The following is a 57,671-nucleotide window of genomic DNA, read 5'->3' as shown; positions in this document are numbered from 1 at the left end:
TACCTTTAATTTTTTGTAATTGATCGTGAAGAATCCATCTGAGCTGACCGATATCTTTACATACTACTTCAGCAAACATACTATAGTTACCTGTAGTGTAATTCAACCGTACAATCTGAGGAATTTTTTGAAGTTCGGTGGCCACTGCATCGTACAGGGAACTTTTTTCCAGGTAAATGCCGATAAAAGCAATTACATCATAGCCTAAAAGTTTCCGGTCAACATTCAAACGTGTGCCTTTTACAACTCCGGCTTCCTGTAGTTTTTTTATACGTACGTGGATAGTACCACCCGATACAAACAGTTTTTTTCCTAAATCAGCGTAGGAGATCTCAGCATTCTCCATCATTTCCTGAATGATCTGGAGGTCGAGTTTGTCAAAATTTAATTTCTGTGCCATAATAACAAGCTAAATTGAATATTTCGAAGCAATTTTAAATTACATTAGACGTTTTCTAATTCTTTTCAAATTCTTTTAAATATTTTGCAACATATTGGGCATTTGTTTTAATATTGCAATAGAAACAAACGCAATAGTATTGTTTTTGTCAAAATGTGGAGTGATGGAATTTTTGGCAGACATGCCCTCTCGTCTCGAGGGTGGGGAACTCAGAATAAACTTTATTGCTAACTGCCCCGTGGAGGTTCGAGTCCTCCCTCTACAGCCAAAGCAAGCAACACTTAACCCTTCTGGATTTTTCCGGAGGGGTTTCGTATTTCTAGCCAATTCTTTAAAAACTCCGTTTTAACTATCACAATTTTAGATAGTTTTTATCATTTGGGCAATTTTAAAACAAAATATTTAAAAAAAAACGGATATTTTTTCTTTAAACTTGACTTCCGACATTTACCGCGCTTACCCTAATTTTGCAGCACTATGGGTTTCAAAAAACTAGAGCGTTTTGCAGAAGTGGCTACATTTCCGAACGTATTACAATTACCTAAAGATATGCCCGGTCAGTGGGGCGGTTTCTTTAACAATAATCATCCGATTACACTTGAGCTGGCCTGCGGTAAAGGGGAATATTCAGTCGGTTTAGGCAGAATGTATCCTGAAAGAAACTTTATTGGAGTAGACCTGAAAGGAGTTCGTATCTGGAAAGGAGCAAAAATTGCACTGACTGAAAATTTACAGAACATAGCCTTTTTAAGAACTCCGATTGACCAGATTACCGATTACTTTACCGCTAACGAAGTAGCGGAAATATGGTTGCCTTTTCCTGATCCGCAGTTAAGAACATCGAAAGCAAAGAAGAGATTAACGCATCCTAAATTTCTTAGAAAATATCAGCAGATTTTAAAACCTAACGGTATTATACATCTTAAAACTGATTCGCCTTCACTTTACCGGTTTACAAAGTGGGTGATTGAAATTTATGACCTGCCGCTGATTCAGGATATTGAAGACATTCATGCTACCGGTAATGTGAGCGATGAATTAAAGATTAAAACGCATTATGAAGCATTAGACATAGCAGGGAGTAACCGGATTCATTATCTTCAGTTTGAATTACCGGCAACACTTCTTGCTGAAGAAAAAGATCAACTCTTAAAAGAAAAACTGAGTGAAGAAGTCATTGACAGAAGGACGTGATTATTATATCAATGAAAACGGATTATACGTTTTTACGGCACAATTTCATCTCGACAGAGGTTATTGCTGCGGAAACGGCTGTTTGCATTGCCCTTACGATTATGTAAATGTTGCGGCCTCTAAACAAGATTTTTATCGCCAACGTCAAAAAGAACATGAAAACAAAAAACGATAATTTTTTTGAAGATGTTTTTGAAGTAGTAAAACTCATTCCGAAAGGACGAGTTACTTCGTATGGTGCAATCGCTAAATATCTGGGAACTGCAAAATCATCCAGGATGGTGGGGTGGGCAATGAATCTGTCGCATACACATAAAACAAAAGTTCCGGCCCACCGGGTGGTAAACAGAAACGGAATGCTTACCGGAAAAATGCACTTTAACCCTCCTGAAGCTATGCAAAAAAAATTAGAAGCCGAAGGTATTGTTGTGGCGAACGATCGCATCCAAAACTTTGAGCTTCATTTCTGGGACCCCGTTAAGGAGTTATTGTAGGAATGTTTTGTTGTATTTACTTCTAAGAAGCAGCTCAGCGCAGATTTTATCTGTATAATGTAATCGGTTTTGGGTTGGAGGTGGTAAAACGATCAATAAGCGCATTATAACTCAGTACTTTTAGAGCACACTTTATTAAAAAATCACTTATATCTAACAAGAAAGAGCTACACTGAAACAGTAGTAGCTCTTTTAATTTATTTTAGTACCGGATGTTCTTTGGGTATTTTCAGTAATATCTGTGCGCCCATTCTGGTAGGGAAAAATAAAATCAGAAAGATAAAAACAGAAAACGTTAATATAAGAAACGAACTATTTGCCGTTACAAAAAAACCAAATGAGTCAATCGCAATAATCACAAACAACTGAAACCAAAAGTTTTTGTAACTCACTGAATATTTATTAAACCGTTCTTCAACCGATGAAATATCTTTTAAACCCATCAGCTGCTTTTTAAATATCCGGTAAAAGATAAATGCAGTTGCAGAAACAAGAACGACCACCACCTGCAATATTCTGTCTGCCTGTATAGATACAACTTGTTTTTTAAGCATACTGCTCAATACCACTGCAATCACTGCTGCACCTAAGTAAAACAAGTAGCTGTTTTTGTGTTGGCTGAAGTTCTGAGTCATTATTATTGATAATATGGGCTAATTAAAATATACACTAAAACGCCTGTAATAGAAACGTACAACCACAAAGGCCAGGTAATTTTAGCAATCTTTCTATGTTTTTGCCATTCTCCTGTTAATCCTCTGTAAGTAGTAAATAAAATAAAAGGTAGAATAAACCCTGCGAGTGGGATGTGGGTAATCAGAATAATGTAATAGAAAGTTCTCCATCCACCTACCGCTGCTTTTTCTTCGTCGGTTACAATACCATCTAAATTAATATCTCCGAATTTTGTTTCTCCGGCAAACAGGTGGTGAGCGATATAAGAAACCAGAAAGAGGGTTGACAGTATCATTGCGATCAGCATGATATTTCTGTGCAGCAGGTATTTTTTTGCTTTTACGGCAAACAGAGCCGCTATCAGCGCCACGGTTACTAAACTGTTCAGAATTGCATTAATCAATGCAAAAACGTGTACATCAAAGCCTAAATCAACCTGAAGATGGATTCTGTCTAACGCTACTACGGCCAACAGCACTACAGCAGAAAGGATTCCGATGATCCATTTTGCTTTACGATCATTTTTTTGCAACAAGGGAGACAACATAGTTATTCAATTTAAAAATCTGTAGGTGATTTCAAGTGACTTTTTTTATTCATCACAATCATAAATACAATTACTGCGGCAATGACCATCAGATAGATTGGCCAGAGGCTTTTTATTTTTTCAAAAAGAGCTGATGGTTTGGAAGGATCTTTTTCTACCAGTAAAAGTGTAATATCTTCTCCCAGTTTAGCAAGTTCTTTTTCTTCCAGTCCATTATAATAACCTCTGATCACTCCCCATCGGTCGATGAGAACAAAACGGTCAGAGTGAATAAATGCATCATCTACAATTCCACCATCCTGCAATCCGAGTTTAATTTCTTCCTGTACAAAGTCATAGATTGTTTTTTTATCACCGGTGAGCAACCACCAGATGTCGTGGTTAACATTATATCTGTCGGCATACTCTTTTAATACGGGAACCGAATCCCGTTCCGGATCAATGCTGAAGGATAAGAGGTGGAATTTAGTATTATCAATACGTTTAGTGATATCTTTTAACGTAACCCCATCTGCTATTCTTTTCATATTATGTGTGAGAGAGGGGCAAATGGTAGGGCAGCGGGTGAAGAAGAAGTTAACGACCACAATTTTACCTTTTACGTCATCTAACTGAACAGAGTCACCGAGTTGATTCACTAACTTAATATTATCCAATGGGTGCCATACGGTATCCTGCTTTAGTTTTCCGTTTACAACGCTGGTGGTGATAGAGTCGTAAAAGTAGTGTTTAGGCAATGCTAAATTGCTACTACTCAGATGTCTTACTGTAAAATAACAGATAAGAGGAACGAACAGTACTATAAAAAAAACAGCGATGGATCTTTTATTCACGATACAGTATTTGCGGCAAAGTTAGTTCAACCTAAGGGGAAAAGGAACATATAGGCATTAAAAAAACCATCCTTTACAGGATGGTTTTCTATAATAAAAAAGTGTATTAGTGGATGGCTCCTTCTCCATGAGCTGGTAGTTCGCCCGGCTTTAACGGAGTAGTTGACTTCTCATAATAGAAAGGATCATAAGTATTCTTTAAGTTACCGTAAGAGTTACCATCAGCAATTAATGCGATGATTGCCCAGATGATTAACAGGAATGACATTACGATAGTCATAATAAAGTTCTTGTTTTCATGCTTTAAGTGCATGAATTCGGCAACGATATAGTAAGCTTTAGCTAAAGTTAAAGCAGCAAAAATAAAGTTCAGGAAGTACTTATTGAAAACATGTGTTTGGTCATGTACAATTGCAAAAACCAACTCTACTACGGTGAGAACTAATAAGATCCAGAATGTTCTCCAGATATGTTTGGTAGAGCTACCGTGATCATCATGTGCTTGTGTATGAGTATGTGCCATTTTTAATAAAATTAATTCCTTTTAAAAATCAGTTTTAATTAGAACAGATAGAAACAGGTAAATACGAATACCCATACTAAGTCTACAAAGTGCCAGTACAAACCAGCTTTTTCGATCATAAGGTAAGAACCTCTTTTTTCGAATACGTTATTCAGCGTCATGATTAACATAACAATGTTAATGATCACACCAGAGAATACGTGAAAACCGTGGAAACCTGTAATAGTAAAGAACAGATTGGTAAAGTTGATATTAGCCGGAGTACCATCAATGTTGATGAAAGGGTTAGAACCCCACCAGGCACCCTGGTGATGTAAGTGCCACCACTCCCAAGCCTGACAGCCTAAGAACATAAGACCTCCGATAATGGTGAAAATCATCCATTTTACAACTTCTTTCTTATTTCTTTGATGCCCTGCGTGTACTGCCAGTACCATCGTTACAGAACTCATGATCAAAATAAATGTCATCAGTGTTACGAAGGCCAGAGGCACATTCATTTCACCAATAAAAGGGAAAGATCTGAACACGTGGTTAGGGTCAGGCCATGCATGGCTTGAAAAACGTATTGTTCCGTAAGAGATAAGAAAAGCTCCGAATGTAAAGGCATCACTCATTAGGAAATACCACATCATTGTTTTACCGTACTCAACATTAAAAGGGCTTTTACCTCCTCCCCACAAGTTCTGCTTCGCAGGTGCTGCTTGTTCCATGTTTTCTTATTATTCGATTTAAAAGAATATTTCTAACCTATTTTCAACAGTACGAGACTGCCTTAAAATTAAACATTTATCAAGAAGAAAATGTACAAATAAACCCATAATGCATCTACAAAATGCCAATAAGTGCTAACCACTTCCACAGGTACAACATTATATCTTCTTACTTTAGAGCTATAGGCTCTGAAAAAAATCACAAATAATGCGATGGCGCCACCTAAAACGTGTAATGCGTGCAGTCCGAATATGATATACAAGAACTGTGCTGCACCAGAACCTTCCAGGGTGATGCCGGCGTTCCAAAGCTGACTGAAACCGATTATCTGGCATACTATAAACAGTAAACCTAACAAAGCGGTAATCGTGATCAAAGAACGGTAGCGAAGCATGTTTCTTTCTTTAAATGCTTTTAAAGAAAGGTGCACGGTGGCGCTGCTTGCTAAAATGATAATGGTTGAGTACAGAAATATAACCGGAACTTCTGTTGTTGACCAACCCGGTGCGTGTTTTTTTACAATAAAAGCACTTGTTAAACCGGCAAACGTCATAATGATACTGGCAATACCTACCCATAGAGTAAACTTATGAGGGTGAGTACCTTTGTTTTTTTGATCAATATGTTCGTTTCTCATTTCTGTAACCACAACTGACAGTTTTATATATGCTAAGCATATTATTGAACAATCGGTAATTTATCCAGCAGTAATGCGAACATTACTATAGGTAAATAAAAATAGCTTCCAAACATCACTTTTCTGGCGGCACTGGCTTCCATTTTTACGTAAAGGTTCCAGCTTAAATAAACCATCCAGAGATTTGCGGCTAATAAAATCCAAAAGCTTATAAAGCCACTGATTTTTACAAAGTACGGTAAGAATCCGACCGGAATCATCACCATTGAGTAGATAATCGACTGAATGGCTGAGTATTTTCCAGGTCCTTCCACACTAGGTAAAAGTTTAAACCCGGCTTTTGAGTAATCATTGTGTGCCAACCAGGCGATTGCCCAAAAATGTGGAAATTGCCAGAAAAACTGAATGGCAAATAAAACCCAACCTCCGGCGCTCAGTTCATCCTGACCGGCTGTCCAACCGATTAAACACGGTAAGGCTCCGGGAACGGCTCCGACGAGTACAGAAATTGAGTTAACTTTTTTCAGCGGTGTATATACAAACGCATACAACAACCAGCTGATAAAAGCGATTACCGCACTAAGTACATTAAAGTAAAAAGCCAATATAAAAAGACCTACTAAAAGTGAAACCACTGCAAAAGTCCAGGCTTCCATTTCCGACATTCTTCCAGACGCCACCGGCCTGCTTGCTGTTCTTTTCATTTGTGCGTCGGTATCTTTCTCTACTGCCTGATTAACGGCGTTTGCAGAACCGGTTACCAGCATTCCTCCCAGAAAAAAGAGGAGTGTGAATTTCCAGTTCAACTCTACTACATTTGGAGCGAGTAAGTAACTGATGACGGCACTAAACGTTACCATGAAGCTTAAACTGAACTTGATCAGCTGTCTGTAATCACTCAGCTTATTCTTTACACTAAAAGAATTGTTCATCTTCACGGTCATGGTCTTCACTTTATTTAGTTGGAGGGAAGTAAGGGTTTGAGCCTTACTTCCCTCAGTATATTTCCGGAATGTTTTAGAAAAACATTCTAGTGTTTCGATTCATTCGGATCAATGGGCTCAGTTTGAGGGATGAAATCTCTTCCGTCTTTACTGTAATCATACGCCCAACGATGTACTTCAGGAATTTCACCAGGCCAGTTTCCGTGACCAGGGTTGATTGGAGTAGTCCACTCCAATGTATTTGCTTTCCAGGGGTTTTGATCTTTTACTTTTCTTCCTTTGAAAATAGAATAGAAGAAGTTAAATAAGAACAGGAATTGTAAAGCAAAGGTGATAATCGCAACAATTGAAATGAATTTGTTCAGTTCAGCGAATTGTTTGAACGATTCCCAGATTCCGTAATCCAGGTAACGGCGTGGCATACCTGCAAAACCTTCATAGTGCATAGGCCAGAAGATCAGATAAGCGCCGATGATTGTTCCCCAGAAGTGAATATAGGCCAATGTATTGTTCATATAACGGCCATACATTTTAGGGAACCAGTGGTAAACACCCGCAAACATACCGAAGAAGGCAGATACACCCATTACGATATGGAAGTGAGCGATTACGAAATAAGTATCGTGTAAGTGGATATCTAAAGTTGAGTTACCCAGGAAGATACCTGTTAAACCACCTGAGATGAATAAGCTAACGAAGCCGATAGCACATAACATTGCAGGAGTGAAACGGATATTCGCCTTGAATAAAGTAGTTAACCAGTTAAATACTTTAATTGCAGAAGGAACGGCAATCATCAGGGTTAACAATACGAATACAGAACCTAAGAACGGATTCAGACCAGTTACGAACATGTGGTGCGCCCATACTAAGAAGGCTAATACAGTGATCGCAAACATTGAGATAATCATCGCGAAGTAACCGAAAATTGGTTTACGGGCATTTACAGATAAAACTTCTGATGCAATACCCATCGCCGGTAACAGAATGATATATACCTCAGGGTGGCCTAAGAACCAGAATAAGTGTTGGTATAAGATGGCAGATCCACCTTCGTTAGGTAATGCTGTATTTGTTGAAGCGATAAAGATGTCAGATAAGTAGAAAGAGCTACCTGCGTGACGGTCAAAGATCAACAACACAACACCTGATAATAATACAGGGAATGATAATACTCCTAATACTGCGGTAAAGAATAGTGCCCATACTGTTAACGGCAGGCGATTCATGCTCATACCTTTAGTACGCATATTCAAAACAGTAGAGATATAGTTCAAACCAGCTAAAAGCTGAGAAATGATAAACATTGCCATTGAAATGATCCACAAGTCCATACCCACTTTAGAACCAGGTGAAGCATCACCTAATGCTGACAGGGGCGGGTAAGCCGTCCAACCTCCGGAGAAAGGTCCGGTTTGAACAAATAAAGAAGAGATCATTACGATACTACCGCCGAAGAAGAACCAGTAAGATAACATGTTCATCATTGGCGAAGCCATATCACGTGCACCGATCTGTAAAGGAATTAAGAAGTTCGCGAAGGTTCCGCTTAATCCACCGGTTAATACGAAGAATACTAACACGGTACCGTGCATGGTAATTAAAGCGTAGTAGTTTTCAGCAGAAATTTTTCCGCCTTTAGCCCAACGTCCCAATACATCTTCTAACCATGGGAATGATTCGTCAGGAAAACCTAATTGCAAGCGGAAGAGCACAGACATTAAACCACCGATCACTGCCCAAACCATACCTGTGATAAGGAATTGTTTGGCAATCATTTTATGATCTTGGCTAAACACATATTTTGTGATAAATGTTTCCTTATGATGATGCGCATGTGCTTCATGTGAACCCACCACCTCAGGATGACCGTGCAATGCTACGTCGTTGCTCATGATAAATTATTTATGGTCTATTATACATTCTAGTTACTAATCTACCTTGTATATACTACAAGATTTTTATTATTTGCTGGCTACAGCAGCTGGTGCAGTGCTGTCAGCTGCGGCCGGGGCAGGTGCTGCCTGTGAATCGTCAGCAGGGTGTGCCTGAACGTAAGCCGGAACCTGTTTTGCCTGCCATAAAATATACTCTTCAGCAGTTACCACTTTGATCAACCCTTTCATTGAGTAGTGACCGTTACCACACATCTGGTCGCAGGCAATTTCATACTCAAAACGAGGGTTATTGGTAATTTTTTTCATTTCCTCTGTTGTATATTTCGGCGTAAACCAAAGTGTTGTTGGAGTACCCGGAACAGCATCCATTTTCAAACGGAAGTGAGGTAAACCTACAGAGTGAACAACGTCTCTTGAATTGATGATCAGTTTCGCAGGACGATCTTTAATTAAATAGATCGCATCGTTGGTAACGATATCATCAAAAGAAGCCTGGTCAGCAGTTAACTCTACAGAACCTGCAGGATGTCCTTTACGATCTAACTTATTGATTACGGAATCTTTCCAGATTAAACCTAATTGGTTACCGTTTGCCTCATCAATATTTCTATAATACTTTTTACCGAAGGTATTGTCTTTACCCGGGTAACGATAGATCCATCCGAATTGTTTACCGGTAATTTCAACCTGTAATGATTCTTCCGGAGCGTCACCGGTGATTTTAGTCCAGTAAACCAATCCGAATCCAACCAACACACACAGAGAGATAGCAGGAACAGATGTCCATAAAACCTCTAATTTGTTGTTATGCGGATAATAGAAAGCTGATCTTTTCGGATTATATTGATACTTGTAGCTAAACCAGAACAATAAAATCTGTGTAATGAAAAATACAATACCAGTAATTGCAATGGTAATAATCAACATTCTATCAATGTCTTCTCCATGATCAGAGGCTGATGGAAAACGCAACAAGGTTTTGTCATACAATAACTCGTTACACCACCATACACCTATTAATCCAAGCACCAAGAAAACGATCATTAAGAAAGCATTGATTTTATTGCTTTGCTCAAACGACTTTTTCTCTCCTTTCAGCACAGAAACATACTCACTGGCCTTGGCGATCTGAAATGTGATCAGAAAGCCCAGCGCAAGGATCGCTATCAAAAATAATCCAGTAGTTGTCATGATCTATCAATATGTTTTTATCGGACGATTCAAAGTTTTACAAATTCAATTTTCCCCTCTGCACACACTTACAATTAAGCATGGTGAACAAGACTTTCTTTGGTAAGAGGGTGATTTTTCGCTATCAGCGGGTATTTGCTTAATGCATTACCAGTTGCTAACATGATAATTCCAATAAATCCTGCAGCCACACCGAAATCGAATAAGTTAAGTTCTACATGTTCTTTCAACACACTCGCGAAAACCATTTGGTAAAAATCCAACCAGTGTCCGAAAATGATTACCACAGCCATTACAGCAATCATTGTATAATTTCTCTTCGTTCCTCTTCTCATTAAGATTAATAATGGTGCAAGGAAGTTGATAATTACGGTTGCCCAGAAAATAAAGCTGTAAGCACCTTTGTGATATTCTGTAGTAATACGTGATTGGAAGTAAACAGTTTCCTCAGGAATGTTTGCGTACCAGATCAGCATGTATTGTGAGAACCATAAATATGTCCAGAATACAGAGAACGCAAACATGAATTTACCTAAGTCATGTAAATGTTCGTTATTGGTATATTCTAAATAACCTTTGTTTTTTAAGTAAACAACGTAAAGAGCGATTAAAGACATACCTGCTACAAAAGATGAAGCGAAAGTATACCAGCTATACATTGTAGAATACCAGTGTGCATCGATACTCATCAACCAGAACCACGGGATGGTTGACATTACTGTTAAACCAAACCACACTAAGAACAAAGATGCCCAAACGGTGTTTTTAAAGATATATTTTCTTCCTGCTTCAGCATTCGGTAAAGGATTATTATCCAGTTCACGAGATAGCTTACGCATTTTATATCCTAAAGCGATCCACAGAACGATTGCTAAAACAGTCCAGATAATAAAGAACTTAGAATTTAAGAATCCTGATTTACCCTCAAGGATAGGATCTCCTTCCGGATGTAACCAGTGGTAGATATGCGGATCTACAACTACTAAAGCGATTAATACCAATCCGGCAATAATACCTAAAGGAATAACAGCAACAGAAATGGCCTCTGCAACTCTACGGAATGACATCTGCCATCCGCCTAATGCTAAAGTTGTAGCACAAATAAAGAACATGGCAGCATTTGTTACCAACAGGAAGTAAACACTGTTATGCAACATCGTTGACCAGAATCTAGCTTTATCGTGAACATTTTCACTTGCGCCATACATAATAAAGCCGATGATCACGGATAAAACTCCCACACCTATCAGTGCAAATGACCAGGTCTTGTATCGTTTGGGTATTTCGAAAAACTCTTTAATAGCCATTATCTACAATTTATAAATTCTTTGATCTCGTATTCAGTCTGTTTAAACAAACGGTTATTTACCGGCTTGTTTTTCTTTGATATATTTAATAATCATCCAACGTTGAGTAGTGCTCAATTGAGAGGCATAGCTACCCATTTGTCCTTTACCATAAGTTACTGAGTAGAACATAGTACCCTCAGCCATATTAGTATAGGTTTCGTTAGAAATCAAGTTTGCAGGCTGAGCTGCATAAGGACCTTCAGTACCGTCAGAACGTTTGTACAAAGGACCTTCACCGTTTAGCTGAGAACCGTGGCAGATACCGCAGTTAATTAAATACAAGCGCTCAGCTTCAGTATATTGTTGAGGAGTTAAGTTCACCAAAGGGTTGGCAACCTTTGCTGAAGCCTCATAATTTTTTGTTTCACCGGCTGCATCCATCGCAATTGGGAATGGGTGCAACTCACCTCTTTTGATAGTACCTGGTACCGGGCGGGCATTGTAGAAAATGTCCTGCTCCTTCAGATTATCATACGAAACATATGTTTCATATGCACGGCTGTAAGCCATGTCAGGCATATAGGTTTTACCAGCATCTTTACGCACACTATTGCAACTCCACGCTACAACAGCCAATACTAAAGCAACTATGATGGATACTTTTTTCATTTGTAACTTTTTGTCTTTAACAGTAAAACAATTTTGAATTACTTACTGTTATTAGTTATGCAGAACGGTTTCGTTTTTGTATTCGATAGCTTTTTCTTCCTTATCGTAGCGGCCGAACCACCAACCGGTTTCAGCAACTTGTGTGTTTACGTCGGAAGCACCGATATTCTTTAAGAAATTGGTGATTTCAGCTTCGTCTCCACACTCAATAACCATCACGAAAAGGTCATCGGTAGCTCTTTCATGAAAATGGTGTTTTTTCACAAATGGAGCCAGCTGGCATAAGTAACAGAAAGTAAGTACCATTCCTACTGCGGCAAATAATACCGTTAACTCGAAAGTAATCGGAATCCATGCCGGTAAAGCGAAATGCGGTTTACCACCGATATTTAAAGGCCAATCACTGGTTAAAATCCAGGTAATAGAACTTAATGCTACGGTTGTTCCTGTAATGCCATAGATAAATCCGGCAGTGTGTAAACTGGTATCGCGTAAGCCCATCGCTCCGTCTAAACCATGTACAGGAAATGGTGTATACACATCGTGCAGTTTATATCCGGCTTTACGTACTTTTTTTACTGCATCAAACAAAACTCCCTCTTCGTCAAAACAACCAACTACAAATTTTTTAACAGCCATATACTGATTTTGAGTGTTCTTAATTCAATTGTTTGCTCTGTAACTTTCTATTAATGATGATCCTGATGAGTATCATGATAGAATTTCTCCAGGCTTTCTTTTTCAGCTTCCACCCAGTGTTGTTTATAATTATCACCAGATCTTTTCAGGATATGCTTGATCTCCGCAATTGCAATAACCGGGAAGAATTTAGCAAACAGGAAGAAGCAGGTAAAGAATAAACCGAATGTACCCAGGTAGAATCCGATTTCCCAAATTGTAGGAGTATAATAAGTACTCCATGAAGATGGTAAATAGTCGCGATAGATAGAAGTTACGATAATTACAAAACGCTCGAACCACATACCCACGTTAACGATGATTGACATGAAGAACGTTACCACGATATTTCTTCTCAACTTGCGGAACCAGAAAATCTGTGGAGAGATTACGTTACAAGCCATCATTAACCAGTAACTCCAACCGTATGGACTAAATATGTTTAATCTGTTTTCGTTAAATGCATAAATCTCATATGGATTTCGGCCGTACCATGAAATGAATAACTCGGTTAAGTAAGCGATACCTACAATAGAACCGGTTAATACGATTACTTTGTTCATTACCTCGATGTGTTCGATCGTAATGTAATCTTCCAGCTTCAATACTTTACGTACAATCAATAATAGTGTTTGTACCATCGCGAATCCAGAGAAGATCGCACCCGCAACGAAGTAAGGAGGGAAGATGGTGGTGTGCCATCCCGGAATTACTGAAGTTGCGAAGTCAAAAGATACAATCGTGTGTACTGATAATACCAGCGGAGTAGATAAACCTGCCAATACTAACGATAAACTTTCATGACGTTGCCAGTGTTTGGTAGAACCAGTCCATCCGAAACTTAACAACCCATATGTGAATTTTCTCCATTTCAGTTTCGCACGGTCACGAACTGTTGCAAAGTCAGGAAGTAACCCTGAATACCAGAACAACAATGAAACGGTAAAGTAAGTAGAAATCGCAAATACGTCCCATAATAACGGTGAGTTAAAGTTCACCCATAAAGGACCACGAGTGTTAGGGTAAGGCATTACGAAAGGCGCCATCCATACACGACCCATGTGCCAGATCGGGAACTGACCCGCACAGATTACGGCGAAGATGGTCATTGCTTCTGCAGCACGGTTTACACCGGTACGCCATCCCTGACGGAATAATAATAAGATCGCAGAAATAAGGGTACCCGCGTGACCAATACCAACCCACCATACGAAGTTGGTAATATCCCAACCCCAACCGATGGTTTTGTTAAGATTCCACTGCCCAATACCATAGGTAACATCACGATAAATAGAGTAAACTCCAAATAACAATAATGCAACCGAAATAATGAAGCCCATCCACCATAGACGACTTGGGTTCGTTTCTATCGGACGAACAATGTCTTCCGTAACCTGGTGATAATCTTTAGCACCTTCTACCAACGGGCCTCTTACATGCGATTCGTACTTTAATGCCATATATTTTAGCTTTAAGTCGCGCCACTTCTCAGCAGCTGGTTTCGACCAAAAAATTTATATAATAGAGCGTAAACCCTTTTTTATTATTTACTCAAACCGATTTCGCTTACCGGTTCTTAGTGATGTGCTTCAGCAGCAGGTTTTGTTTTAGGCTCATGTTTTTCAGCGCTTAAAACACCGCTATTGCTGATATCATCTGAGTTTCTAACCTTAGCTAAATAGTTAACGTTCGGTAAAACGTGTAACATTTCTAATGCATGGTAAACTCTCAGGTTGTTCTCAGCACGTACTTTGCTGATTTCACTTTCAGGATTATTAGCGTTACCGAATACAATCGCATCAGCAGCACATGCCTGTTGACAGGCAGTTTTAACGTCACCGTCAGCTAATGGACGATTTTCTTTTTTTGCCTTTAATTTTCCTTCCTGTAAACGCTGTACGCAGAATGAACATTTTTCGATTACACCACGAGAACGAACAGTAACATCCGGGTTCAATACCATTCTTGTTAAGTCATCGTTCATCATTAATACAACATCATCCATTGAACCTTCGTCAACTAATGGCTGCTGGTTGTTAGCAAAGCTATCAGCACCTGTATAATCAGCCCAGTTGAAACGACGTACTTTATAAGGACAGTTGTTCGCACAATATCTTGTACCGATACATCTGTTATAAGTCATCTGATTTAAACCTTCAGAACTGTGGTTAGTAGCAGCTACCGGACAAACGTTCTCACAAGGAGCATTATCACAATGCTGACATAACATTGGTTGGAATACCGTCTGAATGCTATTCGGGTCTTCAGGATTACCGCTGAAGTAACGGTCAATTCTTAACCAGTGCATATCGTGGAAACGCGCAACTTCTTGTTTACCAACAACAGGAACGTTGTTTTCTGCATTACAAGCTACCACGCAGGCACCACAACCATAACAGCTGTTTAAGTCGATACTCATACCCCATTTAACCCCAGGTTTCGGAAGCTGAGGATATAATGTACCTTCTTCAACGAAGTTCTCGATTCCACCGAAATGGTGTAATTCAGTTTCACGTTCGTTGTAAATAACTTTATTATCAGCCTGGAATTCTTTCAGAGTGGTTTCTTTGATCACCTCTCTACGTCCTTCGTAGCTATTGTGTGTTTGAACCTGAGCAACTTTGAATTTCTTTCCTGTATTTTCGATAGATACATTAGCAGTATGCCAGTCTACCGTATTTCCGTTGAAGCTTAATAAAGGATAAGCATTTTTACCAACCGGAGTACCGTCCTGAGCAATTACAGCTCTACCGATTTCTTTTGCTCTACCGAAACCAACCGCAATTGCAAGTGTTTCAGCTTCTGTACCAGGAATGATCAGGATAGGAAGTTCTACTTCTTTACCATTCACTGTAACTTTCGCAAGCGGCTTCATTACATTGATCTCGTAATCGTTCGCCTGACCAACTTTAGTTAAGTCAATTTTGAAAGTTTCTTTTGCTACCTGCGGAGAAACGATGATGTAGTTATCCCAGGTTGCTCTGGTGATTGGGTCTGGTAATTCTAACAACCATGGGTTGTTACCGTTTTTACCGTCACCTAAACCTACTTTCTGATAAACTACCAGTTCAAGTCCGGCAGCAGCTTTTTTCGCAGCATTTGCTGCAACGGCTGTTGCTACTGCACCGCCATTGAAAGCAGCTCCTGTTACATTATTATTTGTTTCAACAATACCGTCTTGTAAAGCCTGGATGTAGTTTGAATCTCCACCCAATTTAGCAGTCCAGTATGTTTTAATATAATCTGCGTAAGTTTCAGTAGCACCTGTCCAGATCAATAAAGAATCCTGGAATGGTCTTGTTTTGAAGAGAGGGTTAATGGTTGGTTGCACCATGCTGTAAGAACCTGCTTTCGGTTCTGCATCGCCCCAGCTCTCTAAGAAGTGTGGAGCGGGTAAGATAAATTTACACAGCTGGCTGGTTTCGTCTTCTCTGTCGTTAAATGAAATAGTTAATTTCACTTTACTCAAAGCGTTTGCGAAACGGCCACCATCAAAATATTCATAAACAGGGTTAGTACCGTAGATTAATAAAGCACCTACTTTACCAGCTTCCATGTCTGCTACCAAAGCAGCCATTTCGCTATCAATACCCTGATGAGTTAATTGCGGAGCTGCCCAGTTGATCGTAGTTCCGTTTGCACCGATTACTTCGTTGATCGCATTGATAACGATCTGAACATTTACATCGTTGCTGTTGGCTACTACTAAACCAGCGCCTTTATTTGCATTTAATTCTGCTGCGGCTTTCTGAACGCCTTCTTTAACAGAATCGCTCACACCTGTAACAGACTCGCCTTTTACAGCGCTATATAAAGCATTCACTACAGCCGCCTGCTCAGATGGTTTGTGCGTATAGCGGGCATCAGCGTTAGCACCAGTCATTGTCATGATGCTTTCGAACTGATAGTGTTTGTTTAATGTAGGATTGTTTTGGTTAAGTTTTTTACCTGCAGTATATCCGTGCTGGAATTCAACAGGGTTTAACCAGGTACCAAGGAAGTCAGCACCGAAGCTTACAATTACCTTAGCACTTTCAAATTTGTATGAAGGGATAGCTTTTTTACCGTAAGTAGCCTCATTTGCGAGAATCATACCGCTGTGCGATACGTTGTCAAATTGAATATGGCGACCTGCTCTTTTAGCTAAGAAGTTCTTGATGATGTCTTTAGTAGTCGGTGAAGTAATTGTGCTGGTTAACACTACCACCTCTCCTGAAACTGCTGCAAATTGCTCTGCAAGCGTTTTATCGATTGCTTCATAATCAGCAGCTACACCGTTTGCTTTCGCATGACGTAATCTTGCAGTATCATAAAGATCTAAAACCGAAGCCTGAACTCTGGCTGTTGTTCCGCCGTGTGTGAAAGAAGACAATGTGTTTCCTTCTAATTTGATCGGACGGCCGTCACGAACTTTAGCGATTACAGGAATTGCTTCACCACCGCTGATATATGTTGTAGCATAGTAATCAGCTACACCCGGAACAAGGTTTTCTGGTTTGTTTACATAAGGGATTGCCTTACGTACAGGCGTTTCACAGCTAGCAGCTGCCATTGCTGCTGCAGTGCTGAAACCTAAATATTTCAAAAAGTCTCTACGTGATGCAGGAGCATTGGCTAGTCCTTTGTCAGTACCTTCGAATGGTAAACTCTCAGGAAATTCATTTTCTGACAATTCTTTATGGACATCACTGTTGTTGAGCTCTGAGAAACTCTGCCAGTACTTTTTATTAGCCATTTATCGTAAAATTTGAAAATTTGCAATTATTCGGATCAGTGATCCTTTATTGTTGATCGGTATTTTTAAATATCACTCCCGATTAATAGTGACATTTCTGACATTCTGTACCGCCGATATCAGCAACGGTTACACTGTCTCTTTTTCCTTCTTTGATTTCGTTATGGAACTTCTCGTAAAGGCTATAGAATTTATTGCCTTCGCCGTTTTCTCCACCAAAGTTCACTTTAGTTTCACGGTGACAGTTCACACACCATCCCATACTTAAATCAGAGAATTGCTTTACAACATCCATGTTCTGGATATCTCCGTGACATGTTTGACATTGTACACCACCTACAGCAACGTGTTGAGAGTGGTTGAAATATACGTGGTCAGGTAAGCTGTGGATTTTTACCCACTCGATACCTTTCGCATCACCTGTATATTGTTTAGAAGCAGGATCATATCCTACCGCCGCATAGATTTTTTGAATCTCCGCAGTACCGTCTACTTCTTCCCCGTTTTCACGGTAAAGCGTTTCTCCGGTATACTCGTTAACAGTCATGTGACAGTTCATACAAACATTTAACGAAGGGATATTCGCATGCTTGCCTTCCATCGCACCACCGTGACAGTATAAACAGTTGATCTGGTTTACACCTGCGTGCACTTTATGTGAGTAGAAAATCGGCTGGTCAGGCTGGTAATCTTGTTGACGGCCTAAACCGATCAAACCTTTGGTAAGATTAAAACCACCGATAATGAATAAAATGATTACTACTAAAGCAATGTAGGTTTTGTTTAAATAGAATGGAACAGGCTCGCCGGCTGGGATGCCTTCTTTTTCATCAGCTAATTTTTTCAAATTGCTGTTTACCTGTAACATTACTAAAGCTACTACCGCAAGAATTAAAGTCAGAATTCCGTACAGAATGGAATTGTCTTTTTCTTCAACAACTACATTTCCACCTGCGTTACCCGCAACTTTAGGCTGATAGGCTTCCACATAAGCTAAAATAGCATCGATCTCCTCATCAGTTAACTGAGGATTCGCGTTCATCGGAACTTTATTCCACTTGATATAAAGATCATTGAAATACTTGTTTCCGGAAGCCAGTACTTTTTGTGGATTTCTGATCCAGGCATGTAAAGCCTCTTTGTCTTTAACTCTGTCTTCTACTCCTTTTAATGCCGGACCGGTCAGATCTTTGTCTGGCTTGTGACAAGTGGCACACTTGTCAGCAAACAAAGCTGCACCGTCTTGAGCCTGAGCACTTTGCCCGAATGCTAAAACAGTTACTAATAACGCACTTAAAAGGGTTCTTATCGCAATTGGTCTTAAGTCAATCATATCAGTTGAATATGACGAGATTATGTGGAAAAATTTCCTGAATTGGGTGCAAAAATAAGCCAGGATTTCAACAAAATATCAACATTGTTAAAATTTTTTTGATGCAGTACCAGAGCGGGTTTCAGCCGATTTTACATCAGTTTTACAAAATGTCATGACATAAATGTCATGTTTTTGTCACCTTTTTTCCTGTCATTTTTCGGTAATTTCTTAAAAAACTACCGCTGATTTCCTCAAAATCTCAGAGTTTTGAATTTTAGGCCTCTCTATTTAACTGCAAAAGTCCGTAAAAAATTATCAATCAAAGTGTTTTTTTCGTTTTTTCTATAATTTATTTTGATGCAATTTTGCCTCATGTTCAAAAAATTGCAATCAAAGTGGGCTGTATCGCCCCTTCAACTCGTACTTGTTTTAATCACTTTTGCAGTAGGCGGTAGTTTAAGCGGCGTTATTGCACGGGCTATTATGAGTCAGTTTAATATTTCCAGCAAACTGATTTATCTTCCACTTTATCTGTTCGTAGTTACTTTGGCATGGCCTATTTGTGTGTTATCCGTGAGTATTTTCACGGGCCAGTTTTCCTTTTTCAGAAAATATCTGGTTAAACTGGGTGTTAAATTCCGACTGATCAGCCCTATCCGCGCAATTGATCCATCCGGTACCGTTAACATTGCTGTCTTTGCTTCAGGAGCCGGCTCCAACGCCCAAAAAATCATCGATCATTTCCGCCATCACCCTACTATTAAAGTAGCGCTGATCGTTTGCAATAAACCACAGGCCGGCGTATTAACCATTGCCGGTAATGAAAATATTCCTGCCCTGCTTATTGAAAAAGAAACCTTTTTCAGAGGAAATGCCTATGTTCCACAACTGCAGGACTTCGATATTTCTTTCATTGTACTAGCGGGTTTTCTTTGGAAAATACCTGATGCCTTAATTAAAGCTTTCCCGAACGCAATTATCAACATCCACCCCGCTCTCTTACCTAAGTTCGGCGGCAAAGGAATGTATGGTATGAATGTTCATCAGGCAGTAATTGAGGCAAGAGAAAAAGAGTCGGGTATTACGATTCATTACGTTAATAATCATTACGACGAAGGGGAAGTTATTTTTCAGGCTACCTGTTCTATTGACGATACTGATACCGCCGAAACACTGGCCGCAAAAATCCACCAGCTTGAACATCAAAACTTTCCGGCAGTCATCGAAAATTTGTTGAAACAACGTTAAATCAGCTCTTTAATCACACTTTAAGTTCTTTATTGCGAAATATTTTTTTAGCTTAGTAGCTGCTCATGAAGTATTTCTACTCTTTATTTTTTTTATTGTTTGCACTTATTAGTTCGGTTGACGCTCAGGTGAGGGTCAGCGGGCGTGTGTACAGTAAAAGCAGAACCCAGTTCATTCCTGGTGTTACCGTAATGAGTAATAGCGGTAGAGGTACTATGACCGATTCATTAGGGAAATATGTGATTTATTTAAACGAAACCGATTCCATCTGGTTTTCATACCAGAATAAATCCACACAAAAATTCAGTTTAAACGACTTTCCCAATCCACAAAACTTTGAAATTTCTCTGCACGTACCACCGGATATGTTGCCGGCTATTACGGTTTATCCCCGTAATTACAAGCTTGACTCCATCCGTAACCGTGAGGAATATGCCAAAGCTTTTAATTACCAAAAACCTGGCCTGGCCACGTCTGTTAGCCCCGGAGGCGGTGCAGGACTTGACCTCAACGAACTTATCAATGTATTCAGTTTCTCCAGAAATAAGAGAATGTCGCAGTTCAGAGACCGATTGTTACAGGAAGAGGAAGATGCTTATGTATATTCCCGCTTTTCCAGAGCACTTGTTATCAGACTTACCGGTTTGAAAGACAAAGACCTTGACTATTTCATGATAAGATACAAACCTCCGGTACAATTCGTAACATATGCTACAGAGTATGAGTTACAATCATATATAAAAAAGTGTTACTTACAGTTCACATTTCAATTAGCTGATCCCCCAAAACAATATTAACTTGTGCATAAACCTTAACTTATGCGCAAGTTTTTTCTTTTTTCTCTGTTTTGCTGTTTTGCATTTCTGAATAGCCATGCACAAAAGAAAAACGCCGCTGCCTTTAAGCAGTTAGATGCGTTAATATATGATCAGATTCAAAAAAATTATATCAATGGTGCCGTCGTTTTGATTTTGCATAACAATCAACCGCTTTACAAAAAAGCTTACGGATACCGGAACAGTGAGCATGATTCTTTGAAAACCGATGACATTTTCAGAATGGCTTCGCAAACCAAAGCCATTACCACTACTGCCGTTCTCCAACTCATTGAAGAGAAAAAAATTCAACTCCACGATCCGGTAGAAAAGTATATCCCGGAATTTGCCAACCCAAAAGTAATTGCCACTTTCAATGCAGCTGACACTTCTTTTACGACTGTACCCGCAAAACGCTCTATTACTATTTTTGACTTATTAACACATACCAGCGGTATTGATTATCCTTTTATCGGTAGCGAACAGGCAAAAGCCATTTACGAAAAGTATCAGATACCTACTGGCATTGCCACCAATAAGGATACATTGGCGGTAGCTATTAAAAAGCTCGCGGCACTTCCCCTATTACACCAACCGGGTGAAAAATGGACTTATGGTATCAACCTCGAGGTATTAGGATACATTATTGAAAAAATAAGTGGTGCAAATCTTGAAACGGTTTTCATAAAAAAGATTTTCGAGCCCCTCGGAATGAATAGTACGTTTATCTCTCTTCCCACAACACTACAACCCCGGTTAGTAACCTTATTCTCTAAACTTCAGGGGCAGCCGTTGGTACCTGCCGGTGAAGCAATGCCTGATATCGGCCCGCTGATTGAAGACTATCCGAATCATGCCAGTACTTTTCATGCTGGTGGAGCAGGTTTAAGCGGTCCTATTGAAGATTACGGTAAATTTCTGTCTATGTTGCTGAATAATGGAATATGGAATAACAAAAGAGTGCTAAGTGAAGAATCGGTAAAAGAAATGACCCGTCACCAGATTGGTAATATTCCCTTTTCAGATGAATTTGGCCTTGGTTTTCAAATCAACGGCGCTACAAAAAAAACCAGTCCGTACATGAACGAAGGCGCTTATTTATGGGGCGGAATGTTCGGAACCGCCTATTGGGTAGATCCTAAGGAAAAACTCGTGGTACTTCTTTACACGAACGTATGGCCTACTGCACACCCAAACTTTTCTCAGGAGTTTCAAAAACTTGTATACGAGGGCGTTAGACAGTCCGTTGGAAATGTAAAGAAAAATTAGTATCTTAATTAGATAGGCATTCTTAATTTGATTCTTATTCTAATCAATATATTTTTACGTATAATTAAATAAGGGAGTCTTAAGACTCCCTTATTTAATTATAGATTAATTTTATACTTACCGCCGTTAAGGAATGAAGATGGTAACACTTCTTTCTGCCGTTGTAGCAAACCACCCCAACATTTTTTTCTCATTTTCAGGTGTTTTTATATTCGTAGGCACATTCTTCAAAATTTCAGCAAACATCCCCGAACCACTCGATACATTAAACAACATTTCGAGGAAACTGTAGGTCTGCTTTGACAAAGATCTCAGTCTTACATCAATTCTTCCTCCCGATTCAAACGGACCATATTCATTGATCGCCTCACGCAATGGAGTAATAAACTCTAAACCGTCAAACAAGTCTTCATAATACCCCCCGTCAATTGCCAGATTATTTCCTTCTCTCGGATCGTCAGAATTATAGTTTGTTTTTAACCAGTAATAATCTGTAGCACCGGGTAAATCTTTTATATGAACTTCTCCATAAATCCCTTCTTCATATAGTAATGACTGGGCCTTATAATGTAAAGTCACTGAGTCAATCGTAGGTACACGATTCATTTTGTCAGAAGCTGTATACAATACACCGTCTACAGTAACTTCCAATACAACACTATCACCTACGCTTACCAACGGAAAAGTAGGATGATAAATGTAAAGCCCGTTTAAATATTGAAAAGTATGTGATCTGTTTTTTGTAATATTTTTTAATACCACCTGTGCATTTGTTACAGCACCCGGGGTAGAATTGCCGAGATACGGAGCCGAATGATTCACCACTACCTGTTGCCTGCTGGTTTGATTGGTTATAAATGCATCCACATACATAAACGTTTCTCCGGGATCCACATCAATATCCACCTGTTTAATACAACCGGAAAAAGAAAATAGTGCAATGAGTATATAGATATATGATAATTTCATAAACTTAAAATTTAAAGTTCCAGGTAACTGAAGGAATAATAGATCCTAATAATGAAAGCTGTGAAGCCTGTCTTACATTTGGATTGTCTTCGTTCGACTCGAAGAAGATCGAATAAGCATTTTTACGCGCATATACATTGTAAGCACCAATCACCCATTCACTTCTCAGTTTTTTAGCAGGATTATTCTTAATCGTTACCGACAAATCTAAACGGTGATAATCAGGAATACGATACGTGTTTCTTTTTCCGGTGGTATTATACGGTACCGGAATTCCTTGTATATACATCATGGCATCTGCGAAAGTGGCCGGAACACCGGTTCCATAATTGAACGATGCAGAGGCTGAGACGCGTTTGTTGAAGTTTCTGATTACTGCAAAATTTAATACATGCGTTCTGTCAAAACGGCTCAGGTACCATTCGTTCATACTGATACCTTCGGTTCTTCTGTATGATCTTGACCATGTATAGTTCAACCATCCCTGCCATTTACCGCGGTCTTTACGCGCTTCAAGCTCCAGCCCGTATGCTTTTCCTTCGCCGGTTAATAAATCAGCTTCTACCTGCTCATTTAACTGCAGGTTAGCAGCATCGATGAAATCTAAGAGATCTTCCATTTTTTTATAGAACACTTCAGCTGACAGCTCTATGCCTTTAGCTGTATTTTTAACAACACCGGCCGACACGATGTGGCTATAGGAAGGCTTTATATTATTGGTTGAAGGAAAATATAAATCCACCGGTGTAGGGGATGCTGTATTTGATAGTAGATGGATGTATTGAGAACTCTTTGCGTAACCGGCTTTCAGAATCAGGTCTTCTTTTACCTGATACTTGAACGATACACGAGGTTCTATGAAAGCCCAGTCATTGGCTTTTGTCATTTTATTTACATGTTCGGTATAATCCAGCGGCTTTCTTACATTCGGAGTGGTGTCTCTGAAATGATAAATTTGATTTTTAGTAAGATATTGATATACGTTTAATCTTACTCCAAGCTGAGCTGTTAACTTATCCGTTATTTTCCAGGTATCCTCTGCAAATACGGAAATTTCATTTCCATATCTGTTATGCATAATTACTTCGCTTTTGCTGTTAGTGGTGGTCATAACCCCTTTTCCGGGCTGAAAGTCATATCTCAAAAATCCAAAACCTGCTTTAAATTCATGTTTTGCATTGGCATACCAGGTGAGTGTCGGTTTTGCTCCATATGTTTTGATATTTGACGTCCAGTCGTAACCCTCTGAAGTACCATCCGCCGTTTTGAATGATAACTGATAATCATAATCAGAATAGGTTACTGTTGTATTCAAAAACAGTTTAGGTGAAATCAGGTAATTCCATCGCAATGTACCGGTAGAGTTACCCCAGGCAAAGTTTGCTTCAGATCCGATACCGAATACGTCTTTACCGAAATAACCACTTAAATACAAGGTAGATTTGTCACTTAATTCGTAGTTTACTTTTGCCGTTAAATCATAGAAGTAAAACTTACTGTCTTTCGATTCTTTATCCAGAAACGGTTTTGCCAGCACATCGATATAAGACCTGCGGCCTGCCACCACAAAAGAAGACCTGTCTTTTTGTAAAGGGCCTTCTACTGATAATCTGCTGAATACGGTTCCTATGCCACCATTTACTTCCAGCTTCTGATCATTACCGTCTTTCATTCTGATATCCAGCACCGAAGACGTTCTGCCTCCATACTCAGCCGGAAAAGCTCCTTTATAAAGAGTTACATTTCTAACTGCATCCGGATTAAATATTGAAAAGAAACCCATTAAATGTGATGAGTTGAACACCGGTGCTTCATCTAATATGATCAGATTCGCATCAATATCTCCGCCTCGCACATTAAATCCACTGGAACCTTCTCCTACCGATGTTACACCCGGCATGGTTAAAATTGCTTTCAAAATATCCGGCTCTCCCATAAAGGCAGGCAGGCTTTTTATCTGAGCTGAAGTTAATTGCTGTACGCCTAATGCTACTGTATTAGTACGGGTAATTCTTTTTTCTCCAATTACCGTAACCATATCCAGCTGCTCATCCAGCTGCTCCAGATCTGCATTTAAAGATTGATTTGCAGTTACATTAATCTCTTTGCTAAATGTCTTATAACCGGTAAAACTGACCTTAACCACATGTTTTCCCGTAGGGATATTGATAGAGTAGTATCCGTAATTGTTTGTCTGAGTTACAAATAAACTATTGTCAACATATACCGTAGCATTAATCAAAACCTCTCCATTTTTTTTATCTTTCACATAACCGTTCAATACCACGGTTTTGCCCTGGGCATTGACGAGTAAGGGAATAGACAAAAAACAAAAGAATACTAGTCCTAAATACTTCATAGAATTCTGTTTATCTGACAAAAAAAATGTAAAAGCTTCATCTGTTCAATTCCATTTGTAATAATTAACAAGATTTTTTATCATCTCGTTAATTTATGTCAATAAATTGACCAATTCCGTTGCTTTGTTGCAAGATAGTTATGATCATTGAAGGATACCTATTAAATTTATATTACTGCCATAGAATATTCCACTTACATTATCTTGATAGAATGAAAGCTAAGTTTAAAGAAAATGACCCCGCGGTTATTGAGCAATTGAAAAGTTTATATCCCGGAGAAAAAGATCTTCTGGATGCGGGGTTTAATAACTCAGACAGTATGGTTTGGTTCATCAACCGCCAGTACCGGATCATTTACTTTAATAAAGCTTTCGAAGATTACATTCTGAATAAAGAAGGCGGCAGCGTACAAATAGGTGATTTTTTTGGTAACTATGCACACCTTTTCGGCAAAGTATTCAAAGACTTCTGGCAAAACTATTGTACAAAAACGTTAGACGGTGCCTATTTCTCTACCAGTGAAACCGTGGAACTGCCCAATGAAACATTCTATCTTCAAATCAATCTTTCTACCATCGTTTGGCAAAGCCGGGTGCGTGGCGTAAGCTTCTTTGCTTTTGATATTTCAGACCAGATTAACCTGCAAAAGCAAAAAGACCAGCAACAGCTTTATTTCAGACAATTAATCGAAAGATCCAGCGATATTACCACCATTCTTGATGAACACGGACATATCAAATATACGAGCCCGGCCATAAAAAACTACATTCACGATGATATTGACGAGCTGGTCGGATTGAACATCTTTGAAATTCTGGGCATTGAGGACGACTGTGATAAGTTCAAAGAGGCTTTTGAGAACGCCAAAATATCTCCCGAAAATGCGGTACAGTTAAAAATCAGGGCTAAGTCGCCTAAAGTAGGGGAAATATGGCTATTGGTACTGATTACAAACCTGCTCGATGTAAAACCAATTAATGCTGTTGTGTGTACCTTCAGGGTTATTGACAGTCAGTTCATTTTAGCTGAAGAAGAAATTGATGATTTTCCTTATCAGTCAATTATTGATTTTACTTCGGAATTATATCTGCTGGTAGATAAAGCCGGAAAATTCTCTTACGGATCCCCTTCTATAAAATCTTATCTAGGTTATGATAAGGAGCACTATTTAGGAAAATCTATTTTCGATCTTATACACCCCGACTGCTGGGAATACGCCCATGGCAAGCTCGAAGAAATTCTGACCAAACAAAAAGAAGCAGTAGCGATACATGTACAACTGGTAGACCGCTACGGAATGAAAAAATGGATTGACGGAACAGCTACAAATCTTTTAAATGTACCCGGCATAGAAGCTATCATCGGAAATTTCAGAGACGTTGGTGAACAATTACTGATCGATAAAACAGAAGAAACCCAAATCAGGATTTTACAGCAATATTTTTTGCAACATACAGGACCTATTCTGATTTGTGAACCAGATTTTTTGCGAATTATTCAGATAAATGAAGCAGCACTGCAATATTTCGGGTTTGACGAAATTGAGTTAAGAAATAAATCAGCGCTTGACCTGTTTCCTTCTGAATACCATGCAAACCTGCAAAGCCTTACCACCAGTGAATCAAATGCCTCCAATCTGCATGGAAAAATTATTGCTCACCGGCAAATCAGTAAAACCAGTAAAGTGCTCATGGCCGATGTAGTTGCCAGCGTTATTAAAACCGAAAAATGCGACCTTGTCGCCCTCACTATTCGCGAGAAACTGGCCGACTCAAGAACTGCCAATCATCTTATTCATTCCAAAATCAATAATGATATTTCTGTACTGAAAGCTACCATGGAGGCACAGGAAAACGAACGTATAGAAATAGGAAAAGAGCTTCACGACAATGTAGCCCAACTGATCAGCACCATCAGTCTTTATCTTGGTTGTTTAAGAGAAGATGAAGTGGAAAAATATAACAGCGAGGATATTTTAGACAAAGCGGGAGAAACCGCTCAGCAGATCTTAAAAGAAATCAGAAAAGTTTCGCACAGTTTAATTAAAACATACTCTGAAGAAGTTGGTTTAAAACTCAGCATCGAAGACCTGCTCGAGAGCGTAGAAGTAATGAATACATTTACCACTCAGCTCGATTATATCAATGTAGTTGATACTGATCTTTCACACGATCTGAAAATCAATATTTATCGAATTATTCAGGAACAGATCAATAATATTATCAAACATGCAAAAGCCACCCATATTACGGTTCGCTTAACACAGGCGGCCAGTATCCTCACCTTACAAATTATTGATGACGGTGTGGGAATCAGCAAAGACACCGATTTCCTTCACGGAATAGGCTTGAAAAACATCCGGAACAGAGTACAGTTGTACAATGGTGAGCTGATATTCAAAACAAGGCCAAACGATACCGGCTGTATGTTAATGGCTACGTTTAAATTACATATGAAGCAAGACTAGCGGATAGCTACTCCTTTCAATCGTTCGTGACGCCATGAACCGATGAGCTCCTGCGCAGAAAGCCCGTCTTTTAACTCGTAAAGGTAAAAAGTTTGTGTTGGTAAGTGATACTTCCATACAACAGCTATCGCACCACTCACCCCGTCGTCATGTACTCCCAACAAAGCAACATTATCATCGTCGAGCCAGATCGCCTCTTCTATACTCGAGCTGGGGCCAAAAAACATTAACCGGGTTTTCTCTCCGGTTTTTGGGTTTATCAGCGAAACTTCCGTGTCAGGACCTAACTCTTCTCCCACCCAATTGCCTTTATTATCTTTATGTATATTAATATTATAGCTGTCAAGATCTACAAAATATGTACTATCCGGAGAGTATTTCAGAAAACGCCCGTAATTGGTATAGTAATCAGCAGTTGGCCTGAAAGGAGTCGTATACATCGTATCTTCCTTCCAGGTATCTGACATAACAAATTTTGACCAGTCGAACCCCTGCACTTTCGACTTTGCCACTGTAGTAAAACCCAACGATTCAAAAGTGCGGATATTTTCAGTATTGAGGAGGGTGTCTACCAATTCATCTACCATTTCTTCATCATCATTATCTGCATTGTCTGAAGGAACAGTAGATTTAGGATCTGATTGACAGGCAATCAAAATACTCAAGCCTAATATCCAGCCAAATTTGTATTTCATATTATTTAGAACAAATTGAGTGTACAAAATAAGATAAACTTCTACAATTAAAACATGATTTTTGTATAAATCTCTTATAATGACATATTATTTAGTAAATTAAATCGAATTTTATAATAAACAGTGTTTTATGGTTACCAGGAGAAGTTTTTTACAGCAATCCCTGACTTTTATGGGAGCTGCTTACCTTGACCCCTTAAGTGCATTCAAATCAAATACCATGATTGGTGTGCAGCTTTATACCCTTAGAAATGAAATTTTTAAGGACCCGAAAGCTGTATTGAAGCAAGTGGCGGCCCTGGGATATACGGATGTTGAAACATTCGGTTATGCAGATGGCAAGTGGTTCGGGCTACCGGTTCAGGAATTCAGATCTCTTTTGAAAAGCTTATCCCTGGCAAGTAACAGCGGACATACATTTCCGGCTTCTATTTTCTTAAAAGGGGGATGGGAGGCAAACTTTGCACAAGCAGCAAAAGATGCCACCGCACTCGGACAAAATTATATCGTAATTCCTTATCTGGAACCGCAGTACCAAAACGAACTCGACAACTATAAAAAAATTGCCGAAGGCCTTAACCTGGCCGGCAAAATTGCAAAAGAAGAAGGTATTCAGCTGGCTTATCATAACCACGACTTTGAGTTTCATCAGTTAGGTGGTGATAACGGTATGAATGTCATTCTTTCCAATACAGATAAGAAACTGGTCTCTATTGAGCTGGACCTTTACTGGGCGGTAAAAGCCGGTGTAAATCCTGTTGAATTCTTTAAAAAGAATAAAGGCCGCGTTGCTTTATGGCACGTCAAAGATAAAGACAATACCGCAGAAGGTAAATTTACTGAAGTAGGTAACGGAACGATCGATTTCAAATCAATTTTTGCAGCAGCAAAAACCAGCGGCATGAAATACTTCTACGTAGAGCAGGATGTTTCTGCACATCCGATGGCTTCTATTGAACAATCTATCAACTATCTCAGGAAAAATATTCTGAAATAAAATGAAAGTCCCTCCAATATGAAATGCCCCCCAAAAGTTAGACAATTTTTGGGGGGATTTTTTATTTCACGCTCCTTTATAATTGATTAATAACACTTTAAGGAATAACAAACAATTTTAAAAAAATTACTTTTCGTTTGTAACCTTCCCTTTCTTTACTGCATCTAATATTATAAAGGTTTTATATGCAGCACCTCATACCACTTATCTGGGTCATCTTTATCATTTGTCTTTTTCTGGTGTGGTTCTTTACGCACCGCGCTAATCATCGTGAACGGATGCTCCGTATTGAGAAGGGTCTGGAGGCAGAACCAGAACCACCAGGCGGGAAAAAACAGTCTAACTTCTTTTGGCTTAGACTGGCTTGTCTGGTTACCGGATTGAGTTTAGGGTTACTGATCATTTCTCTGATGGTTGCACTAAAACTATTAGATGCCGGCGGAAATGCCTTCCCTGTTGCCATTCTCGGTTTTTGCGGAGGTATGTCAATGATTGTAGCGCATTATCTTCAGAAAAATAAAACGGAGAATAAATGATAGAGGATGATGGCAGTTTAGTGAAGCGGATTTGCTCGGGAGAAACTGACCTTTTCCGTCACCTGATCCGTAATTATCAGCATGCTTCTATGAGCATTGCAATGTCAATAATTAAAGATGAGTTTATAGCAGAAGAAGTCATCCAGGATGCATTTATAAAAGCCTATCAGCAATTAAACAATTTTAAGCATCACTCAAAATTCAGTACCTGGCTGTATAAAATAGTGACGAATGAATCGCTGATGCGCCTGCGGAAAATGAAAGTTGACAAACTTCAGTTTTACGAAACTTTACCTGAAACTGAATTGGAAGACATTTCGCTCTATCGGCTCGAGTGTAAAGAGATGCAGCAAATGATCTATTCGGCACTTCAACGGCTCGCACCCAACGAAAGCCTTTCTCTCAGCTTATTTTACCTGGAAGAAGGAAGCCTCAATGATATTTGCGAAATAACGGGATGGTCTTTGTCAAATGCAAAAACCATCTTACACAGGGCGAGAAAAAAACTGGCTCATTTATTAAACGAACAAATGAAACAATCCTGATTATGGCACCGTTTGAATCTGATGACGATCAATTACTGGCTAACACCATAAAAGATAAAACCTGGAATCTTCAAATTGAAGACCGGATCATGATGAAAGTTCACCAAAACGAACTAAATAAACGTAAAATATCTAATGACAGAAAGCTGTCAGTTATATTCTTTTTAACCGCCCTCCTGACCGGTTGCAGCATCCTTCTTCTTCCGGAAATACTACGTCTCTCCGGAGATATTTTAAAAATACCATTGCTCCTTCAGGCAGCAATCGTGCTGATTCTTTTCCTATTAATTGACCACTACAAATTTCATCTCCGCTTATTTTTCGGAAAAAGCCTGAAATGAAATAAATAATTCTTTATTGATCACTTCTTAAAACTTAAAAAATGAATGGTAGAATTCATATGGCATTGCTATGCCTGATACTTTCCCTCTCCTCCTTTGCACAGAATTATAAAATCGATATAAAGATCTCAAACGCTGATACGATGATGCTGATGATCCTTGGCGAATCTGACAGAGACACTTTCTATACCAACAATGGGCAATTTTCTCATACAGGCACACTTTCTTCGCCAGAAATGATACGACTGATTTTAATAAAAGACAGTCAGTCGATTGAAGCAGCAAAAGCAGGGAATGAAAGAGGAATCAGAAGCAAAGTCGATGTTTTTTTTCAGGATGTACTGGCAGAGGGTGGGCTCATTAGTTTCAAGGGCCCGTTTCCTGAGATGAACCGGAGTAAGTTTCAGCTTGAAAATGCAGTCGCGCAAAAAAAGTATGAAGATTTCAGGCAAAGATTTAACCCATTGGTTCAAATGGCACGCGTTATTATTGACTCTTCCTATACCTTCGACACCTCGGTTGCCGCTAAAAAAACTTTTCAAATGCTGCTCAGGCAGGTGGTTCATATAGAAAACGAGGTGGCAAAAAATTTTGCTGCACAAAATACAGACAATCCGGCAGGAGCATATGTATTGTATCGATACGCCAATATCAATGATCCAAAACTATTAGATTCAATGTATAACTTATTTGATGCGGTGCAACAGCAAAGCATTTATCTGAAAAAGGTAAAAGAAAAAATAAACAATCTTTCTGTACTAAAACCCGGTATGCCATCGCCTGATTTTAAATTTATTTCGCACACCAACGACAGCATCTCCCTAAAGAAATTTAAAGGAAAGTTCATTGTGCTTGATTTCTGGGGTTCATGGTGCCCGCCATGCATAAAAGGATTTGACGCCATGCGAAGTTATTACACAAAATACAAGCACCAGGTAGAGTTTATCGGAATTGCTTGTCAGGATACAGACGAAGACTGGAAAAAAGCCATAAAAAAACATAAACTTTCCTGGTCGCAAATATTTAATGGAAACGGCACCAATGATCTTACTAAAATTTATAACATTCAGGCATTTCCGACTAAAGTAATAATAGACGGGCAGGGTAATTTTTTGTATTCATTTGTTGGAGAAACCGACTCTTTCTATCAGCAACTGGATTTATTACTGGATCAAAAAAATTCTACGGGTAAATAAAAATATGCGTATTCGCTCACGCAATAAAAAAAACCCCCAACAATGTTGGGGGCTTTTTTGGTCAGCCTGATCAAGCAGCCCAATACTATTAAACTACATCAAATTACCGAGATGAGCAAATAATCTTTTTTCGCATATATAAGATGTTTATGTACAGCAAAATATTTAACCCGGATTCGATAATTTATTTTATTTCATTTATGTTTTTTACAGTCACATCAGGCATTTCCGCCAATAGATCCTGCATCAGTTTTCTGTGATTAGCACCCACAATCACCACTACTTTTTGGTTATCGGATACTCTGGACCGTTTTACAATATTTTCGCACATCCCTTTGTTTCTCATATACCACCAATGCATTTTAGCATACATCTCTTCTTTTGGAAAACCTTTTAACTGGTATATTTCCGGAACATAAAAATCACCTGAGGCCAAAATAACCGACGCCTCATCTGTATTTAACCATTCGGTTAGATTTTTAGCATTTTTATCGTTCTCAAAATATTTTCCAAAGCTCGCTTCTCTTCTGTTTAATATTTCCTTCAGCTCCTTTGCATAAATAGCAAGCGTATCTTTTTTATAAGATTCAAACTTATTATAGAATGCTAAAGCAGCAGCAGACCAGTTTAAATCATAATCCTGACAGTCCATCGGTATTAATTCCTTAATATTCATTTGCTGCATCAGAGGAAATGCAATCAATGCATACTCTGAGGTTTTTAATCTTTTCATACTTCGTCCTGTATTATCCATTTCGGGACTCAGCAGTTCATTCACATAGTTTTCAAGTTTTTGATCAGATGTTTTTTGTAAATGTGTGTAAACCTGCCAATATTGATAATGGGCATTCGAAACATCCTGATTCAGATAATAAGCATGTGCCAGATCAGCTTTTAGTCGGTAATCGTCAGGTTTTATTAATATCCGTTTCTTTAAACTGTCAATGATGGCCGGAAGGTTTTCCTCTTCAATATTTCTGTTTTTTCTAAGTATTCTGAGTCGTTTAAGATTATCCTCTTTGCACCAATAATCCATATTATTCTGCTCATCTTCTTTACTCAAAAACTCGCCGAAGAAAGCAGACGGTTTAAAATCTATTATTTTCTGATAGATTTTTGAAATGTCTTGCTGTGGAGAATTACCGTAATTATGTGAAGTACCAATCAATAGTACGTCTACCTTTTGTGCAGAAGCATTTAATGAGAGTAGCAAAAGTATCAGGAAAGAAAATTTCATATTAGTGAATCTTATTTATTATTGCCTGTTATTATTCAACACTGGTCGGAAACAAAAAAGCCGGTATTGAAACCGGCCTTTTATTATAATTGTTTAATCTTTACATTTTTGAAATAAACCGGATCACCATGATCCTGTAATACCAGTTTACCTTCTTTCATTGTTCCGAATAAAGGAAGATTTTTGAATTTAGATTTTGCAATCATGGCTTTCCATTCGTCGTTCCACATGGTGGTTTCAACCACTTTTTTTCCATTAAGAATAAAAGTCAGCGAGCCATTGTTTGCAATAATTTCAGCTGTATTCCATTGTCCAACCGGTTTTACCGTTTCCTCGCTGCATTCGATTAAATCATAGAGGTCGCCTGCACGGTGTGTTCTGATCTTTGCGTCAGGGTGACGCTCGTTATCAAGAATCTGCATTTCCGGGCCGGTGTAGTAAGACCACTTTTGAGCGGTATCTTCCAGTACATAAAACATAACGCCGCTATTACCCCCGGCTTCTAATTTCCAATCCAGTTTAAGGTGAAAATTAGCAAAAACCTTATCGGTAACGAGGTCGCCACCACCAACAACTCTTCCGTTTTCTTTAACGCTCGGATCGAGGTATAAAATACCGTCTTTTACTTTCCATGCGCTGGCATCTGTTTTTTGATTGTAAGAATGCCATCCGGCAGTTGTATTACCATCGAAAAGTAATTCCCAGCCCTGTGCTTTTTCGTCATCTGTTAATGTATTTGCCACTTTATCGTGCTGGTTTTCGTTATCAGTTGGTGTGTGTGCAATCGCTCCGTTATCGCATGCCTGCATATTTAATAATGCAATAAGGGAATAGGTGTATAGTTTCATGTAAATTATGGTTTTTAAATAAGGATTATTTTTTCAGCGTCATGATGTATTTCACCATTTCTTTCGCATCGGCTTCTGAAACATCCGGGTGCGGAGTCATTGGAATAGCACCCCAAACACCTTCTCCGCCTTCAATGATTTTTTTCGCTAAATAGTCGATGTTAGCATCGGTATTGTCGTATTTCTTGGCAACATCCGTATAAGCGGGGCCAATATTTTTTTCAGAAATTTTGTGACAAGTAGTACAATCGCTGGCGCCAATCAATTCTAAACCCTTTTGATTTTGCACCATGTCTCCGCTAGCTGGCTTCTTTTCTTCACTTGCCGGTGGTGTTGAGTTTGACCCACACGCATAAACTGTACCTGCAATTGCCAACATGATGAACCATTTTTTCATTACTGTAGTTTTTAGATCGTAGAAAAATTAAAAATAATAGTTTTTTGTGTTATTTGATGCCTAACACCGATTTATTAAATGCTTCATCGCTACCGGTTCCGGCAAAATCATCAAAAGCCTTGTCTGTTACGCGAATAATATGGTCCTGAATAAATTTTGCACCTTCTTTCGCACCATCTTCCGGATGTTTAATACAGCATTCCCATTCCAGTACCGCCCAACCTTTGTAGTCATATTGGCTCATTTTCGAGAAAATAGATTTAAAATCTACCTGTCCATCACCCAATGAACGGAATCGGCCTGCGCGATTCAACCACGACTGAAACCCTCCGTAAACACCCTGACGACCGGTTGGATTGAATTCTGCATCTTTTACGTGAAACATCCGGATACGCTCATGATAGATATCGATATGCTCCAGATAATCCAGGCACTGTAAAATAAAGTGTGACGGATCATACAATAAACAAGCGCGCGGATGTTTATTGGTAGCTTCCCAGAACATTTCATAAGAAATGCCGTCATGCAGGTCTTCACCCGCATGTACCTCATAACATAAGTCTACACCTGATTCATCAAATGCATTCAGTATCGGTAACCATCTTTTTGCGAGCTCACCGAATCCTGTTTCTACCAGTCCTGCCGGACGCTGAGGCCAGGGATATACAGTCGGCCATAATAATGCCCCGCTAAAGGTAGCATGTACATCCAATCCCAGGTTTTGCGATGCTTTTGCAGCCCACAATAATTGCTGGCGTGCCCATTCAGTTCGTGCAGCAGGATTATTATGCACTTCCTTCGGTGCAAATCCGTCAAATAAAGTATCGTAAGCCGGATGTACTGCGATCAACTGACCTTGCAAATGCGTAGACAGTTCTGTAATCGTTAATCCGTATGATTCAATTTTTCCTTTTAACTCATCAGCATAAGTTTTGCTTTCGGCTGCTTTCTGCAGGTCAATCAATCTCGATTCCCAGGTAGGGATTTGTACTCCTTTAAAACCTAATCCTGCCGCCCATTCGCAAATACCTTCCAGAGTATTGAAGGGTGCTTTATCTCCCATGAACTGAGCTAAAAAAAGTCCGGGGCCTTTTATCGTCGTCATAATATTTTATTTAAGCAATTATACAATGAATGGAGTCCATTTTTGAGTAGATTGTCCACTTTCTATAACAGTATCAATGAATGCCATACCTCTTACGCCGTCGTCAACCGAAGGAAAGTCTAATGCTTCGGCACTCACTTGCTGACCATTTTGCAAACCCTGTAGTGTTAATGCAAAATTTCTATAAAGGTTCGCGAATGCTTCTAAATAACCTTCCGGATGTCCACCCGGGGTTCTGGTATTGTGTGCGGCAAAGCTACTCAACGGATCTGCATAACCTACGCCGGTTCTGTATACCTGCATAGGCTGGTCGCTCCATCTGACCAACAGCGTATTTGGCTCTTCCTGACGCCACTCTAACCCACCTTTTTCACCATATACTCTTATTTTCAGTGCGTTTTCTTCACCTACTGCTACTTGTGAGGCGATTAAAACACCTGATGCTCCATTATCAAAATGAAGTAAGATAGCACCGTCGTCGTCTAACAATCTTCCCGGTACCACGATGTTTATATCTGCACAAACTTCTTTAATTTTTAACCCGGTAATATATTCAGCCAGATGAGCAGCGTGTGTTCCGATATCCCCCATACATCCTGCTTTTCCGGATTTTGAAGGATCTGTTCTCCAGGAAGCCTGTTTATTACCATCCTTTTCGCTCAGTGAACTCAACCATCCCTGTGGATACTCCACATAAACTTTTCTGATTTTTCCCAATTTTCCTTCACGCACCATTGCTTTCGCCTGTTTTACCATCGGATAGCCCGAATAAGTGTGCGTCAGTAAAAGTTGTAAACCGGTTTCTTTCACTTTTTGTTGTAAAGCTTTGGCTTCGTCCAGGGTAAAAGTCATAGGCTTATCGATAACCACATGAAAACCATGATCTAACGCCATCATTGCAGGTTCAAAGTGAACGTGATTCGGGGTTACAATACTTACGAAATCCATTCTCTGCTCAGCAGGCAGACCGGCCTCCGTTTTAATCATCTGCTCAAAGCTCGTGTAAGACTTGTCAGCCGGCAAAAAAAGTGCTTCTCCGGATGCTTTTGACACTTCAGGTTTGCTACTGAAAGCGCCGCAATGCAAAGAAATTAATCCGTCTATATTGGCAGCGATGCGGTGAACACCACCAATAAAAGCACCAGATCCGCCACCTATCATTCCCATTCGTAATTTTCTGTTCATATAATTATGATTAGAAAGTATTAATAATTGTTAAAAGAAGTTCTCAATTTAAAAATAATTAATTTACATTTATAAGAATAATTTAGAGATTATAAAATCCTAAAATTATTGTGTTAACAACTAACGATCAATGTATGAAATTAGAGGTTTCCCGTAGATCAATGATAAAAAATGTCGTTGCTACTGTCTCAACTGGTACTTTATTATCCGGCTTCAATACTCCATTAGCACTTGGTACCGGTTCCCTGAAAGGTAATATTAATCACTCGGTTTGCAGATGGTGTTTTAATGATTTATCGGTTGATGAGCTTTGCGAAATTTCAAAACGCATCGGCATCAGGGCGATCGATCTGGTGGGCCCGAAAGATTGGGGTACACTTAAAAAACACGGTATTGACAGCTCTATGTGCAATGGAGCCGAAATAAATCTGGTAGACGGTTTTAATGATCCGAAGTTTCATGCGGAATTAGTAAAACGGTATACTGAAATGATTCCGCTGGTAGCAAAAGCCGGTTACAAAAACCTGATTTGTTTCAGTGGAAACCGTAGAGGAAAAGACGATGAAACGGGTATTAAAAACTGTACGGAAGGGTTGAAAAAAGTGATCGGTATGGCCGAAAAACACGGCGTAACCCTGGTAATGGAATTATTAAACAGCAAAAGAGATCACGCAGATTATCAATGTGACAATACGGCGTTTGGAGTAAATCTGGCAAAAAATCTCGGGTCAGACAACTTTAAGTTATTATATGACATCTATCATATGCAGGTGAATGAAGGTAATGTGATTGATACCATCCGTAAAAACAAAGATTATATCGCACACTATCATACCGCCGGAGTACCCGGCCGTCACGAATTAACTCCTGACCAGGAGTTGAATTATACTGCCATCATGAAAGCTATTCTGGAAACCGGCTTTAAAGGTTGGGTTGCGCAGGAATACATTCCTACAGGTAAATCACTGGAACAACGTTTCAATGACCTGGCGAAATGTGTTCAGGTTTGTGATGTATAGAAGCACGAAAATGAATCCTAAATAAAGTCTAACATTAGAAAAATTAAACCATGGCTGAAAATGTTTATGACGCTATCGTAGTTGGCTCCGGAATTAGTGGCGGTTGGGCTGCGAAAGAATTAACAGAAAAGGGATTGAAAGTAATCCTTCTGGAACGAGGCGAAAACATCGAACACGTAAAGGGATACAAGAACGCTAATAAAGATCCGTGGGAATTTCCACACAGAGGCGGAAGAACGGTTCAGATGATTGAAGATTATCCTGTTTTAAAACGTGATTACCCGTTGAATGAAACAAATCTTGAATACTGGACAAACGAAAAAGATTGCCCTTACGAAGAAATTAAACGCTTCGACTGGTATCGCGGTTACCATGTAGGCGGCCGATCTTTAATGTGGGGTAGACAAAGTTACCGTTTCGGACCTCAGGATTTTGAAGCAAATGCTAAAGAAGGAATCGGCGTTGACTGGCCTATTCGTTATAATGAAATTGCTCCATGGTACGATTATGCAGAACGTTTTGCCGGTATCTCCGGATCAAAAGATAATATCCCGCATCTTCCCGACGGTCAGTTTCAAAAACCGATGGATTTGAACTGCGTTGAAAAAGATGTTCAGGCAAGAATAAAAAAACAATTCGGTGATACACGACATCTTACCATCGGTAGAGTAGCAAATATCACAGAACCTTTACCAGGCAGAACGAACTGTCAATACAGAAATAAATGCTGGTTAGGTTGTCCGTTCGGCGGATACTTCAGTACTCAATCGTCTACCCTTCCGGCTGCAATGAAAACCGGAAACCTTACACTGCGCCCTTACTCTATTGTAACGCGCGTATTGTACGATAAAGATAAAAAACGTGCTACCGGAGTTGAAATCGTTGACGCGGAAACACATCAAACCATTGAGTACAAAGCAAAAATTGTTTTCCTGTGTGCATCCGCATTTAACAGTACCTGGGTTTTGATGAATTCTGCAACTGATATCTGGCCTGAAGGTTTAGGTAGCAGCAGCGGTGAATTAGGTCACAATGTAATGGATCACCACTTCAGAGTAGGCGCTTCAGCCGAAGTAGAAGGCTTTGATGATAAATATTATTTCGGACGCCGACCTACCGGATTTTATGTACCGCGTTTCAGAAACCTCGGTAATGAAAAAAGAGATTACCTGAGAGGATTCGGCTACCAGGGCGCTGCTTCCAGAGAAGGCTGGGGTCGGAATGTTGCCGAATTAGGAATCGGTGTTCAACTGAAAGCTGCATTGGTAGAGCCAGGTAAATGGAGTATCGGTATGACTGCTTTCGGAGAAATGCTTCCTTATCACGATAATAAAATTTCTCTGTCAAAAACATTAAAAGATAAATGGGGACTTCCTACCCTCGCTATGGACGTTGAGATCAAAGAAAACGAAAAGAAAATGCGTATCGACATGAAAAATGACGGTATGGAAATTTTCGAAAAAATCGGATTGAAAAACGTTAATGGCTGGGATAGTGATTACGCCGTAGGTATGGGTATCCATGAAATGGGAACCGCACGTATGGGTAGAGATCCAAAAACATCTGTATTAAACGGAAACAACCAGGTATGGGATGCTCCGAACGTTTTTGTAACCGACGGCGCCTGTATGACATCTGCATCTTGCGTAAACCCTTCATTAACTTATATGGCATTAACAGCCCGCGCTGTTGACTTTGCAGTTAGTGAGCTGAAAAAACAAAACCTATAAACTGTAGATACCTATGCCCCAAGACAGCACCAGCGTACATCTAAATATTACAGGAGTGAAAGTACACTCCTACGACGCGATCGTTGTAGGTAGCGGTATCAGTGGCGGATGGGCTGCAAAAGAACTTTGTGAAAAAGGATTAAAAACACTGGTTCTTGAAAGAGGAAGAGATGTAAGACATATAAAAGATTATGACGGCACACAATTAAACCCATGGGAACGCCCGCACCGTAACCAACAAACCACCACCGACAAACAAAACAGCCCGATTCAAAGCAAATGCTATGCATTTAACGAAGTTTCGAAAAAGTTTTTTGTCAACGATAACGATCATCCATACGAACAAAGTAAACCTTTTGACTGGGTCAGAGGTTACCACGTAGGAGGAAGATCTTTAATGTGGGGAAGGCAATGTTACCGATGGAGCGATATAGATTTTGAAGCGAATTTAAAAGACGGTCACGGAGTTGACTGGCCCATTCGTTACAATGACCTTGCCCCCTGGTACACTTACGTAGAAAAGTTCGCCGGTATCAGCGGATCAAAAGAAGGATTGCCTCAGTTACCTGATGGAGACTTTTTACCGCCGATGCAAATGAACGTGGTTGAACAACACGTTGCTGCTCAAATCAGAAAAAACTTCAATGATCGCGTAATGATCATCGGTAGAGTTGCAAACCATACAACCAAAGTAGGTACGAACCGCGGCCCTTGTCAATACAGAGACCGCTGCCACGAAGGTTGTCCGTTCGGAGGTTATTTCAGCAGCAACAGTGCTACACTACCCGCAGCTGCCAATACCGGAAACCTTACCATCCGTCCTTTTTCAGTAGTGAGTGAAATACTTTATGATAAAGAAAAACGGAAAGCAACCGGAGTAAGAGTAATCGACGCTAATACCCTGGAAGTAACCGAATACTTTGCACCTGTGATTTTCCTGAACGCTTCCACTTTAGGTACAACTCAGATTTTGTTACAATCAAAATCCGAAGCATTTCCAAACGGCTTAGGTAACGGAAGTGATCAGATTGGAAGAAACCTGATGGACCATCATTACGGCATCGGTGCATGGGGACTGGTAGAGGGTTTCGATGATAAATATACCGCAGGCCGCAGGCCGAACGGAATTTATATCCCCCGCTTCAGAAACATCAATAAAGCTACGGAACGTAAAGATTATGTACGCGGATTCGGTTATCAGGGCGGTGCATCGCGTGGCAGAGTTACTGATGCCGAAGGAATCGGAGCCGATTATAAAATGGCATTATTAGAACCCGGTGTATGGGGAATCGGTATCGGCGCATGGGGAGAACACCTTCCCTATGAAGACAATACCGCAACACTTAGCACCGAAAAAACTGATAAATGGGGATTACCCCTTTTAAAAATAGATTGCACCTTCCGTGAAAATGAAATGAAAATGCGCGTCGACATGCGCGAATCGGCAGAAGAAATTCTCACAAAAGCCGGCGCACAACACGTAAGCAGTCATGACGGAAGTCCGAATCCCGGATTTTGTATTCACGAAATGGGTACGGCAAGAATGGGACACGACCCGAAAACATCTGTACTAAATAAATGGAACCAAATGCATGAAGTTCCGAATGTATTTATCACAGATGGAGCCTCTATGTCGTCTTCAGCCTGTCAGAACCCCAGTGTAACCTATATGGCATTAACTGCACGTGCGGTAGACTATGCAGTAAAAGAATTAAAAAAAGGTAACTTATAATATTATAAAACTTCAGATATGAACAGAAGACAAGCCGTTTCCAGAGTTGCTCTGCTATTGGGCGGAACTATCTTAGGAGCCGAATTTTTCCTTTCAGGATGTAAAGCTCCGAATAACGATAAGAACTTTGCAGATAACTTTACCGAAAAGGATATTGCTTTTTTGAATGAAGTAGCAGAAACAATCATTCCGACCACGCCTGATTCAGGTGGCGGAAAAGCAGCCAAAGTAGGCGAATTCATGAAAATAATGGTAGCAGATTGTTACTTTGAAAACGATCAGAAAGTTTTCTACGCAGGTATTGAGAAGTTAAATCAAGCTTCGAAAGATCAGTTTAGTAAAGGGTTTATGAACCTTTCTGCCGACGACAGAACTGCGTTGTTAACCAAACTGAACGATGAAGTAAAAGAATACAAGAAAAATAAGAAAAAAGAAGACCCTACCCACTACTTCGATATGATGAAGCAATTGACCCTTACCGGTTATTTTACTTCTGAAGTAGGATGTACTCAGGCACTTCGTTATGAAGCGGTTCCCGGCCGTTACGATGGCGCTATGGATTATAAAAAAGGTGACAAAGCCTGGGCAACCTAGCTGGTTTTCTGTAGAAATATTTTGTGAACCATTAAGAAATTCAGAAGTTAAGACTCAAAAACTTAATATCTTAATTCCTTAATGGTTCAATTTTTTTAACTACTGCTAATTCTTCTTTTATGAAAAAATTTATCCTTTGTATATCTGTTATTTTCAACCTTACCGCCTTTTCTCAGAACAGCTCCGATGATCAATACCTGATCAGAACCACGCTATTCGAACAAACACAAGCATGGAATCAACACAATCTTGATAAATTTATGGAAGGCTACTGGAAACACGATAGCCTTGTTTTCATTGGAAGTAGTGGTTTAACCTATGGTTATCAGAAAGTTCTGAATAATTACAAGACCTCCTACAGCAGCCCCGAAAAAATGGGGCAACTGAAGTTTACGATTAAGCAGCTTACTCCTTTAGGCAAAGAATATTACCTCGTAATCGGTCAGTGGGACATTTTACGCGCAGAAGGCAACCTCTCCGGCCATTTTTCATTGACCTGGAAAAAAATTGATGGTAAATGGAAGATTATTGCCGATCACAGTTCCTGATCGGGCATTCTTAATGTGCTTCATTACTCCTATGCCTGAAAATGGTAATGGGAAACAGGAAGAATTCGCTTCATGTTTATATGGTGATCATAAGATAGAATAAGCCAAAGCGAAGCGGCAGGCGCAGGGGCTTCTTAATTTCTTAATGGTGAAAAACAAGATCTGCTAGTGCACCAAAATTTTCTTAAAATCTGCCGAATCTCCATTAAATACGTTAAAATCAACCTGACCGGCAATTCCATTCACTAAACCCTCTTCGCTATGTTGCCAAAAATGCCAATTTCTGTGTATTCTCGGTCTTTCTTTTTGTTTGTAATGAGCAATCCAAAGCGGATATTCATCAAAATCATCCCCTAAATGACGATTATAAAAATCGATGTTTGTATACAGGATAGGCGTAATACCATAATAATTCTCTACGGTTTCCAGCCATTCTTTCACTCTTTCTCTAATAATTTTTGAAGATTGACGATTGGTCACTTCCACATCCAGTACCGGAGGAAGGTCTCCGGGGAGAATTTCTACCGTTCTGATAAAATTTTCGGCCTGTTGTTTGCCACTCTTTGACGGCAGAAAAAAATGATACGCTCCACGCACAACACCAGCATCTTTGGCACGAGACCAGTTTCTGTTAAAAAACTTGTCCTGGTTACCTACCCCCTCAGTAGCCTTGATAAAGGCAAAGTGTAGTTGAATGTCGTCAACTTTCATGTCTTTGACCAGCTTCCACTGGATATTTGACTGATATCTTGAAACGTCTATGCCGTGAATATTATACCGGTTGGGTATTTCTATTCCGAACTCATCATAAAATTTGAATGAGCGGAAAGACGTATTCCACCACTCATAACCAAGGTAACACAGCATGCCTATGATGATAAGTATAAACCCTTGGACCCAATATGTTTTTTTATTGATTTTCTTTTTCTTAGGCATAGTCGGCACAAATATAATACAACAACGGCAGGCTTGACGGGAAGCAAGATTAATTAAAAATTTAAAAAAAGGACTTATACATTTCAAAAAACATTATATGAATAATAAATTTACTTTAGTTTCGATCTAACATCTTATTTTTAAGTATAAATGCCTAAGATAAACTGGAACGATAGTATTAATCTACTTTCTAAGATGACATTTCGAAGAACCTGGAATGGCATAAAAGTTTTAAGTAGTTTTTATCTAAGTAAATGGACCAAAAAACCCATTCAATGGGGATATCCGATATCCATTTCCTTTGAACCGACCACGTCTTGTAACCTCAGATGTCCGGAATGCCCCTCTGGGCTCAGAGCTTTTACCAGGCCTACCGGAATGCTGAATAAGGACTTCTTCAGAGAAACAATTGATCAGATTTCGAAAGAACTTTTGTACCTGGTCTTTTATTTTCAAGGCGAACCTTATTTAAACCCGGGTTTTCTGGAAATGGTTTCATATGCCAGTAAAAAGAAAATCTATACCGCTACCTCAACCAACGCACATTATTTAACCGATACCAATGCTAAAAAAACCGTAGAAAGCGGGCTCGACCGCCTGATTATTTCGATCGACGGCACTACGCAGGAGGTATATCAGCAATACCGTGTAGGTGGTAAACTCGAAAAAGTAATTGCAGGTGCAAAAAACATTGTGCATTGGAAAAAGGAGCTGAAAAGCAGTAAACCATTTGTTATTTTTCAGTTCCTGGTAGTAAAGCCTAACGAACATCAGATCGAAGACATAAAAGCACTGGCAGAAGAAATCGGCGTAGATGAAGTAAGGTTCAAAACGGCACAGGTATACGATTATCAGACTGATCCTAACCAACTGATACCGACTATTGATAAATTTAGCCGGTACAAGAAGAAAAAAGACGGAGAGATGGCTATCAAAAACAATCTGAACAACCATTGTTGGAGATTATGGCACGCTACAGTAATCAGTTGGGATGGAATGGTGGTTCCCTGTTGCTTCGACAAAGACGCTGAATACCGGTTAGGCGATCTTAAAAACGCCAGCTTTAAGGAAATCTGGAATAATGAAAATTATCATAAATTTCGTAGCTCTATCCTCAAAAGCCGTAGAAACATTGAAATCTGTGCCAACTGCACAGAAGGAACAAAGGTTTGGAGCGATGAGTAAAATGCTCCATCGAATTTAATCAACTAAAAAATCGATGTTATTTATGAGCCTCGAAAACGAAATCAACCAGTCAAAGTTTAGAAACGAATTTCACAAATCTGTGATTAACCTGATCTATACCTGTAACTGGGTTATGGAAAGCAACAAACGGTACTTTGAAAAAGTGGGCATTACTCATCAACAGTTTAACATCCTGAGAATATTGAAAGGAGCAGGCAAACCTTTGTCAACCTTACAGATTCGTCAAAGAATGTTAGACCGTATGAGCGATACCAGCCGTATTGTTGACCGGCTGATCAAAAAAGAATTGGTACAAAAAGTGCCATGTAAATCAGACCGTCGCTTAGTAGATATTACTATCACCGAAACAGGATTGGCATTGCTCGACGAAATGGATAAGTATAGTGATCAAATGGATGGACTTTTATCAAACATCACTACAGAAGAAGCAGAAGACTTAAATCGAATTCTCGACAAAATCAGGAATGTACAAACCGAACCAGTAGAAGCTTAATCGCTTCACGATTTTTTGATATGAAAAAAATGACCCTCTTTGCTAGTTGTCTTTTTGCTGTATGGCAACTAGCCGCCCAGCCGGTATATGAATTTAGAGCTGCATGGATTGCTACTGTTGATAATATCGACTGGCCAACTCGTGGAAACTACAATAGTGATCGTCAGAAACAAGAATTTATTCAGTTGCTGGAAATGCATAAAGCCAATGGCATGAACGCCGTTGTTATGCAAATAAGACCGGCAACCGATGCCTTCTACCCTTCCTCATTAGAGCCCTGGAGCGAATGGCTGACAGGAAAACAAGGACAAGCTCCTTCCCCCTATTATGACCCGCTTGAGTTCATGATCGAAGAAACACACAAAAGAGGCATGGAATTTCACGCATGGCTAAATCCTTACCGTGCAGTGTTTAACATTCAGAAATCTTCTATCGCCCCCAACCATATCACCAAAACACATCCTGAATGGTTTGTTGATTATGGCGGAAAAAGATATTTCGACCCGGGTATTCCCGCAGGTCAGGACCATGTTGTTAAAGTAATTGAAGACATTGTTACCAGATATAAAGTAGACGCCATTCACTTTGACGACTACTTCTATCCCTATAGAATTGCTAAAGTTGAATTTCCCGACGATAAATCTTACAAAGCCTACGGCAAAGGACTAACCAGAGATGATTGGAGAAGAAGTAACGTAGATACCATCATCGTAAAACTTAATCGTGCAATTAAAAAAATCAACCCGCTTTGTAAATTCGGCATCTCACCATTCGGAATCTGGAGAAATGCCAGTCAGGATGACAGAGGTTCAAATACCAAAGGCGGACAAACCAATTACGATGATCTCTATGCAGATATTTTGCTTTGGTTAGAAAACGACTGGATCGATTATGTGGTTCCACAACTGTATTGGGAGTTCGGGCATGCCGCTGCTCCATATGAAATATTACTCGACTGGTGGAGTAAAAACACCTTCGGAAAACATTGCTATATCGGATTAGGCATTTACCGTGCTAATTCAAACCCGGCCTGGAGAGATAAGTCACAGCTGCCACGGCAGATAAACGCTTTAAGAGAGGCTGAAAATATCCAGGGAGCAGTCTACTTCTCCAGCAAAAGCTTTGTTACGAATCCAAACGGTTGGAACGACAGCCTGCAAAACAATTATTACAAAAGACCGGCATTAATTCCTGAAATGCCCTGGCTCGAAGGCTTTTTACCAAAGCCGCCGGTAGTACACGAAGCTATAGTTGTCAATGACTCTGTAAAAATTGTGATCAACCATCCTTTAAACCCCGTAACGCCTATTAAAGAATATCTTCTTTACGAAAACACAGAACTGAACGATAACTATGTCAATAAATACACCAGCAAACTTGTACAAACGATAACAGTCAACGAAATCATGCATTTCTCTGTTCCTGTTCCGAAAAATGTTTCAAAAGCTACTTACTTTATCACCAGCAGGGATATTGAAAATAATGAAGGAAAACCTTATCCTAACTGGCCGTTAAGTTTAAAGTTTGTAAAAGGTAATAATATATGGATGCACATGCCTTAAAATTAAGAATTGAGAATTAAGAGTTAAGAATGGGCATCCGTCAAAATAAAAAAAGCAATGCAATCGCATTGCTTTTTTGTTTTTAGCTTCCCCGCCGGAAAACCTCGTTTACCTGAAATAGTCTTTTCTTCTTTTCTTTCCGGCAAAAAGCATTTTAATCAGCCAAAGCAGATTTCTCATATGCTATCTTTTAAATCATATATATTTTTCTGAATGTCATAGTTTTAAATTTACGAAGCACTACGTTAACATTTCATTTACATGATTCACAAATATTTAAGCCTTTCAGAATCGACATTGAAAAAAATTAAACCTAAATTTACGGCAAGCTTTTTGTGGATGCGGATTTTTTTTCGTAATTTTTTGGATAACCTATTGAAAATGAGCGACTATGGCATTGAGTCAAGGATTACATCAAAAACTACTTCAAAAATTATCACCGCAGCAAATTCAGTTAATGAAATTGCTGCAGGTTCCGACTGCTAATTTAGAAGAAAGAATTAAAGAAGAACTGGAAGAAAACCCGGCTTTAGAAGTTACTGAAGATGAACACGAAGAAAACTTCGATAATGAGGCACAGGATGAGTTTGATTCAGGTAATGAAGAAGAGTTTGAACCAGACGGAAGTGAAGAGGATTATGACAATATTGACATTAGCGAGTATGTTGCTGATGAAGACGGTGAAATTGCAGAATACCGTTTGAAAGACGATAATTATCCTGAAGCAGACGATAGTAAAACGATACCTTATAAACTGGAAAAGTCTTTCCACGAATACCTGCTTGAACAACTAGGCATGATCAAGCTGGATGACCATCAGCGCCTGATTGCCGAACAAATTGTAGGCAGCATCGATGATGACGGTTATCTCAGAAGAGAAACAGTAGCCATCGTTGACGACCTCGCCTTCAGGCAAAACATTAATACCGACGAAAAAGAAGTTGAATTTATTATTCAACAAATTCAGTTGTTTGACCCCGCCGGCGTTTGCGCCAGGGATCTGCAGGAGTGTTTGTTGATTCAATTAAGAAGAAAGCTGAAAGCCGGACAACCCGTTCAAATGTCTATTGATGTTTTAGAAAACTTCTTTGACGAGTTTACAAAGAAGCATTATGAAAAAATTCAACGCGGCCTTGGCATCGACGACGATGAGCTGAGAGAAATTATTCAACAGATTATCAAGCTTTCGCCGAAACCGGGCGGCAACCACGGCAACATTAATAAGGCTGAAAGCTATGTAGTTCCCGACTTCTTTATCTTCAACAACGGAGGCAGACTTGAGCTTACTTTAAACTCTAAAAACGCACCCGACCTGAGAATCAGCGAAGGGTATAAAGATATGCTGCGTGAATATGACAAAGGCAGCAAAAAAGATAAGCGTCAAAAAGAAGCCGTACTCTTTATCAAACAAAAAATCGACGCCGCTAAATGGTTTATCGACGCCATTAAACAACGTCAGCATACATTAACAAGTGTAATGGGCACTATCATGGATTATCAAAGAGAGTTCTTCATGACAGGAGACGAAACATCTTTGAGACCAATGATTTTGAAAGATATTGCCGAAAAAACAGATCTCGACATATCCACTGTCAGCAGAGTAGCTAACAGTAAATTCGTTCAAACTGAATTTGGAACCTACCGTTTGAAATTCTTCTTTAGCGAATCACTCACCACTGATAGCGGAGAAGAGGTTTCTACCCGTGAGGTTAAAAAAATTCTTAGTGACTTTATCGAACAGGAGAATAAGAAAAAACCCTACTCCGACGAAAAATTAACCGAGTTATTACAAGAAAAAGGATATAATATTGCGCGTAGAACAGTGGCCAAGTACCGCGAACAACTCAATATACCGGTTGCGCGATTAAGAAAAGAACTATAATATGGACAATATTTATATCAATCCTTATAAAACTGCCAGTCCTGCTCCGCTAAGATGGGCTGGTAATTTTATTTCATACGTTTTTCATCCGCTTTTTATTCCGGTGTATGTTACTGCTTTTCTGTTGTTTATACATCCATATGCATTTGCAGGAATTAATCATTCAGAAAAAGTAATCAGATTACTTTCCGTAGGTTTTAGTCTTACCATACTACCAGCCTTTTCAGTTTTTTTGATGAAACAATTAGGCTTTATCAGTTCTATTAAATTACGTACGCAGAAGGAAAGAATTATTCCTTATTCTGCTGCACTTATATTCTACTTCTGGATTTGGTATGTATTCAAAAATCAGACGGATGTTCCAGCTTATTTTGTAAAATTTTTACTCGGGAGTTTTTTAGCCGTGTGTGTTGCCTGGATGTGTAATATTAAATGGATGATTTCAATGCACGGAACAGCAATGGGTGGAGTGGTAATGTTTTTCTTATTGCAAGTGCTGTACAACAACGATGATACCGGACTATACCTGGCTATAGCAATTTTATCTGCAGGACTGGTGGCTACCGCACGCATGATTGTAAGTGACCATTCAAAACATGAAGTATATATGGGCCTGATTGGCGGCATGTTAGCGCAGTTGGTTGCCTGGTACGTATAAAAGAAAAAGCCCAACCATAGGGTACGAACCTAAATTGAGCTTATCTTAACCATCTATATATTATGTCCAACCTTCCATAAAAACTTTTAGTTATGAAAGTTGTGCATATTAAAAACGGAGGTCTTTAAATTTTATTTTATTCTTCTTCACTTTTTTTCACCCTGGTGCGGCGATTTATTTCAAATTCATTCGCATACACTTTTGTCAGGAGTACAAAAATCGAGATTAATATAGGTCCGAATATTAACCCGACAAATCCAAACATGTTGATTCCGATAATCACTCCAAATACAGTAATCAACGGGTGAACATCTCCGATTTTCTTTTGTAACCAGAACCTGAACACATTGTCAACAGTTCCGATAATCAGAAAGCCATACAATAACATGATAATACCTTTACCTGGCAAATTGTTGGCAAAAAATACAAGCCCCAATGGCACATAAACAATAGCGGCGCCAACTATCGGCAACATTGCTGCAACACAGGTAATTGCAAACCAGAACATAGGCTCGCTTACGCCCAATATCAGATAACCCACCAGGGCTACAAGACCCTGAGCCAGTGCAATCAACGGAATACCAATAGCATTAGAGTAAACCAGCATATTAAGTTCTTTGCCTATCCATTCAATATTCTCCCGTTTCAAAGGCATCCAGTAGCGCAAACGCATTTCCATTGCCATACTTTCCATCAACATAAAATACAAAATGAAATACATCATTACCAGGGTAGTGAGTGTATTAAAAGTGGCGCCTAAAATTTTAGTAATATTCTGTGTACCCAGATCTGTCAATTTTTTAAATGTATCGCCATTCAGAATACTAAAGTTGTATCTGGTTTCCAAACTACGCAGATAACTTTCGATCGTTGCAAAGATTTCGGTAGAGTGGCTGATTGCAAAACTCAATTTACCGGTTAACATATTTGCCACCAGAAAAATTGGTAAGAGGATCACCAGAAAAGAGGTGAACATTAAAAAAATTACAGCCAGTTGTTTTTTCCATCCACGATTAATCAGCTTCATCATATAGCCTCTCAATAAAACATACAAAGTATATGCGCCTAGAAAAGCCGGGATAAAGGTTTTCAACTCATAAAAAAGAATAACTCCAATGATGATAACGGTGGCGAGTAAAAGAATTTGCCTTATGATATTATTAGAGATGCTGTTCATAAGAATAGTATTAAAGTAAGCGACCTGTCCTCTGCTGGTTCAGTAAAGGTGTTTAACAGACCAATTATACAAATAAAAAAAGGCTGCCCCAAATTTTTGAGACAGCCTGTTGAATATTTTGAACAAATCTATTCAGAATGTGATTATCCGTTCATGCTGGCAAGAAACTCCTGATTGTCTTTCGTACCTCTCATTCTTCTCAACAGTTCATTCATTGCTTCTTCGGTATTCATGTCATTCAAATAAACTCTTAACAAGTTCATTCTCTGCAATACATCTTTATCAAGCAATAAATCATCACGTCTGGTAGAAGAAGAAACCAGGTCTATTGCCGGGAAGATTCTTCTGTTAGCCAATCTTCTGTCGAGTTGAAGTTCCATATTACCGGTACCTTTAAACTCTTCAAAAATCACTTCGTCCATTTTAGAACCTGTATCAATCAAAGCAGTAGCAATGATAGTTAATGAACCTCCGTGCTCAATTTTACGGGCAGCACCAAAGAATTGTTTAGGTTTCTGCATGGCATTTGCTTCCACACCACCTGATAATACTTTACCGGATGCAGGAGCCACCGTATTGTGTGCACGAGCTAAACGGGTGATCGAATCTAACAGGATAATTACATCGTGGCCGCACTCTACCAGGCGTTTTGCTTTCTGAAGTGCTATGGTAGAAACTTTTACGTGTTTTTCTGCCGGTTCGTCGAAAGTAGAAGCAATTACTTCAGCTTTCACACTTCTTTCCATATCGGTTACCTCCTCAGGACGTTCATCTACCAACACCACCATTAAATAACATTCCGGGTGGTTTGCAGCAATAGAATTTGCTACTTCTTTTAAGAGAACAGTTTTACCGGTTTTCGGCTGAGCTACAATTAAGCCTCTCTGCCCCTTACCGATCGGCGTAAACAAATCCATGATTCTGGTACTATAGGTACCCGGAGAGGTAAATAAATTTAACTTTTCGTATGGGAATAACGGTGTCAAATAGTCGAAAGGCACTCTGTCTCTTACTTCTTCAGGAGACTTACCGTTAATTGTTTCAACTTTTAATAAAGCGAAGTATTTTTCACCTTCTTTCGGAGGACGTACGGATCCGTTTACGGTATCACCTGTTTTTAATCCGAAAAGTTTTATCTGTGAAGGAGAAACATAAATATCGTCAGGAGAAGATAAATAGTTATAATCAGAAGATCTTAAAAATCCGTATCCGTCAGGCATCATTTCGAGAACACCTTCTGCTAAAATAACTCCGTCAAACTCAATATTAAATGCAGATTCTTTTTTATAGAAATTTCTTTGTACTGGTTCTGCAACCGGAGCAGGAGCTTCCTGAACATGATGATCGTTCGATACATTTACATTATCAATATTTGTATCTTCTTCCATATCAGGTGTGGCTATATCTTCAACAGTATCATCCAGTATCTCATCACTGAAAAGCTCTTCCTGTGCTTCTGTTTTTTTACGTGTTTTTTTGGCAGGAGCTTCTTCAGGTGTTTTTGCAACAGCCTTCTTTTTTACAGCATCCTTTTTTACATCTTTTTTCACTTTTTCCTTACCTGTACTCACTACATCAGCCTCTTCTGTACTGTTGGCAGTAGTTGTTTTAATAATTCTTTTGCGCTTAGGCGCTTCTTCAGCCGGAGATTCGGGTTTCACCGAACTGGCTAACACAGCTTGTTTGTCGAGGATTTTGTAGATTAATTCCTGTTTGTCTAACTTTTTTGCACTAGGAATTTTCAACTGCTCTGCTATATCCAACAGTTCAGGAACGAGCATGTCGTTCAATTGCAGAATGTCATACATAAAAAGACTTGAAAGTTTTACACTTTGATTAGTTGACCAATCTTTGTGTGTTGAAAAATTCTTTTGAATTGGGTGATTGCTTGAGTGAATCGAACGAAACTGATGAGCAGTAAGAAACTTTAGGCGTGACTTATCAGTGTCAATTCCTTCACAATAATACATTATTTTTTATAATTGAAAAAAAATATGTAGTTAACATTCCCTCTTCAATTATACTCTAAAAACCTCGAAATAATGTCTTAAATAACTATCACACAAGAGGTTATATATAATTGACAAAAACTATTCTTAACTTAGGTATTAACAGTTTTTTTGGTTAGCTACCCTTCATGTACCAACAACTTACCGTTAGTATAGATCGGTAATACGTTGGCTACGTCGTTTGTTAAGCAATAACGGATGTCTTTTTCTAAACCAAAACCGGAAAGTCGAAGATAGTGCGAAGCATTCTTTGCTTTCATGAACTCATAAACGTCTGATTTCGCACATTCGTACATCTGCAGAGCGATTTGCGAAGAATCACAGTTGATATCAAATGACTCCCTGATGCGAGCAATTACCGCGCCAGCAAAGAGCATATCTTCTAAATTTACTCTGTTTTTCCATGCAGCACAACCCAGAATAACCGGTTGATTTTGCTGTTTAAGGTAGTCGCATACCGCGCTTAAATTAGGAAAACTCCCTGTTATAATCTGGTCAGCCCCTCTTTCCAGAGCCATATGTAACAACTTGGTGCCGTTAGTAGTAGTTAATACTAATGTTTTGCCATCTATGAAAGAGCGATCATATTCGAAAGGAGAGTTTCCATATTGCAACCCTTCCGCAATTTGCCCATCTCTTTCACCAGCAGTAATTGCATCAATTTTTTTTCCTAACTCAATGCATTTGGCTACACTATCAACCGGAATAACCGACTTTGCCCCATTATGTAAGGCGGTAGCAATGGTAGAGGTTGCCCTCAACACATCAATGATTACTACAACTGCGTTGTTTACTTCATATAAATCCAGTAATGCAGGAGAGAAGCAGGTATATAAACTTGGTTTAGAACTCATATTATTTAGGAGGAGCAAAAATACAAATACAGATGAATATTATTACTTTTTAAAGAAATTTCTGTTCGGAGATGTCTTTTTCGGGCAGTTGAATCTACTTTTTAACGGGTCTTTTCCTCGGCACGGCTCTTCAAATAACGGTTTCTCGTCTCTAACAACCTGGTCATGTAACGGTGCAACAACAAGTGGTCAATTGCTTTCCCGAACTGCCCGTAAGGAACTTCAAATCGAAAATAATCAATCATAATTGTTCCATTCTGGCAGGGTTTAAAGAAGTGTTCATGCTTCATTTTCTTAAAATCGCCCTTCACCTGCTCATCACAAAAATAAGAATGCGGTTGCAGCGCGGTAATTTTTACCTGAAGTGTGCGTACTTTACCCCAATGTTTTGCCTGCCAGGTGACTGTTTCATTCAGTCCGAGTAAGCCATTCCTTTTACCGTCAATGATTTTTTCTCCGTGTCCCCTCATACTACTCATGTGTATTTCTAAAGACCTGCTAAGGTCAAATAGTTTTTCTACTGGAGCTTCAATAAAAGTAGTTAAATGAATTAAAGACATAACTAAGTATCAAAATCTGTATACAGGCCAATCTTCCGGAGTATTCTCTGTATCTATGAATAAAAAGAGGCTGTCCGATGGTGGTGGAGACAGCCTCATTCATTCGAAATTATTTTACAAATGGGAATTTTACAACTTTTGCTTTTAAATTTTTATCTCTGATAGCGATAAAAATCTCAGTATCCTGATCTGCAAAAGCGGTGTTTACATAGCCCATTCCGATTGCTTTACCCAATGTTGGTGATTGCGTTCCGGAAGTTACCTTTCCGATTACATTTCCTTCAGCGTCTACAATCTGGTAATCGTGACGGGGAATACCTCTGTCAATCATTTCAAACCCTACCAGTTTACGTTGCAACCCGGCAGCTTTTTGAGCTTCCAGTTTTGCTTTACTGGTAAAGTCTTTGGTAAACTTTGTTACCCAACCTAAGCCGGCTTCCAATGGAGAAGTGGTGTCGTCAATATCATTTCCATATAAACAGAAGCCCATTTCCAACCTCAGCGTATCTCTCGCACCTAACCCGATTGCTTTTAAGCCTTCTTCTTTTCCTGCTTCGAATAATGCATCCCAGATAATATCTCCCGCTCCATTTTCATCTTCAAAATAAATCTCTACCCCACCTGCACCGGTATATCCTGTAGCGCTGATTAAAATATTTTTTAACCCGGCAAATTCACCTTTTACAAAAGTGTAATACTTCAGGTTCAGAATGTCTAAATCAGTTAGCTTTTGAACGATCTGAGTAGCCAAAGGACCTTGTATCGCCAATAACCCGGTTTTGTCAGATATGTTATGAATCTCTACATTGTCTACATTATTTTTTACCACCCAGTTCCAGTCTTTCTCAATGTTAGAAGCATTCACCACTAACATATACACTTTATTCTCTTCAATACAATATACCAGCAGGTCATCAATCACACCACCTTCTTCATTAGGAAAATAGGAGTATTGTACTTTACCTGCAGTAAGTTTTGAAGCATCATTCGAAGTAATACGTTGAATCAGATCCAACGCCTTGTCTCCTTTTAAAATAAATTCGCCCATGTGGCTCACATCAAAAACACCGGCCTTTGTACGAACTGTTTGATGTTCTTCATTAATACCTGAATAAGAAATAGGCATATTATATCCGGCAAACGGTGCCATTTTAGCGCCTAACGCAACGTGTTTATTAGTAAACGGAGTATTTTTCATCTTCACGAAATTTGATGGCAAAAATAAAGGTTGCCATTAAGGCAACCAATATTTTTATTTTTCTTTTGAATTATCTATTTTTCTATGGTTTCTCTATAGAATTTCCATCCTTATTCTCATTTATTTTCAAATTCTACAACAAGATTATTCATTACCGGGATATTCATACACTTGCTGAGCCGGTTTGGTAGAGTCTTTTTTAACCTCCTGTGTCTCTTTTACCTCTGTTGCAGTTGTTATCACAGAGTCTTTCTTTACAGGTGCTTTTTCAGCAGGTGTTTGTTTTTCTTTCAACAACTCCTCTTTTTCTACCAGACCGTTTTCTGTCATTACATAGATTTTGTTATAACGCATGTCTTTCCACTGATGATTGTGTTTCATATACTCGAAAGACGATATATTATTCACCTGCCAGATATACATCCATGAGTCATAATCCCAATCATTAGAGAACATAATCTCCTTACCCACCGGAACAGACACCACCATTAACAACTCCTGACCTCTGAACAACTCTTTACTGGCAATAAACACTTTATTAGAAACCATTATTTCATCTCCGTTTTGAGAAGCTTTTGGTCTGATATTCTGTGCTCTCTCTAACGCATCATCAAAAGAACGGCCCATACTTTGTTTTACGAAAGCAACTGCATATTGCCCGTCTTTAGCAGGAGCTACTGCAATTCTGTTCGATTTAATGACTAATGTATCGCGATATAAGAAAAAGTCAGAATTGTTGAAGCCGGTAAATGTAACGTTTGCATTTCTTCTGAACTCTCTGATATCTTTTATCTGAACGGTTAATGGTCCTTTCGGTTGAATGATTTCCATTTTCTGCTCTTCTGAAACACTTATCTTAAATTCATTGATGAGTACCGGAATGAGTGCAAACAATGCAATCCAGCCGATTCCCCACATTACGCCGAATGCCACCGATGTACCTTTTCCTGTTCTTGAGCCGGACAATCTTTTAACAAAGTAAATCACTAAAGCAATCAAAGGAACAAGAATAAAGAATATAATCGTTATAAAATATAATGTATAATGCCAGGGTTTAGCAAAAATAAACTGCATAAATGGCCAAAAGGCAAAAACGCCGGCAGTAACACCCAGTACAGAGGCAAATATTGCAAAAACCAAACACGCTACTACAAACATCACGATTATTTTTGCCAATCCTCCGATCACAGAACCGGCTTTTTTCGCAGTAGATTTTGCTGTATTTGCAGTGGCTGCAGACCCTGTTCTGAATTGCTCTGAAGCACTACTTGCTCTTTCTTTAAAAACTTCCGATGCCCTGGAGGCAGATTCGCCCAGTTCCTCCCCGAATTCCTGCGCCCGCTTAGAGAAGTTATTGGCAGCCTGGCGAACTTCATCTGCAATTTTATGAGAACGGCCTTTAAAGCTTTCCATCTCTTCTTTCACCTTTTTCTGTATGTTGTTCACATCTACTCTTTCTCCACGCATTTCTAACTTATCGCTGGTTGTTCTGGCAACCGGTAAGGCAATCCATAACACCGCATAAATAAAGGCTAACCCTAAACCGAATGAGCCGGTTATCAGAGAAGGAAAATCCTGAATTCCATTAATTGAACTTAAATCTCCGGCTCTGCCAGATAAAAGCCAGATAAGAAACGGTACCAGGAAAGCAAATCTTACAATTTGCGGATTTGCATTAAAGAAATTAGCAATCCCGCTACATACGCCACCAATCCATTTATTTTCCAGGTCTCTGAAGAGTCTTTTAGTAACATTTCTTTCAGTACTTTTTGAAGGCACAATCAACCATAACAACAGATATATCCAGAAAAAGAAAGTAAAAAAAACTACTGCAAAAATCCTGATCAAAACCGGGTCAACTCCCAGGTAATTTGCTAAACCGCTACACACACCACCAATAATCTGATCATCAGCATCTCTGTAAAAACGGCCTCTGTGCATCTGTTCTCCGCCGGTGCCGGTGTAATTTTTCGGTTCAGCTTCTTCTTTGTAAGAAGAGTGATAATCATTATTACCTTCTTCAGCTTCAAAGTCTTCCGGACGTCCCATTGTATTAATGATCGTATTCACATCTTCTTCAACAATACAAGAAGAACCTTTCTTTAAAATTTCTGAAAACAACTCAGCAATACGGCTCTCAATGTCATTGATAATTTCATCCTTACCTTCTTCATTCGAAAAATAACGCTTCAAACTATCAATGTAGTTTTTTAATAATTCAAATGCGCTTTCCTCAATCGGAATCACACGCCCTTGAAAGTTTATATTAATGACTTTTTTCATTTTCAGTTATTTACGAGTGAAGTAAGTTATTGGTTTTGATCATTTGGTGTTTGAGTAGCTTTACTGGTAAGAAAGTTGACCGCCGAATCCAGTTCATTCCATGTTCTTTCAAGTTCCTGATAAAAGGCCCTGCCCTTCTCTGTTAAAGAAAAGTATTTCCTTGGCGGACCGGCATGGCTCTCTATCCATCGGTAGGTGAGCATATCTGCATTTTTGAGTCTTGTTAAGAGAGGATATAATGTTCCTTCCAATATATGTAAGTTAGCATTTTTCATCTCATCTAC

54 protein-coding genes and 1 tRNA gene (2 of these 55 cut by a window edge) are annotated in these 57,671 nt (G+C 39.2%); 23 read left to right on the top strand and 32 right to left on the bottom strand.

The window, feature by feature from the left end:
• Window positions 1–400 carry the 5' portion of an Lrp/AsnC ligand binding domain-containing protein gene (locus tag D9O48_RS07815; protein WP_126972362.1) on the bottom strand. The gene continues 86 nt to the left of window position 1, outside the view, so 400 of the gene's 486 nt are visible here — the first part of the coding sequence; it begins with the start codon at window positions 398–400; its stop codon lies off the left edge, out of view.
• Between the two features lie 154 nt (window positions 401–554).
• Between D9O48_RS07815 and D9O48_RS18730 the strand changes: the two genes are divergently transcribed.
• The 4 genes from D9O48_RS18730 (at window position 555) to D9O48_RS07800 (ending at window position 2,088) form a co-directional block, all read left to right on the top strand.
• Window positions 555–668: transfer RNA gene (locus D9O48_RS18730), tRNA-Asp, on the top strand.
• A gap of 209 nt (window positions 669–877) precedes the next feature.
• On the top strand, window positions 878–1,594 hold the full coding sequence (trmB, locus tag D9O48_RS07810) for a tRNA (guanosine(46)-N7)-methyltransferase TrmB (protein ID WP_126972360.1): 717 nt from the start codon (window positions 878–880) through the stop codon (window positions 1,592–1,594).
• Entirely contained in the window at window positions 1,566–1,769 is a 204-nt protein-coding gene (locus D9O48_RS07805) for a DUF5522 domain-containing protein (RefSeq protein ID WP_126972358.1), read from the top strand. Before trmB ends, D9O48_RS07805 begins: the two co-directional genes overlap by 29 nt.
• On the top strand, window positions 1,750–2,088 hold the full coding sequence (locus D9O48_RS07800; protein WP_126972356.1) for an MGMT family protein: 339 nt from the start codon (window positions 1,750–1,752) through the stop codon (window positions 2,086–2,088). Before D9O48_RS07805 ends, D9O48_RS07800 begins: the two co-directional genes overlap by 20 nt.
• Before the next feature lie 197 nt (window positions 2,089–2,285).
• On the opposite strand, the gene D9O48_RS07795 is transcribed toward D9O48_RS07800, so the two are convergent.
• The 15 genes from D9O48_RS07795 to D9O48_RS07725 form a co-directional block, all read right to left on the bottom strand.
• Window positions 2,286–2,723, bottom strand: coding sequence for a hypothetical protein (locus tag D9O48_RS07795; protein ID WP_126972354.1), 438 nt, complete (start codon window positions 2,721–2,723; stop codon window positions 2,286–2,288).
• A 2-nt stretch (window positions 2,724–2,725) separates the two neighbouring features.
• Window positions 2,726–3,310 carry a DUF420 domain-containing protein gene (locus D9O48_RS07790; RefSeq protein WP_126972352.1) on the bottom strand — a complete coding sequence of 195 codons (585 nt, stop codon included), beginning with the start codon at window positions 3,308–3,310 and terminating at the stop codon, window positions 2,726–2,728.
• Between the two features lie 11 nt (window positions 3,311–3,321).
• The gene (locus D9O48_RS07785; protein WP_126972350.1) at window positions 3,322–4,143 is read right to left on the bottom strand and encodes an SCO family protein; all 822 of its coding nucleotides are present in this window, start codon (window positions 4,141–4,143) and stop codon (window positions 3,322–3,324) included.
• Between the two features lie 106 nt (window positions 4,144–4,249).
• Window positions 4,250–4,666 carry a cytochrome C oxidase subunit IV family protein gene (locus tag D9O48_RS07780; RefSeq protein WP_126972348.1) on the bottom strand — a complete coding sequence of 139 codons (417 nt, stop codon included), beginning with the start codon at window positions 4,664–4,666 and terminating at the stop codon, window positions 4,250–4,252.
• Between the two features lie 38 nt (window positions 4,667–4,704).
• Entirely contained in the window at window positions 4,705–5,379 is a 675-nt protein-coding gene (locus D9O48_RS07775) for a cytochrome c oxidase subunit 3 (RefSeq protein WP_126972346.1), read from the bottom strand.
• A 68-nt stretch (window positions 5,380–5,447) separates the two neighbouring features.
• Window positions 5,448–6,029 (bottom strand): cytochrome c oxidase subunit 3, encoded by a 582-nt coding sequence (locus D9O48_RS07770; RefSeq protein WP_233589207.1) that lies wholly within the window; start codon window positions 6,027–6,029, stop codon window positions 5,448–5,450.
• Window positions 6,030–6,058: 29 nt separating this feature from the next.
• Window positions 6,059–6,961, bottom strand: coding sequence for a heme o synthase (cyoE, locus tag D9O48_RS07765; RefSeq protein WP_199750537.1), 903 nt, complete (start codon window positions 6,959–6,961; stop codon window positions 6,059–6,061).
• A gap of 86 nt (window positions 6,962–7,047) precedes the next feature.
• Entirely contained in the window at window positions 7,048–8,856 is a 1,809-nt protein-coding gene (locus D9O48_RS07760) for a cytochrome c oxidase subunit I (RefSeq protein WP_199750529.1), read from the bottom strand.
• A gap of 69 nt (window positions 8,857–8,925) precedes the next feature.
• Window positions 8,926–10,050 carry a cytochrome c oxidase subunit II gene (locus D9O48_RS07755; protein ID WP_126972340.1) on the bottom strand — a complete coding sequence of 375 codons (1,125 nt, stop codon included), beginning with the start codon at window positions 10,048–10,050 and terminating at the stop codon, window positions 8,926–8,928.
• 74 nt (window positions 10,051–10,124) lie between these two features.
• A complete protein-coding gene (locus D9O48_RS07750; RefSeq protein WP_126972338.1) occupies window positions 10,125–11,357 on the bottom strand; it encodes a quinol:cytochrome C oxidoreductase in 1,233 nt (410 codons plus the stop codon).
• Between the two features lie 54 nt (window positions 11,358–11,411).
• Window positions 11,412–12,008, bottom strand: a complete 597-nt coding sequence (locus D9O48_RS07745) for a cytochrome c (protein WP_126972336.1) — start codon at window positions 12,006–12,008, stop codon at window positions 11,412–11,414.
• Window positions 12,009–12,059: 51 nt separating this feature from the next.
• Window positions 12,060–12,647 carry a DUF3341 domain-containing protein gene (locus D9O48_RS07740; RefSeq protein WP_126972334.1) on the bottom strand — a complete coding sequence of 196 codons (588 nt, stop codon included), beginning with the start codon at window positions 12,645–12,647 and terminating at the stop codon, window positions 12,060–12,062.
• Window positions 12,648–12,697: 50 nt separating this feature from the next.
• On the bottom strand, window positions 12,698–14,146 hold the full coding sequence (gene nrfD / locus D9O48_RS07735; protein WP_126972332.1) for an NrfD/PsrC family molybdoenzyme membrane anchor subunit: 1,449 nt from the start codon (window positions 14,144–14,146) through the stop codon (window positions 12,698–12,700).
• Window positions 14,147–14,262: 116 nt separating this feature from the next.
• On the bottom strand, window positions 14,263–17,421 hold the full coding sequence (locus tag D9O48_RS07730) for a TAT-variant-translocated molybdopterin oxidoreductase (RefSeq protein ID WP_126972330.1): 3,159 nt from the start codon (window positions 17,419–17,421) through the stop codon (window positions 14,263–14,265).
• 82 nt (window positions 17,422–17,503) lie between these two features.
• On the bottom strand, window positions 17,504–18,754 hold the full coding sequence (locus D9O48_RS07725) for a c-type cytochrome (RefSeq protein ID WP_126972328.1): 1,251 nt from the start codon (window positions 18,752–18,754) through the stop codon (window positions 17,504–17,506).
• A 354-nt stretch (window positions 18,755–19,108) separates the two neighbouring features.
• Between D9O48_RS07725 and D9O48_RS07720 the strand changes: the two genes are divergently transcribed.
• From D9O48_RS07720 to D9O48_RS07710, 3 genes are all read left to right on the top strand, one after another.
• Window positions 19,109–19,984: a phosphoribosylglycinamide formyltransferase gene (locus D9O48_RS07720; protein ID WP_233589206.1), complete on the top strand. Its 876-nt coding sequence runs from the start codon at window positions 19,109–19,111 to the stop codon at window positions 19,982–19,984.
• 65 nt (window positions 19,985–20,049) lie between these two features.
• Window positions 20,050–20,781, top strand: a complete 732-nt coding sequence (locus D9O48_RS07715; RefSeq protein WP_126972326.1) for a peptidase associated/transthyretin-like domain-containing protein — start codon at window positions 20,050–20,052, stop codon at window positions 20,779–20,781.
• 21 nt (window positions 20,782–20,802) lie between these two features.
• Window positions 20,803–22,068 carry a serine hydrolase domain-containing protein gene (locus D9O48_RS07710; protein ID WP_126972324.1) on the top strand — a complete coding sequence of 422 codons (1,266 nt, stop codon included), beginning with the start codon at window positions 20,803–20,805 and terminating at the stop codon, window positions 22,066–22,068.
• A 126-nt stretch (window positions 22,069–22,194) separates the two neighbouring features.
• Here D9O48_RS07710 and D9O48_RS07705 read toward each other — a convergent pair whose 3' ends face one another.
• Entirely contained in the window at window positions 22,195–23,037 is an 843-nt protein-coding gene (locus D9O48_RS07705) for a DUF4249 domain-containing protein (RefSeq protein ID WP_126972322.1), read from the bottom strand.
• Between the two features lie 4 nt (window positions 23,038–23,041).
• Entirely contained in the window at window positions 23,042–25,396 is a 2,355-nt protein-coding gene (locus D9O48_RS07700) for a TonB-dependent receptor (protein ID WP_126972320.1), read from the bottom strand.
• Between the two features lie 212 nt (window positions 25,397–25,608).
• On the opposite strand from D9O48_RS07700, the gene D9O48_RS07695 reads away from it, so the two are divergent.
• Window positions 25,609–27,864 (top strand): PAS domain S-box protein, encoded by a 2,256-nt coding sequence (locus tag D9O48_RS07695; protein ID WP_158624844.1) that lies wholly within the window; start codon window positions 25,609–25,611, stop codon window positions 27,862–27,864.
• On the opposite strand, the gene D9O48_RS07690 is transcribed toward D9O48_RS07695, so the two are convergent.
• Window positions 27,861–28,559, bottom strand: a complete 699-nt coding sequence (locus tag D9O48_RS07690; protein ID WP_126972316.1) for a hypothetical protein — start codon at window positions 28,557–28,559, stop codon at window positions 27,861–27,863. The genes D9O48_RS07695 and D9O48_RS07690 overlap by 4 nt on opposite strands.
• A 130-nt stretch (window positions 28,560–28,689) precedes the next feature.
• On the opposite strand from D9O48_RS07690, the gene D9O48_RS07685 reads away from it, so the two are divergent.
• From D9O48_RS07685 to D9O48_RS07665, 5 genes are all read left to right on the top strand, one after another.
• A complete protein-coding gene (locus D9O48_RS07685) occupies window positions 28,690–29,556 on the top strand; it encodes a sugar phosphate isomerase/epimerase family protein (protein WP_199750528.1) in 867 nt (288 codons plus the stop codon).
• Between the two features lie 185 nt (window positions 29,557–29,741).
• Entirely contained in the window at window positions 29,742–30,092 is a 351-nt protein-coding gene (locus D9O48_RS07680; protein WP_126972314.1) for a DUF6249 domain-containing protein, read from the top strand.
• Window positions 30,089–30,637, top strand: coding sequence for an RNA polymerase sigma factor (locus D9O48_RS07675; protein ID WP_126972312.1), 549 nt, complete (start codon window positions 30,089–30,091; stop codon window positions 30,635–30,637). The genes D9O48_RS07680 and D9O48_RS07675 overlap by 4 nt, the downstream gene beginning before the upstream one ends.
• A 2-nt stretch (window positions 30,638–30,639) precedes the next feature.
• Window positions 30,640–30,978 (top strand): hypothetical protein, encoded by a 339-nt coding sequence (locus D9O48_RS07670; protein ID WP_126972310.1) that lies wholly within the window; start codon window positions 30,640–30,642, stop codon window positions 30,976–30,978.
• Between the two features lie 41 nt (window positions 30,979–31,019).
• On the top strand, window positions 31,020–32,174 hold the full coding sequence (locus D9O48_RS07665; protein WP_126972308.1) for a TlpA family protein disulfide reductase: 1,155 nt from the start codon (window positions 31,020–31,022) through the stop codon (window positions 32,172–32,174).
• Between the two features lie 184 nt (window positions 32,175–32,358).
• On the opposite strand, the gene D9O48_RS07660 is transcribed toward D9O48_RS07665, so the two are convergent.
• The 5 genes from D9O48_RS07660 to D9O48_RS07640 form a co-directional block, all read right to left on the bottom strand.
• Window positions 32,359–33,411 (bottom strand): DUF5694 domain-containing protein, encoded by a 1,053-nt coding sequence (locus D9O48_RS07660; protein WP_126972306.1) that lies wholly within the window; start codon window positions 33,409–33,411, stop codon window positions 32,359–32,361.
• A gap of 83 nt (window positions 33,412–33,494) precedes the next feature.
• Window positions 33,495–34,259 (bottom strand): 3-keto-disaccharide hydrolase, encoded by a 765-nt coding sequence (locus tag D9O48_RS07655; RefSeq protein WP_126972304.1) that lies wholly within the window; start codon window positions 34,257–34,259, stop codon window positions 33,495–33,497.
• A 25-nt stretch (window positions 34,260–34,284) separates the two neighbouring features.
• Complete coding sequence (locus tag D9O48_RS07650; RefSeq protein WP_126972302.1) at window positions 34,285–34,656, bottom strand: c-type cytochrome; 372 nt, start codon at window positions 34,654–34,656, stop codon at window positions 34,285–34,287.
• Between the two features lie 49 nt (window positions 34,657–34,705).
• A complete protein-coding gene (locus tag D9O48_RS07645) occupies window positions 34,706–35,761 on the bottom strand; it encodes a sugar phosphate isomerase/epimerase family protein (protein WP_126972300.1) in 1,056 nt (351 codons plus the stop codon).
• Between the two features lie 18 nt (window positions 35,762–35,779).
• Window positions 35,780–36,946, bottom strand: coding sequence for a Gfo/Idh/MocA family protein (locus tag D9O48_RS07640; protein WP_126972298.1), 1,167 nt, complete (start codon window positions 36,944–36,946; stop codon window positions 35,780–35,782).
• A 134-nt stretch (window positions 36,947–37,080) separates the two neighbouring features.
• On the opposite strand from D9O48_RS07640, the gene D9O48_RS07635 reads away from it, so the two are divergent.
• The 5 genes from D9O48_RS07635 to D9O48_RS07615 all read left to right on the top strand — a co-directional run bounded on the left by D9O48_RS07635 (window position 37,081) and on the right by D9O48_RS07615 (window position 42,569).
• Window positions 37,081–37,965 carry a hydroxypyruvate isomerase family protein gene (locus tag D9O48_RS07635; RefSeq protein WP_126972296.1) on the top strand — a complete coding sequence of 295 codons (885 nt, stop codon included), beginning with the start codon at window positions 37,081–37,083 and terminating at the stop codon, window positions 37,963–37,965.
• A gap of 50 nt (window positions 37,966–38,015) precedes the next feature.
• Window positions 38,016–39,695 (top strand): GMC oxidoreductase, encoded by a 1,680-nt coding sequence (locus tag D9O48_RS07630; protein WP_126972294.1) that lies wholly within the window; start codon window positions 38,016–38,018, stop codon window positions 39,693–39,695.
• A gap of 13 nt (window positions 39,696–39,708) precedes the next feature.
• Entirely contained in the window at window positions 39,709–41,427 is a 1,719-nt protein-coding gene (locus tag D9O48_RS07625) for a GMC oxidoreductase (protein WP_126972292.1), read from the top strand.
• Window positions 41,428–41,445: 18 nt separating this feature from the next.
• The gene (locus D9O48_RS07620) at window positions 41,446–42,021 is read left to right on the top strand and encodes a gluconate 2-dehydrogenase subunit 3 family protein (RefSeq protein WP_126972290.1); all 576 of its coding nucleotides are present in this window, start codon (window positions 41,446–41,448) and stop codon (window positions 42,019–42,021) included.
• A gap of 119 nt (window positions 42,022–42,140) precedes the next feature.
• Window positions 42,141–42,569 carry a nuclear transport factor 2 family protein gene (locus tag D9O48_RS07615; RefSeq protein WP_126972288.1) on the top strand — a complete coding sequence of 143 codons (429 nt, stop codon included), beginning with the start codon at window positions 42,141–42,143 and terminating at the stop codon, window positions 42,567–42,569.
• 165 nt (window positions 42,570–42,734) lie between these two features.
• On the opposite strand, the gene D9O48_RS07610 is transcribed toward D9O48_RS07615, so the two are convergent.
• On the bottom strand, window positions 42,735–43,436 hold the full coding sequence (locus tag D9O48_RS07610; protein ID WP_233589205.1) for a glycoside hydrolase family 25 protein: 702 nt from the start codon (window positions 43,434–43,436) through the stop codon (window positions 42,735–42,737).
• Between the two features lie 264 nt (window positions 43,437–43,700).
• Between D9O48_RS07610 and D9O48_RS07605 the strand changes: the two genes are divergently transcribed.
• The 5 genes from D9O48_RS07605 (at window position 43,701) to D9O48_RS07585 (ending at window position 49,306) form a co-directional block, all read left to right on the top strand.
• On the top strand, window positions 43,701–44,690 hold the full coding sequence (locus D9O48_RS07605; RefSeq protein WP_233589204.1) for a radical SAM/SPASM domain-containing protein: 990 nt from the start codon (window positions 43,701–43,703) through the stop codon (window positions 44,688–44,690).
• A 43-nt stretch (window positions 44,691–44,733) separates the two neighbouring features.
• Complete coding sequence (locus D9O48_RS07600) at window positions 44,734–45,204, top strand: MarR family winged helix-turn-helix transcriptional regulator (RefSeq protein WP_126972284.1); 471 nt, start codon at window positions 44,734–44,736, stop codon at window positions 45,202–45,204.
• 29 nt (window positions 45,205–45,233) lie between these two features.
• On the top strand, window positions 45,234–46,766 hold the full coding sequence (locus D9O48_RS07595) for a glycoside hydrolase family 10 protein (RefSeq protein WP_233589203.1): 1,533 nt from the start codon (window positions 45,234–45,236) through the stop codon (window positions 46,764–46,766).
• Between the two features lie 391 nt (window positions 46,767–47,157).
• Window positions 47,158–48,648: an RNA polymerase factor sigma-54 gene (gene rpoN / locus D9O48_RS07590; protein ID WP_126972280.1), complete on the top strand. Its 1,491-nt coding sequence runs from the start codon at window positions 47,158–47,160 to the stop codon at window positions 48,646–48,648.
• Between the two features lies 1 nt (window position 48,649).
• Window positions 48,650–49,306 (top strand): hypothetical protein, encoded by a 657-nt coding sequence (locus D9O48_RS07585; protein ID WP_126972278.1) that lies wholly within the window; start codon window positions 48,650–48,652, stop codon window positions 49,304–49,306.
• Between the two features lie 136 nt (window positions 49,307–49,442).
• Here the strand turns inward: D9O48_RS07585 and D9O48_RS07580 are convergent, their stop codons facing one another.
• The 7 genes from D9O48_RS07580 to D9O48_RS07550 all read right to left on the bottom strand — a co-directional run.
• A complete protein-coding gene (locus D9O48_RS07580) occupies window positions 49,443–50,483 on the bottom strand; it encodes an AI-2E family transporter (RefSeq protein WP_126972276.1) in 1,041 nt (346 codons plus the stop codon).
• A 143-nt stretch (window positions 50,484–50,626) separates the two neighbouring features.
• Window positions 50,627–52,291 carry a transcription termination factor Rho gene (rho, locus tag D9O48_RS07575; RefSeq protein WP_126972274.1) on the bottom strand — a complete coding sequence of 555 codons (1,665 nt, stop codon included), beginning with the start codon at window positions 52,289–52,291 and terminating at the stop codon, window positions 50,627–50,629.
• Between the two features lie 320 nt (window positions 52,292–52,611).
• The gene (locus tag D9O48_RS07570; protein ID WP_126972272.1) at window positions 52,612–53,346 is read right to left on the bottom strand and encodes a 2-phosphosulfolactate phosphatase; all 735 of its coding nucleotides are present in this window, start codon (window positions 53,344–53,346) and stop codon (window positions 52,612–52,614) included.
• Between the two features lie 101 nt (window positions 53,347–53,447).
• Complete coding sequence (locus D9O48_RS07565; protein ID WP_126972270.1) at window positions 53,448–53,906, bottom strand: SRPBCC family protein; 459 nt, start codon at window positions 53,904–53,906, stop codon at window positions 53,448–53,450.
• A 109-nt stretch (window positions 53,907–54,015) separates the two neighbouring features.
• Window positions 54,016–55,104: a glycine cleavage system aminomethyltransferase GcvT gene (gene gcvT / locus D9O48_RS07560; protein WP_126972268.1), complete on the bottom strand. Its 1,089-nt coding sequence runs from the start codon at window positions 55,102–55,104 to the stop codon at window positions 54,016–54,018.
• Window positions 55,105–55,248: 144 nt separating this feature from the next.
• Window positions 55,249–57,387 carry a PspC domain-containing protein gene (locus D9O48_RS07555; RefSeq protein WP_126972266.1) on the bottom strand — a complete coding sequence of 713 codons (2,139 nt, stop codon included), beginning with the start codon at window positions 57,385–57,387 and terminating at the stop codon, window positions 55,249–55,251.
• A gap of 26 nt (window positions 57,388–57,413) precedes the next feature.
• Window positions 57,414–57,671, bottom strand: partial view of a PadR family transcriptional regulator gene (locus D9O48_RS07550; protein WP_126972264.1) — the 3' portion only. It continues 99 nt past the right edge of the window; only the last 258 of its 357 coding nucleotides appear in the window; its start codon lies off the right edge, out of view — the gene reads right to left on this strand; its stop codon occupies window positions 57,414–57,416.

Origin of the sequence: Gynurincola endophyticus, assembly GCF_003991195.1 — a bacterium.
Taxonomy (GTDB): Bacteria; Bacteroidota; Bacteroidia; order Chitinophagales; family Chitinophagaceae; genus Gynurincola; species Gynurincola endophyticus.
The sequence above is the reverse complement of the archived record's forward strand: the minus strand, read 5'-3'. Positions and strand labels throughout refer to the sequence as shown.

What these genes read in the sequence shown, in the direction of transcription:
- trmB (WP_126972360.1), top strand. Translation starts at nt 878, where the DNA reads ATGGGTTTCAAAAAACTAGAGCGTTTTGCAGAAGTGGCTACATTTCCG.
- D9O48_RS07800 (WP_126972356.1), top strand. Translation starts at nt 1,750, where the DNA reads ATGAAAACAAAAAACGATAATTTTTTTGAAGATGTTTTTGAAGTAGTA.
- D9O48_RS07795 (WP_126972354.1), bottom strand. Translation starts at nt 2,723, where the DNA reads ATGACTCAGAACTTCAGCCAACACAAAAACAGCTACTTGTTTTACTTA.
- D9O48_RS07790 (WP_126972352.1), bottom strand. Translation starts at nt 3,310, where the DNA reads ATGTTGTCTCCCTTGTTGCAAAAAAATGATCGTAAAGCAAAATGGATC.
- D9O48_RS07780 (WP_126972348.1), bottom strand. Translation starts at nt 4,666, where the DNA reads ATGGCACATACTCATACACAAGCACATGATGATCACGGTAGCTCTACC.
- D9O48_RS07775 (WP_126972346.1), bottom strand. Translation starts at nt 5,379, where the DNA reads ATGGAACAAGCAGCACCTGCGAAGCAGAACTTGTGGGGAGGAGGTAAA.
- cyoE (WP_199750537.1), bottom strand. Translation starts at nt 6,961, where the DNA reads ATGACCGTGAAGATGAACAATTCTTTTAGTGTAAAGAATAAGCTGAGT.
- D9O48_RS07760 (WP_199750529.1), bottom strand. Translation starts at nt 8,856, where the DNA reads ATGAGCAACGACGTAGCATTGCACGGTCATCCTGAGGTGGTGGGTTCA.
- D9O48_RS07755 (WP_126972340.1), bottom strand. Translation starts at nt 10,050, where the DNA reads ATGACAACTACTGGATTATTTTTGATAGCGATCCTTGCGCTGGGCTTT.
- D9O48_RS07750 (WP_126972338.1), bottom strand. Translation starts at nt 11,357, where the DNA reads ATGGCTATTAAAGAGTTTTTCGAAATACCCAAACGATACAAGACCTGG.
- D9O48_RS07745 (WP_126972336.1), bottom strand. Translation starts at nt 12,008, where the DNA reads ATGAAAAAAGTATCCATCATAGTTGCTTTAGTATTGGCTGTTGTAGCG.
- D9O48_RS07740 (WP_126972334.1), bottom strand. Translation starts at nt 12,647, where the DNA reads ATGGCTGTTAAAAAATTTGTAGTTGGTTGTTTTGACGAAGAGGGAGTT.
- nrfD (WP_126972332.1), bottom strand. Translation starts at nt 14,146, where the DNA reads ATGGCATTAAAGTACGAATCGCATGTAAGAGGCCCGTTGGTAGAAGGT.
- D9O48_RS07730 (WP_126972330.1), bottom strand. Translation starts at nt 17,421, where the DNA reads ATGGCTAATAAAAAGTACTGGCAGAGTTTCTCAGAGCTCAACAACAGT.
- D9O48_RS07725 (WP_126972328.1), bottom strand. Translation starts at nt 18,754, where the DNA reads ATGATTGACTTAAGACCAATTGCGATAAGAACCCTTTTAAGTGCGTTA.
- D9O48_RS07720 (WP_233589206.1), top strand. Translation starts at nt 19,109, where the DNA reads ATGTTCAAAAAATTGCAATCAAAGTGGGCTGTATCGCCCCTTCAACTC.
- D9O48_RS07715 (WP_126972326.1), top strand. Translation starts at nt 20,050, where the DNA reads ATGAAGTATTTCTACTCTTTATTTTTTTTATTGTTTGCACTTATTAGT.
- D9O48_RS07710 (WP_126972324.1), top strand. Translation starts at nt 20,803, where the DNA reads ATGCGCAAGTTTTTTCTTTTTTCTCTGTTTTGCTGTTTTGCATTTCTG.
- D9O48_RS07705 (WP_126972322.1), bottom strand. Translation starts at nt 23,037, where the DNA reads ATGAAATTATCATATATCTATATACTCATTGCACTATTTTCTTTTTCC.
- D9O48_RS07700 (WP_126972320.1), bottom strand. Translation starts at nt 25,396, where the DNA reads ATGAAGTATTTAGGACTAGTATTCTTTTGTTTTTTGTCTATTCCCTTA.
- D9O48_RS07695 (WP_158624844.1), top strand. Translation starts at nt 25,609, where the DNA reads ATGAAAGCTAAGTTTAAAGAAAATGACCCCGCGGTTATTGAGCAATTG.
- D9O48_RS07690 (WP_126972316.1), bottom strand. Translation starts at nt 28,559, where the DNA reads ATGAAATACAAATTTGGCTGGATATTAGGCTTGAGTATTTTGATTGCC.
- D9O48_RS07685 (WP_199750528.1), top strand. Translation starts at nt 28,690, where the DNA reads ATGGTTACCAGGAGAAGTTTTTTACAGCAATCCCTGACTTTTATGGGA.
- D9O48_RS07680 (WP_126972314.1), top strand. Translation starts at nt 29,742, where the DNA reads ATGCAGCACCTCATACCACTTATCTGGGTCATCTTTATCATTTGTCTT.
- D9O48_RS07675 (WP_126972312.1), top strand. Translation starts at nt 30,089, where the DNA reads ATGATAGAGGATGATGGCAGTTTAGTGAAGCGGATTTGCTCGGGAGAA.
- D9O48_RS07670 (WP_126972310.1), top strand. Translation starts at nt 30,640, where the DNA reads ATGGCACCGTTTGAATCTGATGACGATCAATTACTGGCTAACACCATA.
- D9O48_RS07665 (WP_126972308.1), top strand. Translation starts at nt 31,020, where the DNA reads ATGAATGGTAGAATTCATATGGCATTGCTATGCCTGATACTTTCCCTC.
- D9O48_RS07660 (WP_126972306.1), bottom strand. Translation starts at nt 33,411, where the DNA reads ATGAAATTTTCTTTCCTGATACTTTTGCTACTCTCATTAAATGCTTCT.
- D9O48_RS07655 (WP_126972304.1), bottom strand. Translation starts at nt 34,259, where the DNA reads ATGAAACTATACACCTATTCCCTTATTGCATTATTAAATATGCAGGCA.
- D9O48_RS07650 (WP_126972302.1), bottom strand. Translation starts at nt 34,656, where the DNA reads ATGAAAAAATGGTTCATCATGTTGGCAATTGCAGGTACAGTTTATGCG.
- D9O48_RS07645 (WP_126972300.1), bottom strand. Translation starts at nt 35,761, where the DNA reads ATGACGACGATAAAAGGCCCCGGACTTTTTTTAGCTCAGTTCATGGGA.
- D9O48_RS07640 (WP_126972298.1), bottom strand. Translation starts at nt 36,946, where the DNA reads ATGAACAGAAAATTACGAATGGGAATGATAGGTGGCGGATCTGGTGCT.
- D9O48_RS07635 (WP_126972296.1), top strand. Translation starts at nt 37,081, where the DNA reads ATGAAATTAGAGGTTTCCCGTAGATCAATGATAAAAAATGTCGTTGCT.
- D9O48_RS07630 (WP_126972294.1), top strand. Translation starts at nt 38,016, where the DNA reads ATGGCTGAAAATGTTTATGACGCTATCGTAGTTGGCTCCGGAATTAGT.
- D9O48_RS07625 (WP_126972292.1), top strand. Translation starts at nt 39,709, where the DNA reads ATGCCCCAAGACAGCACCAGCGTACATCTAAATATTACAGGAGTGAAA.
- D9O48_RS07620 (WP_126972290.1), top strand. Translation starts at nt 41,446, where the DNA reads ATGAACAGAAGACAAGCCGTTTCCAGAGTTGCTCTGCTATTGGGCGGA.
- D9O48_RS07615 (WP_126972288.1), top strand. Translation starts at nt 42,141, where the DNA reads ATGAAAAAATTTATCCTTTGTATATCTGTTATTTTCAACCTTACCGCC.
- D9O48_RS07610 (WP_233589205.1), bottom strand. Translation starts at nt 43,436, where the DNA reads ATGCTGTGTTACCTTGGTTATGAGTGGTGGAATACGTCTTTCCGCTCA.
- D9O48_RS07605 (WP_233589204.1), top strand. Translation starts at nt 43,701, where the DNA reads ATGACATTTCGAAGAACCTGGAATGGCATAAAAGTTTTAAGTAGTTTT.
- D9O48_RS07600 (WP_126972284.1), top strand. Translation starts at nt 44,734, where the DNA reads ATGAGCCTCGAAAACGAAATCAACCAGTCAAAGTTTAGAAACGAATTT.
- D9O48_RS07595 (WP_233589203.1), top strand. Translation starts at nt 45,234, where the DNA reads ATGACCCTCTTTGCTAGTTGTCTTTTTGCTGTATGGCAACTAGCCGCC.
- rpoN (WP_126972280.1), top strand. Translation starts at nt 47,158, where the DNA reads ATGGCATTGAGTCAAGGATTACATCAAAAACTACTTCAAAAATTATCA.
- D9O48_RS07585 (WP_126972278.1), top strand. Translation starts at nt 48,650, where the DNA reads ATGGACAATATTTATATCAATCCTTATAAAACTGCCAGTCCTGCTCCG.
- D9O48_RS07580 (WP_126972276.1), bottom strand. Translation starts at nt 50,483, where the DNA reads ATGAACAGCATCTCTAATAATATCATAAGGCAAATTCTTTTACTCGCC.
- rho (WP_126972274.1), bottom strand. Translation starts at nt 52,291, where the DNA reads ATGTATGACATTCTGCAATTGAACGACATGCTCGTTCCTGAACTGTTG.
- D9O48_RS07570 (WP_126972272.1), bottom strand. Translation starts at nt 53,346, where the DNA reads ATGAGTTCTAAACCAAGTTTATATACCTGCTTCTCTCCTGCATTACTG.
- D9O48_RS07565 (WP_126972270.1), bottom strand. Translation starts at nt 53,906, where the DNA reads ATGTCTTTAATTCATTTAACTACTTTTATTGAAGCTCCAGTAGAAAAA.
- gcvT (WP_126972268.1), bottom strand. Translation starts at nt 55,104, where the DNA reads ATGAAAAATACTCCGTTTACTAATAAACACGTTGCGTTAGGCGCTAAA.
- D9O48_RS07555 (WP_126972266.1), bottom strand. Translation starts at nt 57,387, where the DNA reads ATGAAAAAAGTCATTAATATAAACTTTCAAGGGCGTGTGATTCCGATT.